This is a genomic window from Pseudomonas sp. NPDC087804 (assembly GCF_044742965.1).
Taxonomy (GTDB): domain Bacteria; phylum Pseudomonadota; class Gammaproteobacteria; order Pseudomonadales; family Pseudomonadaceae; genus Aquipseudomonas; species Aquipseudomonas rustica.
In genome coordinates, this window is record NZ_JBIUVN010000006.1 from 1 (window position 1) to 54,488 (window position 54,488).

Genomic DNA, 54,488 nt, shown 5'->3' on the forward strand with positions numbered 1-54,488 from the left:
GGCACTTAGATCGGACGATAAACGCGCACATTGGCATGCCCCTCACTGAGCAAATGGTGAGCATGCAGGCGACTCATCACGCCTTTGTCGCAATACAGCAGGTACTGGCGAGTCGGATCCAGCTCCTTGAAACGAGCGTTCACTGCGTAGAACGGCATCGTCTGTACTTCTACGCCAGCGAGTTCCAGCGGCTCATCCTCGGCGGCATCCGGGTGACGGATGTCGATCACGATCTGGCCGGCCAGTGCTTCGCTGACTTCTTCAATCTGTACGTCCTGGCCCAATTCGTCGATCACGCGATCGATCGGCACCAGTTTGGCGTTTTCGAGCGCACGCTCGAGCACCGCCATGTCGAATTCTTTCTCTTCGTGCTCAACGCGACCGCGTTTGGCGGCGGTCTTCGGGTTGACCGAAATGACCCCGCAGTATTCCGGCATGTGCCGGGCGAAATCGGCGGTGCCGATTTCATTGGCCGTGTCGATGATGTCCTGCTTGTGCGCCACGATCAGCGGGCGCAGGACAAGCTTGTCGGTCACGCAGTCGATCACCGACAGGTTCGGCAACGTCTGGCTCGACACCTGGGAGATCGCTTCGCCGGTGACCAGCGCTTCGATCTGCAGGCGGTCAGCGATGTTGGACGCCGCGCGCAACATCATACGCTTCAATACGACGCCCATATGACTGTTATCGACTTTGCCGAGAATTTCGCCGAGAACTTCTTCGAACGGAACACTGACAAATAGCACGCGTTGCGAGCTGCCGTACTTCTTCCAGATGAAATGCGCGACTTCCATAACGCCCAACTCATGGGCGCGACCGCCCAGATTGAAGAAACAGAAGTGGGTCATCAGGCCGCGACGAATGATCTGGTAGGCCGCAACGGTCGAGTCAAAGCCGCCGGACATCAATACCAGCGTCTGCTCCAAGGCGCCGAGCGGGTAACCGCCGATGCCGTTGTGCTGGCTGTGAATCACAAACAACCGTTTGTCGCGAACTTCGATACGGACTTCGATTTCCGGCGATTTCAGGTCAATCCCGGCAGCACCGCACTCACGACGCAGCTTGCTGCCGACGTATTTTTCGACGTCCATCGAGCTGAACGCGTGCTTGCCGGCACGCTTGCAACGCACCGAAAAGATCTTCCCGGCCAGCGCATCGCCGTAGTGCTCTTTGCACTTCTCGGTGATGTCGTCGAAGTCGCCCAGCGGGTACTCGTCGATCTGCAGAAAGTGCGCGATGCCCGGCATGCAGGTCAGGCGCTCACCCATCTCTTTCAAGGCTTTGGCGTCGGTAATGCGGGTTTCCAGCTCGAGATTGTCCCACACACCGTTCACCACCACGGCCGGGTCCAGGTCGCGGAGCACGGTGCGGATGTTCTTGGCCAACTGGCGGATGAATTTCGTCCTTACATGTCGGCTTTTGATGGTGATCTCGGGGAAGACTTTTACGATTAGTTTCATGAAAACAGCGCGCGAACGGCCAGCCGAAAAAGGGGGGCGCGGATTATAGCGGAAATTGCTCAAGGTTTAACCAGTTAATGTGCAGAAGGTTTTGTCTGCACCAAAACGGGTCATTTTCGATTGGGGACGCTACATTAGGGGGCGAGATTTGCAGCATTAAGACGCTTTGCACCTTAATAAGCGTGAATTTGGGGCAAAAAACCCATGCTGGGGCACTGGCATGTAATTTGCTCCCTTGTGAGGCAGGTTGCCTTGGCAGAGTATTCGCGCCGGCATCACCCACATTTAAGGGCATCCACTACCAAGCCCGAAGCCACCCGGAGGACATATGTCGAAGACGGTTCAACTCATCAAAGATCATGACGTCAAGTGGATTGATCTGCGCTTCACGGACACCAAAGGTACTCAGCACCACGTGACCATGCCGGCTCGCGATGCTTTGGACGACGACTTCTTCGAAGTCGGCAAAATGTTCGACGGTTCCTCCATTGCTGGCTGGAAAGGCATCGAAGCCTCCGACATGATCCTGATGCCGGTTGACGAAACTGCCGTTCTCGACCCGTTCACCGAAGACGCCACCCTGATCCTGGTGTGCGACATCATCGAACCTTCGAGCATGCAAGGCTACGACCGCGACCCACGTGCGATCGCCAAGCGCGCCGAAGAACACCTGAAAGCCACCGGTATCGGTGACACCGTATTCGCCGGTCCAGAGCCAGAATTCTTCATTTTTGACTCGGTGAAATTCAAGTCGGACATCTCCGGCTCGATGTTCAAGATCTACTCCGAGCAAGGTTCGTGGATGTCCGACCAGGACATCGAAGGCGGCAACAAGGGTCACCGTCCAGGCGTCAAAGGCGGCTACTTCCCGGTTCCACCGTTCGACCACGACCACGAAATCCGTACCTCCATGTGCAACGCACTGGAAGAAATGGGCCTGACCGTTGAAGTTCACCACCACGAAGTGGCGACTGCCGGCCAGAACGAAATCGGCGTCAAGTTCAACACCCTGGTGAAGAAAGCCGACGAAACCCAAACCCTGAAGTACGTTGTACACAACGTTGCTGACGCTTACGGCCGCACCGCGACCTTCATGCCGAAGCCACTGTACGGCGACAACGGTTCGGGCATGCACGTACACATGTCGATCTGGAAAGACGGCAAAAACACCTTCGCAGGTGAAGGCTATGCCGGCCTGTCCGACACCGCTCTGTACTTCATCGGCGGCATCATCAAACACGGTAAGGCCCTGAACGGCTTCACCAACCCGGCGACCAACTCGTACAAGCGTCTGGTACCAGGCTTCGAAGCTCCGGTCATGCTGGCCTACTCGGCTCGCAACCGTTCCGCTTCGATCCGTATTCCTTACGTGTCGAGCCCGAAAGCCCGCCGTATCGAAGCCCGCTTCCCGGATCCGGCTGCCAACCCGTACCTGGCCTTCGCAGCACTGCTGATGGCTGGTCTGGACGGTATCCAGAACAAGATCCACCCTGGCGACGCTGCTGACAAAAACCTGTACGACCTGCCGCCTGAAGAGGCGAAAGAGATCCCACAAGTTTGCGGCAGCCTGAAAGAAGCCCTGGAAGAGCTGGACAAGGGCCGCGCGTTCCTGACCAAGGGCGGCGTATTCTCCGACGACTTCATCGACGCTTACATCGCGCTGAAATCGGAAGAAGAAATCAAGGTTCGCACCTTCGTACACCCACTGGAATATGAGCTGTACTACAGCTGCTGATCCGGTAGCGCCGCGCTCCGTGGCGTGAGTGAAAGAGGCCTCCTTCGGGAGGCCTTTTTTATTGCAGATCAAAAGATCGCAGCCTTCGGCAGCTCCTACATCGATCCCTGTAGGAGCTGCCGAAGGCTGCGATCTTTTGACTTTGCTTTTCAATTCCAATTGTTAACAGCTTGGGCCTCTCGCCCACCCTGACCTATGCTGCACCCCATCGCTTTCAATCCCGGTCGATTTCATGGGTCGCACCTTTCTCTACATTCTATTGTTGATCGCCCTGCCCGCCGCCGCGCAGATCTACAAGTACACCGATGCCAACGGCAACACGGTGTACAGCGATCACTCGCCGGACGGCGTACAGGCGCAGCCCGTGGAATTGCCGCCGCTCAATCGCGTCGAGCCGCAAGCGCCGAGCGCACCCCCTGCGCCCGTCAGCGACAACCGCGAATCTCAGCGCAACGCCTACGACATCCTCGAACTCGCCGGGCTGCCCACCGAAGAAGCCCTGCGCGCGAACAACGGCACCTTCACCGTCAACGTGCTGATCAAGCCACGCCTGCAACCGCCGCATCAATTAAGGCTGGTACTCGATGACGAACCCTACGGCCAGCCAAGCAATGTGCCGATCCTGCAATTGGTCAACGTCGATCGCGGCGAGCATCGCCTCGCCGTGCAGGTCATCGACGGTCAGACGATCATTCAACAGAGCCCGCCCGTCGCCCTCAGCGTACAACGGGTGCACATACCATGATCCGCGCGTGGCTGATCGTCGCGATGGCGCTGGTGACACTGCAGGCCTCAGCCGAGGTGTTCACTTACATTGATTCGCAAGGTAACCGCGTCTACACCGATCAACCGCGCAGCAACGCCAAGCGCGTACCGATCGCGACCAGCAATCGCATGTCCGCCAATCCAACCGCTGCCGCACCGATCACCACCGCAAGAAAATCCCCGGAACAACCACCCTTCCACTACGACATGCTGCGCATTCTGGTGCCCGAACCCGATGCGACGATTCGCAGCAGCGCCGGCGAAATTATCGTCAGCGTCACCAGTGAACCCGGCCTGCAACGTGGTCACCGCTATCGCCTATTACTGGACGGCCAGGCCACCGGCGAACCCGGCCTAAGCCCGGTTTTCCCGCTGAACAACATTGATCGCGGCAGCCATAATCTCTCGGTTGAAATCCTCGACTCGGAGGGCCGCACTGTCGAGCGCACCGCCAACCAGCCGTTCCACATGTTGCGCATTTCCCTCGCGCAGAAACGCCAGGTCAAACCCTGCGTCGCCGACGACTACGGCGTACGTCCGGAATGCCCCTTGAAAGACAAACCGCCCGAGCCGAAAAACCCCTTCCTGCGTTTCTTCTAACGCCGTTCAGCTTTGCGCACTATATTGGTGCAACAGCCTGCACCGTACTCACATTCCAACCCATTTTGGTTCGAAACTACCCGCGAGAGCTGGCCCAGTGCCACGTAAACGAGCGTCAAACGCCTGTTTCAGGGGTTAAGCGCTTCTTTTCAGAGCCTTGGTTTGGTTTTTGCATTTTCAGTTCACCGACGCTTGCTTGTTGCGCACGCTCCGCCCCCAAAAGAGGCTCCGATGACCATTAGCGACGCAATCCACCGTTTGCTGCTCGACAACCTGACCACCGCCACCATCCTGCTCGACGCCGAACTGCGCCTCGAGTACATGAACCCGGCGGCGGAGATGCTGCTCGCCATCAGCGGGCAGCGTAGCCATGGGCAATTCATCAGCGAGCTGTTCACTGAATCCACCGAAGCGCTGAATTCGTTGCGCCAAGCGGTAGAGCAGGCGCATCCGTTCACCAAGCGCGAAGCGATGCTCACCGCCCTCACTGGCCAGACGCTGACCGTGGATTACGCGGTGACGCCGATCCTCAGCAACGGCGCGACCATGCTCCTGCTGGAAGTGCATCCGCGTGATCGCTTGCTGCGGATCACCAAGGAAGAGGCGCAAATTTCCAAACAGGAAACCAGTAAAATGCTGGTGCGCGGCCTCGCCCACGAGATCAAGAATCCCCTCGGCGGCATCCGTGGCGCCGCGCAATTGCTCGCCCGCGAACTGCCGGAAGAAAGCCTGCGCGATTACACCAACGTGATCATTGAAGAGGCCGATCGCCTGCGCAATCTGGTCGACCGCATGCTCGGCTCGAACAAGTTGCCGTCACTGGCGATGTGCAACATTCACGAAGTGCTGGAACGCGTCTGCCATCTGGTCGAAGCGGAAAGTCAGGGCTGCATCACCTTGGTGCGCGATTACGACCCAAGCATTCCCGACGTGCTGATCGACCGCGAACAAATGATTCAGGCAGTGTTGAACATCGTGCGCAACGCGATGCAGGCGATCAGCAGCCAGAACGAGCTGCGCCTGGGCCGCATCAGCCTGCGCACCCGCGCCATGCGCCAGTTCACCATCGGCCACGTCCGCCATCGTCTGGTGACCAAGATCGAGATCATCGACAACGGCCCGGGGATCCCTGCGGAACTTCAAGAAACCATTTTCTTTCCCATGGTCAGCGGACGCCCGGACGGTACCGGACTCGGCCTGGCCATTACCCAGAACATCATCAGCCAGCACCAGGGCCTGATCGAATGTGACAGCCATCCAGGCCACACCACCTTCTCGATCTTTCTGCCACTGGAACAAGGAGCCACATCGACATGAGCCGTAGTGAAACCGTGTGGATCGTCGATGACGACCGTTCTATCCGTTGGGTTCTGGAAAAGGCCTTGCAGCAGGAAGGCATGACCACCCAGAGCTTCGACAGCGCCGATGGCGTGATGAGTCGGCTGGCCCGTCAGCAGCCTGACGTGATCATTTCCGACATTCGTATGCCGGGTGCCAGCGGTCTGGATCTGTTGGCGCGGATTCGCGAGCAGCACCCACGGTTGCCGGTCATCATCATGACCGCTCACTCCGATCTGGACAGCGCTGTCGCCTCGTATCAGGGCGGCGCGTTCGAGTACCTGCCGAAGCCGTTCGACGTTGATGAAGCGGTGTCGCTGGTCAAACGTGCCAACCAGCACGCGCAAGAACAGCAAGGCCTGGAAGTTGTACCAGCACTGACCCGCACCCCGGAAATCATCGGCGAAGCGCCGGCGATGCAGGAAGTGTTTCGCGCCATCGGGCGCTTGAGTCACTCCAACATCACCGTGCTGATCAACGGCGAATCCGGCACCGGCAAAGAACTGGTCGCCCACGCCCTGCACCGCCACAGCCCGCGCGCGGCCTCGCCGTTTATCGCACTGAACATGGCGGCGATCCCCAAGGATCTGATGGAGTCCGAGCTGTTCGGCCATGAGAAAGGCGCGTTCACCGGCGCGGCGAATTTGCGTCGCGGCCGCTTTGAACAGGCTGACGGCGGCACGCTGTTCCTCGATGAAATCGGCGACATGCCGGCAGATACGCAAACCCGTTTGCTGCGGGTTCTGGCCGATGGCGAGTTCTATCGCGTTGGCGGGCATGTGCCGGTCAAGGTCGATGTGCGCATCATCGCCGCGACGCACCAGAATCTGGAAACCCTGGTGCACGCCGGCAAATTCCGTGAGGACTTGTTCCATCGACTCAACGTGATCCGCATCCACATCCCGCGCCTGTCGGATCGTCGCGAAGACATCCCGACCCTGGCCAAGCACTTCCTCAGCCGCGCCGCGCAAGAACTGGCGGTCGAACCGAAGCTGCTGAAAAGCGAGACCGAGGAATACCTGAAAAACCTGCCGTGGGGCGGCAACGTGCGTCAGCTGGAGAACACCTGCCGCTGGATCACGGTGATGGCGTCCGGGCGCGAAGTGCACATCAGCGACCTGCCGCCGGAACTGTTGAACCTGCCGCAGGATTCGGCGCCAGTGACCAACTGGGAGCAGGCGCTGCGTCAGTGGGCCGATCAAGCCTTGGCGCGCGGCCAGTCGAGTTTGCTCGACAGCGCGGTGCCGGCGTTTGAGCGAATCATGATCGAGACGGCGCTGAAGCACACGGCCGGACGTCGCCGTGATGCGGCGGTGTTGCTGGGTTGGGGGCGTAATACCCTGACGCGCAAGATCAAGGAATTGGGGATGAAGGTTGATGGGGCGGATGAGGATGAGGGGGATGAGGGTTAACACATAATAGGCGAGCACCCGATATCCCCTGTGGGACCGGGCTTGCTCGCGAATGCGGTGGGTCATTGAAATATAGGGTGACTGACACGACACCTTCGCGAGCAAGCCCGCTCCCACATTTGGTTCTCCGTGCACCGCATGGATGCACGATGACCTGTGATCGGGCACTGCCAGTCTTTCAAAAGACCACCTCAAAACCTTAAAAGCTCAGCCTTCAAAAAACACGAAAGCCCCGAATCCCGGGGCTTTCGCGTGTCTGCTCAGCTTTTTTGTTTCAACAAATTAAAACCTGGCACGCGCCCTGCAATACCTCTTACAGGTGATTCGTTTCACCACCCGTTTCGGGGACCTTGGTACAGGCAGGCCGGGGATTCCCCTCTTTACACCGGGCGCAGATCGCCACGCGATGCGCCCACCCTTTTGGGATCCTTGGTACAGGCAGGCCGGGGGTTCCCTCTTTACACCGGACCGACGCGTCACGCGAAGTCCACCCCGTTTTGGGAACCCTGATACAGGCAGGTCAGGGATTCCCGCTTTTATTACTCGCGGAGATGGATCTCCAGCCGCCAGCGGTCATCGACCTTGCTGCCGGCCCAGTCTCCTTGCAGCGGCCGCGCCGCCAGCACCGTCAGCAACAACCCTCCGTCACTCGCTCGCGTGCGCCAGTTCACGTCTTTGCCGTTGAGCTTGAGCTGACCTTTCTGCGCCCGGCCCTCGGCCTGAAACAGCAGCGCCACGGTGCCATCGATGATCTCACCGTGCAGCTTCGGCTCGTTGTTGAACCACACCACCAAACCGCCGTCAGTCACTTCGACTTGCTGCAGCACACTGGGATCCGGCGTGGTCAGACGGCCAATCATCAAGCCGATCATCATGCCGACAATCGCCAGCGAACCGATCACTCGCGGGAATAGTTTCGAACGCCGGTCTGCTTGCGGCGTAGAATGCGCGTCATCTTTACCTTCGGAGCCGTGCATGTTTCACGTCATCCTTTTTCAACCAGAAATTCCGCCGAACACCGGCAACGTTATCAGGCTGTGCGCCAACAGCGGCTGCCACCTGCATTTGATCGAACCGCTGGGCTTCGAGATGGACGACAAGCGCTTGCGCCGTGCCGGTCTCGACTACCACGAATATGCCACGCTGCAACGCCATGCCGACCTCGCCAGTTGCCTGGAGAGCATCGGCAACCCTCGGGTGTATGCGTTCACCACCAAGGGCTCGCGGCCGTTTCATGATGCGGCGTTTGTCCCGGGTGATGCGTTCATCTTCGGCCCGGAAAGCCGTGGCTTGCCGCCGGAAGTGCTCGACGCCCTTGGGCCGGATCAGCGCCTGCGTCTGCCGATGCGTGAAGGCTGCCGTAGCCTGAACCTGTCCAACACCGTGGCGGTCGCCGTGTACGAAGCCTGGCGCCAGAACGACTTTAAATAACACTCCACCTGATCGTTCCCACGCTCTGCGTGGGAATGCAGCCCGTGACGCTCCGCGTCACTGGACGCGGAGCGTCCCCAGAGGCACTCCCACGCGGAGCGTAGGAACGATCAGCCAAGAAAAAAGCGCCTGTTGCGGCGCTTTTTTCTTTGTAGCCCAGACCGTTTACTGAACGGTTGGCGTCTCGCCGCTTTCCTGCATGCGCTGCAGCTCTTGCGCGTACAGGGCGTCGAAGTTCACCGGAGCCAGCATCAGCGCCGGGAACGAACCACGGGTGACCAGGCTGTCCAGGGTTTCGCGGGCGTACGGGAACAGGATGTTTGGGCAGAACGCACCCAGGGTGTGGCTCATCGAAGCTGCGTCGAGGTTCTTGATCAGGAAGATACCGGCCTGTTGCACTTCAGCGATGAAAGCAACTTCTTCACCGTTTTTCACGGTGACGGACAGGGTCAGCACGACTTCGTAGAAATCACCTTCCAGCGCTTTCTGACGAGTGTTCAGATCCAGACCGACCGCCGGATCCCACTGCTGGCGGAAGATCGCCGGGCTTTTCGGGGCTTCGAAGGACAGGTCGCGTACATAGATGCGCTGCAAGGAGAATTGCGGTGCGGTTTCTTCTTCGCTGGCTGCAGTGTTCTGTTGGTCAGTCATCTCAGATCCTTTCTGATCTTGGGTCTTTTAGGGAGTGCTGTACGTGGGTGCAGCCGTTCAGGCCTTGAGCAGCGCGTCGAGTTTGCCGGCGCGCTCCAGGGCAAATAAATCATCACAACCGCCGATGTGCTTGCTACCGATCCAGATCTGCGGAACGGACGTGCGCCCCGCTTTCTGGGCCATTTCGGCGCGCACCTGCGGCTTGCCATCGACCTTGATCTCTTTGAAGGCCACGCCTTTGTTCTCGAGCAGATACTTGGCTCGGGAGCAATAAGGGCAGTAGTCGCTGGAGTAGACGATGACTTCGCTCATTTATTTCACCAGCGGCAGGTTGTCGCCTTTCCAGCTGGAGATCCCGCCGGACAGCTTGGCGGCGGTGAAGCCGGATTTCATCAGTTCGCGGGCGTGGGTGCCGGCGGTCTGGCCCAGGGCGTCGACCAGAATGATGGTCTTGGCCTTGTGCTTTTCCAGCTCGGCGGTGCGCGCAGCCAGTTTGTCCTGGGGAATGTTGATCGCGCCAACGATGTGGCCGGCAGCGAAATCCTTCGCCGGACGGATGTCCACCACCACGCCTGCGTCTTTATTGACCAGCGCAGTCAGTTCGCCGGTGCTCAGGCTTTTACCGCCGCCCTGCATCGTGTGCGCCAGCAGCAGAGCCAGCAGTACGACGAAGATACCGACAAGAATGTAGTGGTTAGTGGCAAATTCAATCAGGTGAGCAACCATCGAAGGAGGTTCCAGGGCGTTAAAATGTCGGCCAGTATACACAGCCACTATGGTGGGCCAAACCCCGTCCGGCGGTGACGCGGTCGGAACTTAGCTTTAAACTCCAACTCCCTTTTCCATCGCCCTCTTCTTTATTAGCCACGAGTGGATTCCATGACTACCACGCCTAAACCTTTGGTCCTGATGATTCTCGACGGCTTCGGTCACAGCGAAAGCCCCGAATCCAACGCCGTTTTTGCGGCGAAGAAGCCCGTCCTTGATCGCCTGTGGGCCACCGTGCCAAACGGCTTGATCTCGGGCAGCGGCATGGACGTCGGTCTGCCGGACGGCCAGATGGGCAACTCCGAAGTCGGCCACATGAACCTCGGCGCCGGCCGCGTGGTGTATCAGGACTTCACCCGCGTGACCAAGTCGATCCGGGACGGCGAATTCTTCGAGAATCCGACCATCTGCGCCGCTGTTGATAAAGCCGTGGCCGCCGGTAAAGCCGTGCACTTCATGGGTCTGCTCTCCGATGGCGGCGTGCACAGCCACCAGGATCACCTGATCGCCATGGCCGAACTGGCCTTCAAGCGCGGCGCTGAAAAAATCTACCTGCACGCTTTCCTTGATGGCCGCGATACGCCGCCGAAAAGCGCTGCCTCGTCGATCGAATTGCTCGATGCAACCTTCCAGGCACTGGGCAAGGGCCGCATCGCCAGCATTATCGGCCGTTACTTCGCAATGGATCGTGACAACCGCTGGGATCGCGTCGCTCAGGCCTACAACCTGATCGTCGACGGCAACAGCGAATTCAACGCCGCCACCGCGCAGGAAGGCCTCGACGCGGCTTACGCTCGCGGCGAGAGCGACGAATTCGTCAAAGCCACGACCATCGGTGAGCCGGTGAAAGTTGAAGACGGCGACGCTGTGGTGTTCATGAACTTCCGCGCCGACCGCGCCCGCGAGTTGACTCGCGTATTCGTCGAAGACGATTTCAAGGATTTCGAGCGCGCACGCCAGCCAAAACTGGCCGGGTTCGTCATGCTGACCCAATACGCGGCAAGCATCCCGGCACCGTCGGCATTCGCCGCGGGCAGCCTGGAAAACGTGCTGGGCGATTACTTGGCAAAGAATGGCAAAACCCAGCTGCGTATCGCTGAAACCGAGAAATACGCGCACGTGACCTTCTTCTTCTCCGGTGGTCGTGAAGAGCCGTTCCCGGGCGAAGAGCGCATTCTGATCCCGTCGCCGAAAGTCGCCACTTACGACTTGCAGCCGGAAATGAGCGCGCCGGAGGTCACCGACCGTATCGTCGAGGCCATCGAAAACCAGCGTTTCGACGTGATCGTGGTCAACTACGCCAACGGCGACATGGTCGGCCACAGCGGTGTGTTCGACGCGGCGGTGAAAGCGGTTGAATGCCTCGACACTTGCGTCGGTCGCATCGTTGAAGCACTGGAAAAGGTTGGCGGTGAAGCACTGATCACGGCTGACCACGGCAACGTTGAAAAAATGGCCGACGAAGAAACCCACCAGGCGCACACCGCGCACACCACCGAGCCGGTGCCATTCATTTATGTCGGCAAGCGTGATCTGAAAGTGCGTGAAGGCGGCGTGCTGGCGGACGTGGCACCGACCATGCTGAAGCTGCTGGGTCTGGAAAAACCGGCGGAGATGACCGGCACTTCCATCCTGGTGTAAACCACACCTAACCTTGTGGGAGCGAGCCTGCTCGCGAATACGGTGGATCAGTCGACAGCGATGTCGCCTGACACACTGCTTTCGCGAGCAGGCTCGCTCCCACATTGGTTTTGCAGTGTTTTTCAGGCCAGTTATCACACAGCCCCAATTGGGCGTTTTTTTTGCAGCCTCGGGCGGGCATACTAGGCCGTCCCTTACCCTGGTGCCGCCCGCCCCTATGCTTCGCGTCCTGATCGCCCTTGCTCTGACATGCCTGCTCCAACCGGCCTTCGCTGACGAGCGCGCGCAAACCCAACAGCAGTTGGACGCCACGCGTCAGGACATTGCCGAGCTGAAAAAGCTGCTGGGCAAAGTTCAGGAAGAAAAATCCGGCGTGCAGAAAGAGCTCAAGGGCACAGAAACCGAACTGGGCAAGCTGCAGAAGCAGGTCGATGCGCTGCAGAAAGAACTGCAGAAAAGCGAATCCGAGCTGCAGCGACTCGATGCAGAGAAAAAAAAACTCCAGAGCGCGCGCACTGAACAGCAACGACTGATCGCCATTCAGGCCCGTGCGGCTTATCAGAACGGTCGGCAGGAGTACCTCAAGCTGCTGCTCAACCAGCAGAATCCCGAGAAATTCGCCCGCACCCTCACCTATTACGATTACCTGAGCCAGGCCCGCCTGGAGCAGTTGAAGAACTTCAACGAAACCCTGCGCCAACTGGCCAATGTCGAACAGGACATCGCCGCGCAGCAGGCGCAATTGCTGGTGCAGAAAAGCAGCCTCGACACCCAGCGCGACGAACTGGAAAAAGTCCGCAAGGAACGTCAGCAGGTGCTCGCCAAGCTCAATGACGACGTAAAGGCCCGCGATCAGAAACTCGCCGCACGCGAGCAGGATCAGGCAGACCTGTCTAAAGTCCTTAAAACCATTGAAGAAACCCTGGCCCGTCAGGCCCGTGAGGCAGAAGAAGCGCGGCAGAAAGCGCTGATCGCCCAGCAGGAAGCGGAAAAAAAGCGCTTGCGTGAGGCGCAGGCGGAAAACACCGACGCCCCACGAAAACCCGCCAAATCGACGCCCGGCGCGCTGGTTTCCAGCAGCGGCGAGACCTTCGGTGGCGCTTTTGCTGCAACCCGGGGAAAACTTCCTTGGCCGGTTGATGGTCGACTACTGGCGCGCTTCGGTGAAAGCCGTGGCGACGACGCCCGTACCAAGTGGGATGGCGTGATGATCAGCGCCGCCGCCGGCAGCCAGGTGCATGCCGTGCACGGCGGGCGCGTGGTGTTCGCCGACTGGTTGCGTGGCGCCGGGCTGCTGGTGATCCTCGATCACGGCAACGGTTTTTTGAGTCTTTACGGCCACAACCAGACGCTGCTCAAGTCAGCGGGTGACGTGGTCAAAGCCGGTGAGTCGATTTCCACTGTCGGTAACAGTGGCGGTCAGGACACATCAGCGCTGTATTTCGCAATTCGTCAGCAGGGTCACCCGAGTGATCCGGCGCAATGGTGCCGCGCGCAAGGATAGGCGTTGAGTCACCTACATTAGGAGTTCGTTCGACATGCTGCATTTGTCCCGTCTTACCTCGCTGGCCCTGACGATCGCCCTGGTGATCGGCGCGCCTCTGGCGTTCGCCGCTCAACCGGCTCCGGCCGTCGCTCCGGCAGGCACAGCCGCGACCTCCAAGGCGCCGTTGCCGCTGGAAGAGTTGCGCACCTTTGCCGAGGTCATGGATCGGATCAAAGCCGCTTACGTCGAGCCGGTGGACGACAAGACCCTGCTGGAAAACGCGATCAAGGGCATGCTCAGCAACCTTGATCCGCACTCGGCCTACCTCGGCCCAGAGGACTTCACCGAACTGCAGGAAAGCACCAGCGGAGAGTTCGGCGGGCTGGGTATCGAAGTCGGCGCTGAAGACGGCTTCATCAAAGTCGTCTCGCCAATCGACGACACCCCGGCATCGAAGGCCGGTATTCAGGCCGGTGACTTCATCGTCAAGATCAACGGCCAGCCGACTCGCGGCCAGACCATGACCGAAGCCGTCGACAAAATGCGCGGCAAGATCGGCCAGAAAATCACCCTGACCCTGGTTCGCGATGGCGGCACGCCGTTCGACGTGACCCTGGCCCGTGCAGTGATTCAGGTGAAGAGCGTCAAGGCGCAGCTGCTGGAAACCGGCTATGCGTACATCCGCATCACCCAGTTCCAGGTCAAGACCGGCGAAGAGGTCTCCAAGGCTCTGGCCAAGCTGCGCAAGGACAACGGCAAGAAGCTCAACGGCATCATTCTCGACCTGCGCAACAACCCGGGCGGCGTGTTGCAGGCAGCGGTGGAAGTGGTCGACCACTTCATTACCAAAGGCCTGATCGTTTACACCAAGGGTCGCATCGCCAACTCCGAACTGCGCTTCTCCGCCACGGGCAAAGACGAAAGCGAAGCGGTGCCAATGGTGGTGTTGATCAACGGTGGCAGCGCCTCGGCCTCGGAAATCGTCGCCGGCGCCTTGCAGGATCAGAAACGCGCCGTGGTCATGGGCACCACCAGTTTCGGCAAGGGCTCGGTACAAACCGTGCTGCCGCTGAACAACGACCGCGCGCTGAAGATCACCACCGCGCTGTACTTCACGCCGAACGGCCGCTCGATTCAGGCGCAGGGCATCGTCCCGGACATTGAAGTGCGCAAAGCCAAGATCACCAACGAGGCGGACGGCGATTACTTCAAAGAAGCCGACCTGCAAGGTCACTTGGGTAACGGCAACGGCGGCGCCGACAAACCGACCGGTTCGGGCGCCAAGCCTAAAGCCATGCCGCAGGATGATGACTACCAATTGGCCCAGGCCCTGAGCCTGCTCAAAGGGCTGAGCATTACGTCCGGCCGTTGAGGATGTCTTTGCGTTTCGTCTTCGTTCTGTTGTGCTGTCTGGCGGGTGCTGCTCATGCAGAGCCCGTCAGCCCAAAGCCTCACAAGGCCTACCTGAGTCTGATCATCGATGACCTGGGGCAAAACCTGCCCCGGGATCGCCGCGTGCTGGCCCTGCCCGGTCCGGTGACCACGGCGATCATGCCCGACACCCCGCACGCCACCGAATTTGCCCGCGAGGCTCATCGCGCCGGCAAGATCGTCATCCTGCACATGCCAATGGATCCGGCCACCGGGCCTTACGCCTGGCACCCCGATCTGCCTATCGAAGAACTGGAAAAACGCTTGAACGCCGCGTTCAAAATGGTGCCGTACACCGCCGGCATTAATAACCACATGGGCAGCCGCATGACTGCGCAACCAGTGGCGATGGCGTGGTTGATGGGCGAGTTGCAGCGCCGCCACAAGTTCTTCGTCGACAGCCGCACCAGTGCGCAAACCGTCGCCGCGCAGCAGGCGCAGAAGATCGATCTGGCGAGCGTTTCGCGGGATGTGTTTCTTGATGATGAGCGAACTGAGGCGGCGATTTACACGCAGTTGCAGACAGCCATCAGCCTGGCGCACAAGCAGGGTTCGGCGGTGATGATCGGGCATCCGTATCCGCAGACGCTGGCGGTGCTGGAGCGCGAATTGCCGAAGCTGAAGGCTCAGGGGATTGAGTGGATTGATATCCGGCAGATGATCAGTGTGCGCAGTAACAAGGCGACTGCAGCACACGGCAAGGATGGCGTTTACCGCTGAAAAGATCGCAGCCTTCGGCAGCTCCTACATTGGCAATGCATTCCTCTGTAGGAGCTGCCGAAGGCTGCGATCTTTTAACAAGCGCTACAAATACCGCCCCATGATGTCATCCACCACACCATCCTTGCGCATCTGGTCCAGCGCGGCCTGCAGCTTCTTCACGGTTTCTTCCGGCACGTCCTTGTTCAGCGCCAGATACAGCTCAGCGCTGTTAAAACGCAGCACCGTCTTCAGCCCCGTCACCCCATCCTGCCTTGCCAGATAGCGCCCGGCCGGATCACCCGTGGCCCATAAATCAATTTGACCATTGACCAGCTTCTTGGCGTTGTCCTGATCGCGCAACACCACCACCGGCTTCAAGCCTTGCTTGGTCAGTGTCTCGGCAATTGCATCGCCCTTGTACGCGCCAATCTTGTATTTGCGCGCGTCCTCAAGGGTTTCGAGGGTGATCTTGCTGTCAGCCTTGGCCAACAGGATCCAGTCGTCCGGGCCGATCGGGCCGACCCATTTGAAGAGTTTTTCGCGATCCGGCAGGCGCGCCATCACGAAGGCGCCGTAACCAGGATTTTCCAGGGCGAGTTTGTACACGCGCTCCCAAGGAAAGCGCAGGGTCAGGCTGTAAGTGACGCCGGCACGCTGGAACATTTCCCGAACGATGTCGGTGGCGATGCCGTTGATGTTTTCGCCTTGGGCGAAATTTTTGCCGTTCTTCGCCATGTTGTACGGCGGGAAGTTTTCGGTAAGGAGCACCAGATCGGTGTCGGGACTGGTTTCGGCGCGGGCCGTGTTGATGAGCAACAGAGAGGCGCTGGCGAGAACTAGAAGCAGGCGTTTGATCATGTTGGGCTACCGAAATCCATGGCGTGCCCAAGAGTGCCTTGGGTGCGCCATGGTGTCCACTGGCCTGTATCGATTTTGACGCTTAACGCATCGTGATGCCGCGTTTAGCCATGTAGGCCTTGGCTTCCTGCACGGTGTATTCGCCGAAGTGGAAAATACTCGCCGCCAACACAGCGCTGGCGTGGCCTTCGAGAATGCCGTCAGCCAAGTGCTGCAAGTTGCCGACACCGCCGGAAGCAATCACCGGAATGCCCAGCGCGTCGCTGATCGCGCGGGTCACGCCGAGATCGAAACCGTTTTTCATGCCGTCCTGATCCATGCTGGTCAGCAGGATTTCGCCGGCGCCAAGGCCTTCCATTTTCTTCGCCCACTCGACCGCGTCGAGACCGGTTGGCTTGCGCCCGCCGTGGGTGAAGATCTCCCAGCGCGGGGTTTCGCCCGGGCCGGAAACCTTTTTGGCGTCGATGGCAACGACGATGCACTGCGAGCCGAAATGCTGCGCGGCTTCGCCCACGAATTCCGGATTGAACACGGCAGCGGTGTTGATCGACACCTTGTCCGCACCGGCATTCAGCAGATTACGAATGTCCTGCACGGTACGCACACCACCGCCGACGGTCAGCGGGATGAACACCTGGCTGGCCATGCGCTCGACGGTATGCAGCGTGGTGTCGCGACCATCGACGCTGGCGGTGATGTCGAGAAAGGTAATCTCGTCGGCACCCTGCTCGTCATAGCGACGGGCGATTTCTACCGGGTCACCGGCGTCGCGGATGTTCTCGAACTTCACACCTTTGACGACCCGGCCGTTGTCCACGTCCAGGCAAGGGATGATGCGTTTGGCCAGAGCCATGGTCAGTCCTCAGCCTTTATACGAATCGCAAAAAGCTTGCGCTTCTGCGACGTCGAGGGTGCCTTCGTAGATCGCGCGACCCGTGATGGCGCCGATGATGCCCGGCGCCTTGGCGTCGAGCAGCGATTTGATGTCACCGAGATTGTGGATGCCCCCGGACGCGATCACCGGGATCTTGGTAGCGGCAGCCAGCGCAGCGGTGAACGGTACGTTGCAGCCCTGCATCATGCCGTCTTTGGCGATGTCGGTATAAACGATCGAGGAGACGCCGTCGGCTTCAAATTGCTTGGCCAGATCGATGACCTGCACGGTGCTTATTTCCGCCCAGCCATCGGTGGCGACGAAGCCGTCTTTGGCGTCCAGACCGACGATGATCTTGCCCGGGAACGCGCGGCACGCTTCAGCGACGAACGCCGGATCTTTCACGGCTTTGGTGCCAATGATTACGTAGCTCACGCCAGCCTTGACGTAGTGTTCGATGGTTTCCAGCGAACGGATGCCGCCACCGATCTGGATCGGCAGGGTCGGGTAACGCTTGGCGATCGCGGTGACCACTTCGCCGTTGACTGGCTGGCCTTCAAACGCACCGTTCAGATCGACCAGATGCAGACGGCGGCAACCGCCCTCCACCCACTTGGCAGCCATGCTCACCGGGTCATCGGAGAACACTGTGGAATCTTCCATGCGGCCCTGGCGCAGACGTACGCAGGCACCGTCTTTAAGATCGATAGCGGGAATAATCAGCATGCTTTTTCCTTCGTCAAAAGAGCGGCAAGCTGCAAGCGACTAGCTGCGAGCATGCGGTGTACCAGTTCTTGCAGCTTGAAGCTTGCGGCTTGCAGCTGCTCCTAATTTTTTTCGAGCGCCCACAGGTCGCTTTCGATGCTTTCAAACCGCTCTTTGAGGTGGGTCTGCACATCGAAAATCGCCCTGTTGTAATAGTGCGGAGCAATTTCGCGGGTAAACAGCTCAAGAATTTCCCCCGCTTCGAACGATCCCAGATCGAGTTCGAAACGGTCTTCCATGAACCGCTGAATCTTGCGATTGGCCTCGTTCTCCTGTTCGGGAGTGAGGGTCAGAATCGGCGGTTTGGTTTTCTTGGCGGCCATTTACCAGCGACCGTCCCACGCCGCGAAGTTCTGCAGCAACTGCAGGCCATGGGTATGGCTTTTCTCCGGGTGGAACTGCACGGCGAAGCGCGAACCATCGGCCAGCGCCGCAGCGAAATCGACACCGTAATGACCGCCACCAACCACCTGCCGCGCATTGGCGGCAGCGATGTAGTAGCTGTGCACGAAGTAGAAACGCGCCATGTCCGGAATGTCATGCCACAGCGGGTGGCTGACCTTCTGCTGCACTTCGTTCCAGCCCATGTGCGGGACTTTCAGGTGTTCGCCGTCTTCATGCAGGTCTTTGCCGAAGAACTTCACCGCGCCAGGGAACAGGCCGATGCAATCGACGCCATCGTTCTCTTCGCTGCTGTCGAGCAAGGCTTGCATGCCGACACAGATGCCGAGGAACGGACGATCCTGGCTGACTTCACGCACCAGCGAGTCGAAACCGAGGCGACGGATCTCCGCCATGCAATCGCGAATCGCGCCAACACCGGGGAACACAACGCGGTCAGCTTCACGAATCACCGCCGCATCGCTGGTGATCAGCACCTTGCCGGCGCCGACGTGCTCGAGCGCCTTGGCCACCGAGTGCAGGTTGCCCATGCCGTAATCGATAACTGCAACCGTCTGCATTACAGAACGCCTTTGGTCGATGGCATTTGCCCGGCCATGCGCTCATCCAGCTCGACGGCCATGCGCAGCGCGCGGCCGAAAGCCTTGAACACGGTTTCGATCTGGTGGTGGGTGTTGGTGCCGCGCAGGTTATCGATGTGCATGCTGACCAACGCATGGTTGACGAAGCCCTGGAAGAATTCCTGGAACAGGTCAACGTCGAAACCACCGACGGTGGCGCGGGTGTACGGCACGTGCATCTGCAGGCCTGGACGACCGGAGAAATCGATCACCACGCGCGACAGCGCTTCATCGAGCGGCACGTAAGCATGACCGTAGCGACGGATGCCTTTTTTATCGCCGATGGCTTTGGCAAATGCCTGGCCGAGGGTGATACCGACGTCTTCCACCGTATGGTGGTCGTCGATATGCAGATCGCCCTTGCATTCAATATCCAGGTCGATCAACCCGTGACGGGCGATCTGATCCAGCATGTGCTCAAGAAAAGGAACACCGATATCGAATCGGGCCTTTCCGGTGCCATCAAGGTTGATCGAGGCTTTGATCTGGGTTTCCAGAGTGTCGCGCTCGACAGAAGCCTTACGTTCGGCCATCACCAGCTCCGCAAAATCATTGGGCGAAAAAGGCAGCCATTATAGGCACGCGGGGCGCAAACAGAAACACGAGAGGTGATATGGCTGACGGATAGAACGCCCGGCTGTCGCGGGTAGACATGTCCATACAAGCCATAAAGGGCAATGATCGCTCCCACGCTCTGCGTGGGAGTGCAGCCCGGGACGCTCTGCGTCCGCTTCGAATGTGACGCAGAGCGTCACGGGAGGCATTCCCACGCAGAGCGTGGGAACGATCAGGTACAGGCGACCTTAGTGAAACAGTACCGCCGTTTTCTGCAGGGTCACCCACACACCCCACGCCAACGGAATACCCACGGCCAACCACGCAGCAATCGCCAGCGGCTTGCTGCCCGGCGCGGCTTTCCACTCCAGAACCGTGCTGGCATCAGCACCTTTGTCGTGACCCAGCGCCTGTTCGGCGGCCAGTTCAGCGTCGGTCATGAAGTACTTGTCGGCCACCGGACGAACCAGCATGTTGCACAGGAAGCCCAACACCAGCAGGCCGGCGAGGATGTACAAGGTGATGTCGTAAGCGGCAGCGCGTTCAACGCCGATGCTCAGCTGATATTCACGCAGATAGTTCACCAACACCGGGCCGAGCACGCCAGCCGCCGCCCAGGCAGTCAGCAGACGACCGTGGATCGCGCCAACCATTTGCGTACCGAACAGGTCAGCCAGATACGCTGGAACAGTGGCAAAACCACCGCCGTACATCGACAGAATGATGCAGAACGCCGCCACAAACAGCGCAACGTTGCCCAAATGACCCATGTTCGGAATCAGCGCGTACAGGGCAAAACCCAGGGCGAAGAACACGAAGTAGGTATTTTTGCGGCCCAGATAGTCCGAGAACGAAGCCCAGAAGAAACGACCACCGATGTTGAACAGGCTCAGCAAACCGGTGAAGCCTGCTGCGATCGCAGCGATCGAAGCCAACTGCCCAGCATCGAGCTGACCAAACGGCACATCAACGCCCAGCAGCTTGCCGCCGAACACTTCCTGCAACAGTGGCGAAGCCATGCCGAGGATGCCGATACCGGCAGAAACGTTCAGGCACAGTACCAGCCAGACCAGACGGAATTGCGGGGTTTTCCACGCCACATTCACGTGCACGTGACGATTGGTGATCATCGCGTTCGCGGCTTTCTTCGCCGGCGCAGTCCAGCCTTCAGGTTTCCAGCCGGTTGGCGGCACGCGGTACGACAGAGCGCCACCGATCATGAACACGAAGTAGATCGCGGCCATGGCCACGAAGCTCTGCCAGACGCCAACGCCTTCAGCCGAGCCGAAGTGGCTCATCAGCGCAGTTGCCAACGGTGCACCGACCATCGCGCCGCCACCGAAGCCCATGATTGCCATGCCGGTCGCCATGCCGCGCTTGTCCGGGAACCACTTGATCAGGGTTGAGACCGGCGAGATGTAGCCCAGACCGAGACCGATACCGCCGATCACGCCCGAGCCAATCCACATCAGCCAGATCTGGTGGGTATAAATACCCAGCGCCGAAATCAGCAGACCGCCGCACCAGCACAGTGCCGATACAACGCCAGCCTTGCGCGGGCCAGCGTGCTCAAGCCAGCCACCCCAGATCGCTGCCGAGCAACCGAGGAAGATGAAGAACAGCGTGTAGATCCAGCCGAGCATGGAGATCGGCCAGTCGCATTGCGAGGAAAACACTTGTGCGATGAAGCTCATGTCCGGCGCGCAAGTCACTGGCGCGGTGACGCCCAATGCCTTGGACAGCGGCAACCAGAACACCGAGAAGCCGTAGGCCATGCCGATGCACAGGTGGATGGCCAGTGCGGCCGGTGGAACCAGCCAGCGGTTGAAACCGGGCTTGGCGATGATGCGTTCCTTGGAGAGGAACGCAGGCTGGGCGGCGCTGAGGCCGTCCGCCGTGATGCTCGTGCTCATTGTGTATCCCCCAATTATTAGTATGGTTCGCCAGCCACTGTTCACCCTCGGCCTTATGCACGCAGGCATGACCGTTTTTTGGGTGAAGCTCCTTGAAGGCGCGACGTTAAGTCGCAGAGGGACGGACGAACGGGGCGAAGGTTACCATTTGCAGGTGACAGAAAAACCAAACTGATATCACCTTTTTCATGTCATCTGATCTCTACACCTGTGTAGTAGCTGCCGAAGGCCGCGATCTTTTGATCCTGTTTTTGAAAAACATCAAAAGATCGCAGCGTTCCGCAGCTCCTACACGGGGCGATTTTTGCTGAACGACTGGTGAACCAAGCGCAGAAAATGGCGTCGCAAGCGGGGGCCGAACTGCGCCTGCTGGCACCTGCCGGACATCCTGAAGCTCAGGCCATCGCGGCTAAGTTGCACGCGTCATTGGCGGTACTGGCAACATGACGCCACACCGAACCGGGCATTTGCAGCGCTATACTCCCCGGCTAAATTACGAATTCGACTAATTACAAGGACTCGCCCATGAAAGCGTTCGGCAAAATCCTGGGTCTGGTACTTCTCGGGCTGTTGCTAATCATCGTGGCGGCAGGCTTTGCCCTGACCCACCTCTTCGATCCCAACGACTATAAAGACGAGATCCGCCAGATAGCCCGCGACAAGGCCCACATCGAGCTGACGCTCAATGGCGATATCGGCTGGAGCCTGTTCCCGTGGCTCGGCCTGGAATTGCACGAGGCCAGCGTCGCCACCCTGATCAAACCGGGCGAACCATTTGCCGACTTGCAGATGCTCGGCCTGTCCGTGCGTGTGCTGCCGCTGCTGCGCCGTGAAGTGCAGATGAGCGACGTGCGCGTCGAAGGCCTGAACCTGCGCCTGAACCGCGACAAGGACGGTCATGGCAACTGGGAAGACATTGGCAAGCTGCCGCAGCCTGCCGGTGCAACGCCGCCTGTCGCAGCCAATCAACCGGCCAGCGAAACTCCGGCAACACCGGAAAAACCACCGCAACCAATCCGCCTCGACATCGACAGCCTGACCGTCAACAACGCCCGCGTTGAATACAACGACGAGAAGACCGGCAAGCAGTTCAGCGCCGAAAGCATCCAGTTGAGCACCGGCGCGGTTCACGATTCGACCAATATTCCGTTGAAGGCCACCGCTTTCCTCAGCACCAACCAGCCGATGCTGCGGGTGCGCACCGAGCTGAACGGCGAATTGCGCATCGAGCGCGCGCTGCAACGCTACAGGTTCGAAGACATGAAATTGTCCGGCGAACTGACTGGCGATCCGCTGCAAGGCAAGGCTATGACCTTCTCGGCTCAAGGCCAGGTTTCGCTGGATAAAGCCGCGAACGTCGCCGAATGGACGGGGATCAAGATCTCCGCTAACCAATTGCGCGCCTTGGGCGAACTGAAAGCCAACGATCTCGACAAGACTCCACAGATCACTGGCGGCCTCTCCATCGCTCAGTTCGATCTGGCGAAATTCGTCGACAGCATCGGCCAGACACTTCCAGCGATGGCCGCCGGCAGCCTGAGCAAAGTCGAACTGGTCAGCCGCATTGCCGCCACGCCAACCAGCGTCGCGTTCGACAACATCAACCTGAAAGTCGACGACAGCAGCTTCAGCGGCCGCATCGCCGTCGAGGATTTCGCCAAGCAATCGCTGCGCGCGATCCTCAAGGCTGACACCTTCAACGTCGACCGCTACCTGCCGCCGAAATCGGAAAAAGCTGCGAACGCCACGCAAGTGCGTCAGGCCGAAGTCGCCAGCACCGAAGCCGATGCCATGGCCGGCGCCGGCAGTACGCCGCTGCCGGACAAGCCGACCAAAACCGCGTGGAGCACCGATCGCCTGCTGCCGGTGGAACGTCTGGCCAAGCTCGATGTGGACGCCGATCTGACTTTCGGCCAACTGACCCTCGACAAATTGCCGATCCAGAACGCCGCACTGAAAGCCACCGGCCAGGGCGGTTTGCTGACCCTGACCAACCTGAGCGGCGACTTGTACAACGGCAACTTCGCCGCCAATGGCACCCTCGATGTCCGCCAAACCGCGCCCGTGCTGAACTTGCAGACCAAGCTCAACCGCGTGCCGGTCGATAAAATCCTCGAAAGCCAAGGCAAGAATCCGCCGGTGAAAGGTCTGGTGACGCTCACCAGTAACGTCACTGGCAACGGCAACAGCCAGCAAGCGCTGATCGAAAGCCTCAATGGCAACGCCAGTTTCGTGATCAACAACGGCGTGCTGCTCAACGCCAACCTTGAACAGCAATTGTGCAAAGGCATCGCCACACTCAACCGCAAAACCCTCAGCGGCGAGCCACGCGGCAAAGACACGCCGTTCCAGGAACTCAAGGGCAACCTGACCTTCCGCAACGGCATCGCCAGCAACCCGGATCTGAAAGTGCGCATCCCCGGCATGACCGTCAACGGTGACGGCGACATCGATTTGCGCGTGCTCGGCATGGACTATCGCGTCGGCATCATCGTCGAAGGTGACACCAGCGCCATGCCGGATCCGGCCTGTCAGGTCGGCGAAAAGTTCGTCGGCATCGAGTGGCCGCTGCGCTGCCGTGGCCCGCTGGAGCTGGGCGCGAAAGCCTGCCGCGTCGACAATGATCGACTCGGTCAGGTCGCGACCAAACTGGCTGGCGACAAGCTCAGCGACAAGATCGACGAGAAACTCGGTGACAAGGTCAGCCCGGAATTGAAAAACGCACTGAAGGGGCTGTTCAAGCGATGAGAGCGGAGCAGTTTTCCACGGCGGTGCTGGATTGGTTCGACCGCCACGGCCGCCACGATTTGCCTTGGCAGCAAGACATCAATCCGTATCGGGTGTGGGTGTCGGAGATCATGTTGCAGCAGACTCAGGTCAGCACCGTGCTCAATTACTTCGACCGTTTCATGGCCGCGTTGCCGACGGTCGAAGCGCTGGCCGAAGCGCCGGAAGACGAGGTGCTGCACTTGTGGACTGGCCTGGGTTACTACACCCGCGCGCGCAATTTGCAGAAGACCGCGAAGATCGTCGTCAGCCAGTACGGTGGCGAGTTTCCGCGCGACGTCGAAAAACTTACGGATTTGCCGGGTATCGGCCTGTCCACTGCTGGCGCGATCGCGAGCATCAGCATGGGCCTGCGCGCGCCGATCCTCGATGGCAACGTCAAACGCGTGCTGGCGCGCTTTACTGCGCAAGAGGGTTATCCCGGCGAGCCGAAGGTGGCCAAACAGCTCTGGGCCAACGCTGAGCGCTTTACGCCGCACGATCGGGTCAACGCCTACACCCAGGCGATGATGGATCTCGGCGCCACGCTCTGCACGCGCAGCAAGCCGAGTTGCCTGCTGTGTCCGCTGGAGCGTGGTTGTGAAGCGCACATGCTCGGCCTCGAAACCCGCTACCCGATTCCCAAGCCGCGCAAAGCCATCCCGCAGAAGCGCACGCTGATGCCGATGCTGGCCAACGGCGACGGTGCGATTCTGCTTTACCGGCGCCCCTCGAGCGGTTTGTGGGGCGGTTTGTGGAGCCTGCCGGAACTCGACGACCTCGACGACCTGCAACACCTCGCCGACCAGCACGCACTGACCATGGGCCAACAGCAGGCGCTGCCGAGCCTTGTCCACACGTTCAGCCATTTCCAGCTGTCCATCGAACCCTGGCTGGTTCAGGTACAGGAGGCCGCCCATCACGTGGCCGAGGCCGACTGGCTCTGGTATAACCTCGCCACCCCGCCGCGCCTGGGCCTCGCCGCCCCGGTCAAAACCTTGCTCGAACGCGCGGCCGCCGTCTTGAATGCAGGAGAGTCGCCATGACCCGCACCGTAATGTGCCGCAAGTACAAAGAAGAACTGCCAGCCCTGGAACGCGCCCCTTTCCCGGGCGCTAAAGGTCAGGATATTTTTGACCACGTCTCGGCCAAGGCTTGGGCCGACTGGCAGAAACACCAGACCCTGCTGATCAATGAAAAGCGTTTGAACATGATGAACGCCGAAGACCGCAAATATCTTCAGGGCGAAATGGACAAGTACTTCTCCGGCGAGGAATACGCTCAAGCCGAAGGCTACGTTCCACCTGCAGAGTAAACCCCGGAAATCGGGGGTCGGATCGTAAGCGACGGAATTAATTTAAGAAATTTTAAAAAAGTCGTTGACGTAAATCCGAAAAACCCTTTTAATGCGCCCCGTTGCCCAGATAGCTCAGTCGGTAGAGCAGGGGATTGAAAATCCCCGTGTCGGCGGTTCGATTCCGTCTCTGGGCACCAAATACCGAAAACCCTGAATCGCAAGATTCAGGGTTTTTTTATGTCTGCGATTTGGTAAGGCACGGTTTCATATCGACGGAATCGCCGGACAACGTTTCCCTCCCCCTCTATCTACCCCTCCCAACAAGCATCAGATCGCGATCAGACGAATAAGCCTACAAGGCCCGGAGTCGCACATCCCTGAAGTCTCTCAAACCTGTCGGAACGCTCCGTAGGCAATAGCGGAAATGGACGACATACGCGCTCTCTCAACTTAGGCAGAATAAGACGAAGAGCTGCCAGGAAGCTCGACAGCAGATTCACAACAGGGATGTAGCCAATGACTCACGCCACCAAACCAGACGTCGCAAATGCTGGGGGCCTTAAAGAACAAGAAATCAGAACCTTCAAATTTGACCTTCGACAATCAGAGTTGCTTCAAAAATTCACCGAAGTATTGGCAAGCCGCGGCGGACCGCAGGCGTCTGAAGCCCAGTCCATAACCACCAAGGCATACGCTGAACTCATGTCTGCATTTTCGGAGCAACAACGCACATTGCTGACTGCCTACTCCGATTGCTTGTTGTCCGTCTTGATTTTTGAAGGACTAAAAAAAATCACTGATTGCGATCCTCCCGATGAATTGCCCGACGTGGCTTCCTTGGAAAACAGGTTCGACGTGCTCTGCCTGGCCGCTCGCAACCAAATATTACTGAGCCTTGTTGATAATCGTGCATTCGCTTATGACATGGATAACGACGGCAAATTGGTTCGTCTGGTAGCCAACTTCAAGGGCGGGGGACTTACCAAGATCAAAGCTGAGCCGAAATCCAATGAGCTGAGCTCACATTCGGGCCTGGCGCTTGGCCCACATACCGAAGCACCTTACTGGTGCGCTGTTAAGGTAAAGGACAGCCATTCCCCCTCCCCATCGTCGTTGATACTTTCCGCGTTATGGAATCCCGGCCGTGAACCAACACGCGTGATACCGCTCCCTCCAATTCTCGAAAAGATCGGCGCCGTCCATTGCCTTGCCCTCACCAGCGACAATTTTGAGTTCACCCGCAGTGACTCCTTTGTAAGTGGTAAAGGAGAAGCCGGACGCGGCGTTTCGATTTTGGAATTCGACGAAAACACTGGATTCGCTGCCCGATTCAATTCCTATCGTTTCTCGGTCAGTAGCAATGCATCGACCTTCGTTAGCAAGGCTTACTCCGCTCTATGCGAGTGCGTAGATAAAGCGATTCCAGCGGATTATTCGCTAACGCAGGAATCGGCCATGGTGATCAACAACACGCGAGCCCTCCACTGTCGGGATGTCATCAAAGACAACAGAAGGGTCCTGGTGCGAATTTTTGGACTGTCCAGATTCGCCTCACCAATCGTCATTTCAGAGAACCCGTTACTGCTACAAGGTTGAATTCCTTGCGCTTATCAGCCTGCTGAACACCTCGCCAGTTAATGGCCGACAAACAACCATAAAGAGGGAACACAATGTCTTGGGACATCATCGGCATGCTCGCGCTCGTCGCGTTCTGCGCCGGTTTTTTTGATGCGATCGCTGGGGGCGGCGGTTTGATCACCCTGCCGGCTTTATTTCTGGCGGGGGTGGATCCGATCAGCGCCATTGCCACGAACAAGTTTCAGGCGGCATCAGCCACGATCTCGGCCACGGCAACCTTTGCCCGCAAAGGCTTGATCGAATGGCGGGAAGGTCGCTATCTGATGATCTGTGGCTTCATTGGCGGCGCCAGCGGTGCGCTGCTGGTCAGCTCAATCGACAAGCGCTACCTCGAAGCCTGCGTGCCGATCATGTTGATTCTGGTGGCCATCTATTTTGCGCTGTCACCAAAACTGGCGAATGAAGATCGACGCAAGCGAATAGGGATTCTGCTGTTTTCATTTACCGTTGCGCCCATCCTGGGCTTTTACGACGGTATATTCGGGCCGGGCGTGGGTTCTTTCTTTATCGTAGGATTTGTCCTTCTGTGCGGCTTGGGCATGATGCGCGCCATGAGTTTTACCAAGCTCGCCAACGCATCCTGCAATCTGGGTTCGCTGGCGGTGTTCATCACCAAAGGCGTGATTATCTGGCCAGTCGCAATTGCCATGGCACTGGCGGCGTTTGTCGGCGCGCAGTTAGGCGCGCGTGCCGCTGTTCGGGTCGGGCCGCGACTGATTAAACCGATGCTGATCGTGGTTTGCTGCGCCTTGGCCATCAAACTGCTGAGTGTTGAAAGCAACCCATTGCGCGTTGTGCTCTCGCAGGCAGTGGCCTCGTTTTGAGCAGCATCACGCCGCAACCATGAAAACCCGCGATCCCATCCCCAGAGATTCGCCCTTACGGAAGAGGGTCATCCCCGCGATGAACCAGAAACGCACTCGCATCCCCCTGCCCCATCCGCCGCCACCTCAGGAAAGCCTGGTGTCGAGAGGACTGGCGATCATGATCAGCGTGTTTCTGATCAGCACCGGCGCGCTGCTTTGCTACTCGGCCATCGACGGCTTGATTCACGACACCATCACCACCGCCACTCGCGGCGGGCCGGCCAAGGTCTACACCCTCGCCGGGCAACCGGGCGCGTACTGGTTTCATATCGTTTTTGAAGGATTTTTTGGCGGATTGCTGCTGGTCGCAGGGGTGGCGTGGCATCAACTGACGCGTATCGGCAGACCCGCGAGCAGGGCCCGGCGTAAATACCGCTAGCACTTGGCGCTCGTAAGACATGGACTACAGACCCTGCCCGCCAACGTCCTTTTCCTCGGCAGTGTCCTGCATGACCAATCGCCTCTTCCTGCGGATTTCACCGTCTCTCCCGACATACTCAAACGGCGACGCCGGGCATGCTTTTGCGTCTGATCACAATGAAGCGGAAGACCCGATGAGCCAGTTAAAACCTGCTGACACGCAAGACCCGAAAATCGATTCATTGCTGGGGGAGCTTGGCGAGTTGATTCGTCAGGCACGGCAAAAAGTGCTGCGAGCGGTTGATACGATTCAAGTGCAGACCTGCTGGCAGATCGGCCGGCATATCGTCGAGTTTGAGCAACAGGGTGCCCAGCGTGCGGGCTATGGAAAGCAGCTGCTGGCTATGCTGGCGAAGGATCTGACGGCTCAGTTCGGGAAGGGGTTTGACGCATCAAACCTGCGTTATATGCGCCTCTTTTATCAGGCGTTTCCAATTCGTGACGCACTGCGTCACGAATTGAGCTGGACGCACTATCGACGGCTTCTGGGGGTGAACAATGAAAAAGCGCGCCATTGGTACATGGACGAGTGCGCCAATCTGAACTGGTCAAGCCGCGCCCTCGATCGCCAGATTCTCACCCTCTACTACGAGCGGCTCCTCATGAGTCGAGACAAAGCCGACGTGATCGAAGAAGCCACCACCAACATCGAAGCGATGAAATGCAATCCGCGTGAGTTCATTCGCGATCCGGTCATGCTCGAGTTTCTCGGCCTGCCGTCAGCCGGCAAGGTCAGGGAAAGCAGTCTCGAACAAGCCCTCATCGATCACCTGCAGGGCTTTCTGCTCGAACTGGGCAAAGGCTTTTCCTTCGTTGCTCGCCAGCAACGCATCAGTACCGACGGCGTCGATCTGTACATCGATCTGGTGTTCTACAACTACCTGCTCAAATGCTTTGTGATCATCGATCTCAAACGCGGCAAGCTCAGCGCCCGCGATGTCGGGCAGATGGACATGTATGTGCGCATGTACGACGAGCTGATGCGCAGCGAGGGCGACAAGCCGACAGTCGGGATTATTTTGTCTGCCGAAAGCAACGATTCGGTGGCGCGTTATTCAATGCTCAAAGGCAACGAGCAACTGTTCGCCAGCAGTTACAAAACGATATTGCCGAGTGAAGAAGAGTTGCGCGCAGAACTCAATCGCGAACAGGCCTTGATCGAGGAACGCATGCTGACTCAATCCACTGAATAAACCCTACGGATTGTTCCCGGGCGGCGCGGAGACTATCGTTGGCAGCTTACCCGCCAAGGTCGAGAGTCATGAGCTGTCAGGACATGCCCGCAACGCAGGATGTGCAGTCAAGGTCGCCGATTTTGAATACTGCTCAAGGCGAGCCTTTCAAAGAATCGGCTACCGACGGCTATGTGCTGGGCGGTTTCACCTGGCGTCACACATCCCCCGATGCCCAGCGCCCGGTGGTCATCATCAACGCCGCCACTTCCGTGCGCTGCCGCCACTACTCGCGATTCGCCGCCTATCTGTTCGCCAATGGCTTCGACGTCATCACCTACGACTACCGCGGCATTGGCGAATCGCGACAGGCTTCGATCAAAGGCCTGAACGCTTCGTGGACTGATTGGGGCGCGCTGGATTTCGAGGCGATGCTCAAGCGTGCGCAACGCGAGTTTCCCGGTCAGCCGATCGATGTGGTCGGCCACAGTTTTGGCGGTTGCGCGGCGGGCTTGGCCGAGTCCGGGCGAGTTATCCGACGGTTGGTCACTGTCGGCGCGCAGTTCGCCTACTGGCGAGATTATGCCCCCGAGCATCGCTGGCGCATGTTCGGCAAATGGCATCTGCTGATGCCGTTGATGACCCTGTTCTGCGGCTACTTCCCCGGCAAACGCCTCGGCTGGCTGGAAGACACACCGACGGGCGTCGTGCGCGACTGGAGCACGCCTGCCCCGCGTTTTGAAGGGCGCCCAAGCGGTCGCGCACTGATGAAAAAAACCGGCACCCTGCCCTTCGCCAATGTCCGCGCGCAGACGCTGGCCATCAGCATCAGCGACGATCCCTACGGCACGATTGCGGCCATCGAACGCCTGCTCGGCTACTTCAACAACGCTTCAAAAACCCACCTGCGCATCGAACCGCAGGACATCGGCGAACAACAAGTCGGACATTTCGCCTTTTTTCGCAGCGCATACCAAGCCACACTATGGCCCATCGCTCTGACCTGGCTGCACACCGGCGCACTGGCCCCCGACACACCGGGGCGGCAAGTCCCGCGCAGCTGAGCCCTCTCAACGCACGACGGAACACATCATGGCCTCCGCCAACAAGCAGCAAAAACGCGCCACCCGGGCCAAAGCCAAGGCCAAGCAGAACCGCACCAAACGCGCTGAAGCGCCGGTCGAGCTGGATCCGAACGACGACCGCATCGACTTCGAATCGGTGGATCTGACCGAGCTGTTCAAGAAAATGATCGACGCCGAGAAGATCAGCCAGCGAGCCCTGTGCACCGCGTTCCTCGAAGACCCGCTGCTGGAACTGGTTTACGAGCAGGAAGGCGAAGAAGGCGCGATGGACTTCATCCTCGCCGCGCTGATCGAGTATCGCCAGTGGTCGCAGGAAACCGACGAGGCCGGCGCGCTGGCATGGATCGAATCACCGGCCTTCCAGGCCGACTATGTGGCGGCGTCCGACGCGATCGCCGCAAACACCCAACAGAAGAACTGAGCTCCCATGGCATCCCTGAACAAGCAACAGAAACGCGCCAAACGCGCCAAGGCTAAAGCCAAACAAATCCGTATGGTCGGCCGCAAGCCGCTGGAGCAGGACGAAGACCTCGACCACCTCGCCGAGCCGGTGCCGGAATACGTCCTGGCGATGTTCAGCAAAATGCGCGACGCCGAAGCCATCAGCCGCAACGAAATGCTGCTGACCCTGCTGCGCGAACTGGCGTTCGTCATCGTTGATCATCCTGAACTGCTGGACATGGAAAACGCCGACAACGAAGGCATGGCCGCCACTCACCTGGCCGCCGACATGCTGATCGACTACCGCATGTGGGCCGAAGGCGTAACGATCGAAGAAGCCCAGGCCTGGCTGAGCGAGCCACAGTTCATCACCGATTTCGGGGTTGCGCTGGATGCTTATGGCAAGTCGGTGGAAGCACAGGAAGACAAGAGCGAATAAACATCGCTCAAAAACAAAAACGGCCGCTAGTCATCACTGACAGCGGCCGTTTTGCATTACGCGTTACGGATCAGTTCAACACCACCGCGCCACGTTTTTCCAGCTTGCGACGGCGCGCTACCAGCAGGCCAGCAGCCACCACCATCAAACTCAGCAAACCAGTCGCGAGGATCTCCACGCGATGCGCTTCCTGGAACAGCATGATGGTCAGGGCCGCGACGATGAAGATGATCACCGCGTAGGTCAGGCCCGGGAACAGCCACATGCTGAAGACGATTTTCTCGCCGCGTGCCATGCGCTGCTTGCGCATACGCAGTTGCGAGAAGGCGATTACCAAGTACACCAGCAGGGCGATGGCGCCGGAGCTGGCCAAGAGGAATTCGAACACCGCTGCCGGGGCCACGTAGTTGGCGAACGTGCAGAGGAACGCTGCGCCAGTCGACAACATCACCGCCCAGTAAGGCGTGCCGCTTTTGTTGGTGCGGGTCGACATGGCCGGGGCATCGCCACGCTTGCCGAGGGAGAAGAGCATGCGCGACGAGGTGTAGAGCGCCGAGTTCAGGCAGCTGGTCACCGCGACCAGAACGACGATGTCGACGATCATTTTCGCGTTAGGAATGCCCATGCGCTCAAGCACGGTCTGGTAGGAACCGAGGTTGGCCAGCGTAGGATCGTTCCACGGCACCAGCGCTACAACGATGAAGATCGACACGAGGTAGAACAAGCCGATCCGCCAGATCACCGAGTTGGTGGCCTTGGAGATTTGCTTGCCCGGGTTCTTCGATTCCGCGGCCGCGATGGTGACGATCTCGGTACCCATGAAGGAGAACATGGTGGTCAGGATTGCACCCAGCACCGCGCCCATGCCGTTCGGCAGGAAGCCGCCGCTGTCGAACAGGTGCGACACACCGCTGACCTGGCTGTTCGGCAGGAAGCCGAAAATGGCCGCAAGACCAAGGCCGATAAAGCCGATGATCGCCAGCACTTTAATCAGCGCAAACCAGAATTCGAACTCGCCGTAATTCTTCACGCTGAACAGGTTGGTGACCGTGAGCAACATGGTGATGATCAGTGCGAAAGCCCAGATGCCTACGCCCGGGAACCAAGCGTGGAGGATGGTCGCGGCGGCATTGGCTTCCAGCGGAATCACCAACACCCAGAACCACCAGTACAACCAGCCGATGGTGAAACCGGCCCAGTGCCCGATGGCACGGTCGGCGTAAGTCGAGAACGAACCGGTGTCCGGCGAGGCAACAGCCATTTCGCCGAGCATGCGCATCACTAACACCACCAGGGTACCGGCGGCGGCGTAAGCCAGCAGCACGGCAGGGCCGGCGGCAGCGATGGCGTGGCCGGAGCCAACGAACAGACCGGCGCCGATCACACCGGCGATCGACAACATGGTCACATGACGCGGTTTGAGCCCTTGTTCAAGGCCATTGGAGCTTGGGGTACTGCTCATCGAAACTACCTTTGCGAGGAAAGCGATTCAGTCCGTCCTGTCTGGTGTGTTCTTTCTCGTAAAAAGAAACCAACAGGGCGTTCCGGATTCTGCACGCAATAAATGCGCCAAAATGTTTCAAAGTCTTCTGGATCGCGGCTTTGCGTGCGACCGGACGGTCATCGCAAGTCCTTGAGATTAATGGCTATTCGCCAGAACGTTACCCTGCGACTCACTTTCAAGACAAATCAGCGCACCAGAAACACACTGAAAAAGTGTGGGATGCACAATAAAAGAGCGAATCCTGTACGTTCGGCCGGATAGCGCTTCCAACACCCCGCCAAAGCTGGCAACATCGCGCCTTTTTTTACGCGACACCCACGGGTTTGCACGATCAAACACCCGTTCGGTTGTTGATGGGGCGACAGTCTGCTGTGCCGATGCGACAACCTGCCACATGCCACCCGTTAACCGCTCGTAGCGCTGTTGGCTGCCATTGAAACGCTATGCTAGCTTGGCCGCCTCGCCAGGAAGGCCACCCAACAGCTGGAGCGCAACATATATGAGTTTCGCACTTTGCTGAGGCCACGCACGCTCTTTAAATCCGCAACTTGCACAAACGCTACGGACAGCTTGAGGTGATCAAATGCATCACGATGACCCCCCGCGACGCCGATGTGATCTCGAACCTCGGTTCCTCCGGTTCCGGCAAGTCCACGTTCCTGCGTTGCATCAACCTGCTGGAAAACCCGCACCAGGGCCAGATTCTGGTGGCCGGTGAAGAACTCAAGCTCAAGGCCGCCAAGAATGGCGAACTGGTTGCCGCCGACGGCAAACAGATCAATCGCCTGCGCTCCGAGATTGGTTTTGTGTTTCAAAACTTTAATCTGTGGCCGCACATGAGCATCCTCGACAACATCATCGAGGCCCCGCGTCGCGTGCTCGGTCAGAGCAAAGCTGAAGCGATCGAAGTCGCCGAAGCGCTGCTGGCCAAGGTCGGCATCTCCGACAAACGCCATGCATACCCGGCGCAATTGTCCGGCGGTCAGCAACAACGCGCGGCGATTGCCCGCACGCTGGCGATGCAACCGAAGGTGATCCTATTCGACGAGCCCACCTCGGCGCTTGACCCGGAAATGGTTCAGGAAGTACTTAGTGTCATCCGCGCATTGGCCGAAGAAGGCCGCACCATGCTGCTCGTGACCCACGAAATGGGCTTCGCCCGTCAGGTCTCCAGCGAAGTGGTGTTCCTTCACCAAGGCCTTATAGAAGAGCAAGGATCGCCACAGCAGGTGTTCGAAAACCCGCTTTCGGCGCGCTGCAAACAATTCATGTCCAGCAACCGCTAACGGAGCAACATGCATGCAGAACTATAAAAAGGTCTTCCTGGCCGCCGCCGTCACCCTCGCGTTCAGCGCCGGTGCCATGGCTGAAACCCTGAAGATGGGCATCGAAGCGGCTTACCCGCCGTTCAACAACAAAGACGCCAGCGGCAACGTGGTCGGCTTCGACAAAGACATCGGCGACGCCCTTTGCGCGAAGATGAAAGTCGAATGCAGCGTGGTCACGTCCGACTGGGACGGCATCATTCCGGCCCTGAACGCGAAGAAGTTCGACTTCCTGATCTCCTCGCTGTCGATCACCGAAGAGCGCAAAGGCGCGGTCGATTTCACCGACCCGTACTACTCGAACAAGCTGCAGTTCATCGCACCGAAAAACGTCGACTTCAAAACCGACAAGGACTCGCTGAAAGGCAAGACCATCGGTACTCAGCGTGCAACCCTGGCCGGTACCTGGCTGGAAGACACCTACGCTGATGACATCAAAGTCAGCCTCTACGACACCCAGGAAAACGCCTACCTCGACCTGACCTCCGGTCGTGTCGACGCGATCCTCGCCGACAAGTACGCCAACTATGACTGGCTGAAAAGCGACGCGGGCAAGAACTACGAGTTCAAAGGTGACCCGGTCGTAGAAAGCGACAAGATCGGCATCGCTGTACGTAAAGGCGATCCACTGCGTGAGAAGTTAAACACTGCCCTGAAGGAAATCGTCGCCGACGGTACCTACAAGAAGATCAACGACAAGTACTTCCCGTTCAGCATCTACTGATCCTGACCTGTGGGACTGGCGCCGTGATGCAACGGCGCCGGCTCCCGACTTTGCCTGACGCAATTTGAACAGAATTCCATGATTATCGACCTCTACGGATTCGGCCCGGCCCTCGCTGCCGGCGCGCTGATGACCGTCCAACTGGCCCTCACGGCCCTGTGCCTGGGACTGGTGCTCGGTCTGCTCGGCGCCTTGGCCAAGACTTCCCCGTACAAGCCGCTGCAATGGCTTGGCGGCACTTATTCGACCCTCGTGCGCGGCGTCCCGGAATTGCTCTGGGTACTGTTGATCTACTTCGGTACGGTCAACCTGATGCGCGCCCTCGGTGAGTTCTTCGGCAACCCCGACCTGCAACTCAACGCCTTCGCCGCTGGCGTGATCGCCCTCGGCCTGTGCTTCGGCGCTTACGCCACGGAAGTGTTCCGTGGTGCAATCCTCGCCATTCCCAAAGGCCACCGTGAGGCCGGCCAGGCCCTGGGCCTGTCGAAATGGCGGATCTTCACCCGGCTGATCATGCCGCAGATGTGGCGCATCGCCCTGCCCGGTCTGGGCAATCTGTTCATGATCCTGATGAAAGACACCGCGCTGGTCTCGGTGATCGGCCTGGAAGAAATCATGCGTCACGCGCAAATCGGCGTGACCGTGTCGAAACAACCGTTCACCTTCTATATGGTCGCCGCGATCATGTACCTGGGCCTGACCGTGCTGGCGATGACCGGCATGCACTTCCTGGAAAAACGCGCCGCTCGCGGCTTTGCGAGGAGCGCTTAAATGAACTGGGAAGTCATCATCAAGTGGCTGCCGAAACTGGCGCAGGGCGCGACCCTGACTCTGGAACTGGTGGCCATCGCTGTCATCGCCGGTTTGCTGCTGGCGATTCCGCTAGGCATCGCCCGCTCCTCCAAGCTCTGGTACGTGCGCTCGTTGCCTTACGCCTACATCTTCTTTTTCCGTGGCACGCCACTTTTGGTTCAGCTGTTTCTGGTTTATTACGGTTTGGCGCAGTTCGACGCGGTGCGTGCAAGTGCGTTGTGGCCGTACCTGCGCGATCCGTTCTGGTGTGCCACGGTGACCATGACCCTGCACACGGCGGCGTACATCGCCGAGATTCTGCGCGGGGCGATTCAGGCGATTCCGCCGGGCGAGATCGAAGCGGCGCGGGCCTTGGGCATGTCCAAGCCGAAAGCGATGTTCTACATCATCCTTCCGCGCGCGGCGCGCATCGGCCTGCCGGCCTACAGCAATGAAGTGATCCTGATGCTCAAGGCCAGCGCGCTGGCCAGCACCGTGACCCTGCTGGAACTGACCGGCATGGCGCGCACGATCATTGCGCGCACCTATCTGCCGGTGGAGATCTTCTTCGCGGCGGGCGTGTTCTATCTGCTGATGGCTTACGTGCTCGTGCGCGGCTTCAAGCTGCTGGAGCGCTGGCTGCGCGTCGATGCCTGCCAAGGGCGTTGATTCTTCCTACGTGCTGACGGGCGAGGACTTACTCGCCCGCTTCACCGCGCTGGATGCTTTTTTGATTGAGCATCAGGCGCTGTGGAGACCTCGACCGTTCACTCACCTTTCGCTTGCTTGGGAAGCGTCCTACCCGGAATTGTCCTCGTGGCTACGCGGACGGTCGCTGGAAGACGCGGAAAACGCTCATAACCACCCTGCTGATCTTGCTGATGCGCCGGAGCCGTTTGCTTCATTGGCGGCGTTGTCGGCTGAGTTGAGCGTGGTTGGCGAGTTACCGGGACAGGCGCTGGAAGCTGCGGGGCATCGCTTGAATGTCGATGTACCGGGGCGCAAGTGGCAACAGATCGAGGCGTTTGCCAGTCGCTTGTCCTTTGCCTCGCGGCCGATGCATTGGCTGGATTGGTGTTCTGGCAAGGGGCATTTGGGGCGGCGCTTGTTGGGCTCGGGACAGCAACTGACTTGCGTTGAATACGATCCGCTATTGGTTGCCAGCGGACAGGCGTTGAGTCAGCGTCATCATCTGCACGCTTTGCATGTGGAGCAGGACGTACTGGCGACGAACGCCTCTGCGGTATTGAGCGCGAACCACACGCCCGTCGCCCTTCACGCCTGCGGTGATCTGCATGTGCGCTTGATGCAACTGGCCAGCACCGCAGGTTGCCAGCAAATGGCGATCGCGCCTTGCTGCTACAACCGCATAAGTCGCAGCGAATATCAGGCCTTGTCCTGCGCAGGATCGGCATCGTTCCTACAACTCTCGCTGGAAGATCTGGCGCTGCCGATGAGTGAAACCGTTACCGCCGGTGCACGCGTCCGACGTCAGCGTGACACCTCGATGGCCCGACGCCTCGCCTTCGACCTGCTGCAACGGCAAGTGCGCGGCGACGATGAGTATTTGCCAACGCCATCGTTGCCCAACGCTTGGCTGGACAAACCGTTCGCCGATTACTGCCGTGATCTGGCCGATCTCAAAGAGTTATCCACAGTCGGCACGCCAGATTGGGCCGCACTGGAAGCGGCGGGATGGCAACGATTGGCCGAAGTACGCAATCTGGAATTGCTGCGCGGATTATTCCGACGACCACTGGAGCTTTGGCTGAACCTCGATCGGGCACTTTTCCTCACCGAACAGGGATACGCCGTACGCCTCGGCACTTTCTGCGAATCAGCGCTGACTCCGCGCAATTTCCTGTTGTTGGCCGAACGCGAATAAACCACCGCCAGCCTGTGGATAACTCTGTTGATGGATTTTACTCGGATCCAATATTCACGCCTGTTTCGGTGCTGAAACAGCTCTGGTCATTTTTTGTTCACATAAAGAAAAAACCAATAAAACAGGGATTTGCGAACAAAATGAGAACGCGTCCACAAAAACCGGCCTAAGCACGTCTTCACGGTGCTCGGTTGTGCATAAGCCGCCAATCAAAACGACATAACCACCGAAAAACAGCAGCGCTCAGCGGCTTTGTCACTTTTGTCCATGACTGAAAATGGGTTGCTCGCTAATTAACGTCTGAGCCTGGCGAACGCGACGCCCAACACCACCTCGCGACCGCCCTGCACCGCGCCGAACACGCAGAAGTGCAGCCACTCGCCCGGCCAACCAGTCGCATCGGGCGGACGGTGCAAGCGCTGCGAAATGTACTGCGCAGGGCCTGATTTTCAGAGATGCAAAAATAGTCTGAATTCAGGGGTTTACAGAAATTATCCAGTCGCTATAATCGTCGCCCACACGCCGGTATAGCTCAGTTGGTAGAGCAACTGACTTGTAATCAGTAGGTCCCGGGTTCGACTCCTGGTGCCGGCACCATACAAAACAAGGCCTCGCAGCAATGCGGGGCCTTGTTGTTTCTGCAATACGTAAAATTCGACGTAAATTAAAACATTCCCCTTGCTCTAACTGCCTGCTAATTTCCTCCATGGCGATCTGCCAAAACAACCGAGGAAGGAGTGCGGCATGGGTAGCCTAGTCTTAGAGCTACAGGCGGACGCGTTAGACGAAACAAAGTCCGTCATTTACCTGCTTCAGAAGGCGCGTGCCGTTTCAGTGAAGCTGAACGTGACGACCATCCAAGAATGGATTGGACACGAGCTTGAGGGCTACCCATATGCACTCGTGCCTGAATACCGGGAAGTCACAGGTTTGCTGATGTGTCGCGGCGATGCGGGATTCGTTCCGCTGCGAGTAGATGATGTCGCGTTCAAAAAGACGCTCACAATGCGCCGTATACAGACTGCTCTACCCGAGTTATTCAACTTCTTAGACCAGTCGAGAGACTTGCGCCAAATCATGATGGGTTTCCACCCTGAACAAGCAGCCATGCTTATGAGCGGAATGCATCCTCCAATGGAGCCATGGCTCGCTGTCGAAAAAAGCTCGGTACATAGGATCGTGGCATCCGTGAGAACCAAGATCCTGGACTTCGCGCTCGACTTGGAACAACAAGGTGTTTTAGGTGACGGTATGACATTCACAAAAGATGAAAAGGAACGTGCGAGCAGCTTCACCTACAACATCAATATTGAAAAGATGACGGACTCGCAGATTCAACAAGGGACGACAAACTCCACTCAGAATTACCACCGGCCCGTGGATCTCAGCGACATTTCCGCTTTCGTCGAAAAGCTGATGCCGGTCATCAACGAATTGAAGTCAGACACTGACAGGGCTCAGATTCAGAGCGATTTAGAAGCCATTCGGACTCTCATAAAAGCACCCAAGCCGAAAACCGCCATGATCCGAGAGTGCTTAGGATCCGTAAAAACGATTCTTGAAGGTGCAGCCGGTAGCATTCTCGCATCTGAATACCTCCCGCTGATTGGCCCACTTATAGCTTCTATTCCCTCCTCCTAAAATTCTGGGGGCTCTGCCCCCACGCGTTTCCCATGCCGCGTTGGTCATCAATAAGATGACAACCCAAAAGTGATATCATATGATATCGTTTCATTAGGTATCATTTCATATCATGTCGTTATGGAGAAAATCATGATTCTGTTGATTGGCTGTGAGAAAGGCGGCGCGGGCAAAAGCAATATCGGGGGCAACCTCGCGGTATGGGCGGCGCTTAAAGGCGTGGACACCGTGGTTATGGATGCTGACCCACAGGGCACCGCCGCCAAGTTCATTGGGCGGAGGAACGAAGCCGGGTTGCCCGTCGTGCACTGCGTTCAAAAGACTGGAGACGTGTTCGCGACGGCAAAGGATCTTGCACAGCGTTATCAGCTTGTGATCATTGATGCAGGTGGCCGCGACAGCAAAGAACTACGCACGGCGATGGTGGCGGCAGATCGGATGATTATCCCTGCTCAGGCCAGCCAAGCAGATCTTGAGACGCTGCCACACCTCGACGAACTGATTGGACTGGCACAGGGTATCAATCCCAACCTCGAAGCCTTTGCCGTTCTGTCACGCGCACCGACTAATCCGGTGATCAATGAAGTCGCAGATGCAAAAGCCCTGCTCGTGGAGTTTGAAAGCTTCACCCTGGCCCGATCAATCATTCGTGATCGCAAGATCTACCGGGACGCGTGGCTGAAAGGGATGGGCGTAGTGGAGATGGGCAACAGCAAGGCGCGGGCAGAAATCCAGCTGCTCGCTGATGAGATGTTCCCGCACTTACTACGCAACGAGAGCGCCAAACCCGAAGCGCTCGCGCCGTGACAACCAGAAACGATATCATTCGATATCGTTACATCTGATATCAAATGAGAGGAACGGATATGGCATTCGACGTACAACCCAAGAAGCCACCGGTAGACCCTGAAGCGCTGGCCCGATTTGCGGAGGGTGCCGACACTCACACAACAGCGCCGGTAGCCCCAGCCGTCGCGGCACCTATGGGCAGAGTCGAACAAGAAGGCAAGCTCACCGAAAGCATGTTGTTTCGCTGCTCCAAGGCGACTTCAGACGAGATCGCTTTTGTTTACGAGCACACCAACGTGAAAAGTAAGCAAAAACTTTTGGAAGCTATCCTCCTTCCCGAAATACGGCGCATGGCCGATTCCATACGAGCAAAACAAGGAAAGAACAACTGATGCAGGAATCCAAGAAACAAATTGAGCAGTTCGTCAAAAATACCGTCACCGCGATCGGCTTGTTGTTTAAATCGGAGCTCTACGGACAGACGAAAATCCTAATGTATTCCGCCATCGACACGATGGGTTTGCTGGACGCTCCAGCCGGTCAAGAGAATGCCAGCGGCGCAACGTTCAAGGCGTGGGTTAGAAAATACATTTTGGCAGACACAAAGCTGCCATTCTCGGACGTTGATCTATGGGCAGCTCGATGCGCAGTGCTGCATACCTTCACTACCGCATCCGATCTGTCTAACGCAGGAAAAGCCAAGGAGATCATTTTCTTCGTTGGCCAAGCTGATAACCCGCTGATGCAGGCGTTTCATGCTGCCACTCTTGATGTGGGCAAAGACACGCATGTGCCCGCAGTGTTTAGCGACTTCTTGGACGCGTTTCTGGACGGAATCGAAAGGTTCATGGGCGATCTTATTGCGAACTGTGAAAAGGATCCTGCATATGCGCGTCGACTGAGCAAGATTATCCAAACCCATATGGTGTGAATCGTCTTACCAGCCCCGTTTGTGCGGGGCTTTTTTTCGCCTGGACGAAAGCAATCATGCGCGACTGTATACGTGCGCGCACGCCTCACGCGGGGCGGGTGCAGTTTTCAAGTCGGAGGGGGTGCAAGAAAAGGGTAACACCGGTCACGAGCCTTTGAAGCTCCCAGCAAGCTCACGACCCACAAGGGTTTAACACTATTGAATAAAGGTAATTGAATAGTAACAATGTAGTAATCGTATTACCTTTTATAAGAGTTAGTTACTTAATATGAATAACCCTTATAAAACAAGAACTTACAAGCAAATTACCAAACCGGTTACCCCCGATGACGCATATAAGGTAATCAGGAAAACCCAATAAAAACAAAGGCTTGAGCCAGATAAACACCGCGATGACTTCGGTTACCCGTTTCCCAGAATAGACCCTCTACCTGACCTCGCAGAAAGCTGCACTGCAAGCGCTTGAGTGCATGATTCTGCAAGTTTTTTAAGCCCCCGACACCCCCTTCGAAGCCCACGGCATACGGGGCCTCCTCCGGACTCATGCAGGTGCATATTTAGTGGCACGAAAGGCGCGCAGGCGTGGCGGGGTAACGAGTCCGCGCGCTGGGTGATAATTGAGGTGGCGGTCGGTGGCCGGGCAAAAAAAAGCCGCCCTCTTGGGCGGCTGGGTCTCGCGGTCAGCGTCAGGCGGTGCCGAGGGCTGCCATCTCGTAGGGCTTGAAGGTCACCACCTCTTCGCCAAGCCATTGGTTCAACTCTTTGAAGCGCTCTTGCAGCGGTACGACCTCGTGGTGGTAAAAGACCTGGGCAGCTTTACCCGCGTCACCGAATCCGCCAGTGTTGTTCGGGATGATTCCCATCAGCTGCGGCGGCACTCGGTGCGCCGCCATGATGTCATCGCGGGTCACATTCTTGATGTTGAAGAACTCGTCCTTGGCTGCCACCTCGGACACCGGGATAACCTGAAGGCCATCCTTCTTCCCGTTCGGCGCGTACACGAACAGGTTGCGGAAGTTGCCCGGCCCCTTGCTGTCCTTCAATGCCTTGCGCAAGCCGTTGACGTCCTGTTCGTTCTGAGCGGCATCGGTCATGTACAGAATGAATCCAGCGTGCGAACCGTTGAGGTAGTACTTTCGCCGGAACAGCGTGGCGCTCTCGTTCAACCATGCCGCACTGAGGGACGCCAGATACTCCGGCAGTCCATAAACTTCCTGATTGATGTCAGGTTCCATCAAATGAAACAACGAACCTTCGGCGAACTCATGCTCCATGCCAAAGCTCGGCACGAACCAGTAGCGGCTGAGGTCGCCTCCCCTGCGCACATACTTTGCCAAGGCTGGCTTGAGGGATAGCGTGGTTTTCATTCGGCTATCCCGACGTTCCAGATAGCCATTGCCGAAGGTGAGATAGTCCAGCACCCAACGAGCAAAGTCAGATCGCGACAGCAGGCGGTGAGGTTGAAAGGTGCTGACCAGAATGTTGCGCTTCACTTGGATCGCACTGCCGTGATGCACGGCGGCACGATAAGACCGGGCCAACCCTTCCCAGCTCACCGGGGGTTCGTACCACAGACCGGCGTTCAGGCACTCGGCATAGTCGAGGATCTCGCGCCTATCCAGAACCGGCACGGGATCCCCAAAGCTGAAGGACATAGCCCCGGCACTGGACTCAGGTGAATCAACAATCGCCTGCGTGTTGGGCGTGTTCGACATCAGTAAATCTCCATGAAGCCGGAGTTGCTCGGGGTAGTCCCCTCCAGCGGTTCGTTGTAAATGGCGTGCATCGTTGCCCACGCCAAATCTGCGTGGCTCACTTCTTCGGATCGGCCAGCAGCGAAGGTCACTTGCCTACCGCTTGGCGTGGTGGTCTTCTTGATTGCCATGAATGCGGCGGCGATCTCGGTTGCACCGGCATCGAACTCAAGCCGCCCCTTGCTGATCACGTCGTACGCTTTCAACACCAACTGAGTTTTGACCTCAACGCTGTAGTTGAAGCCTCGGGCATCGGGCCGGAACTGTTTCACCAACTGGTAAACCCCACCGCCGAGCCCCGTGACGTCGATGCCGATATAACTCACACGGTAGCGATCGCAGATCTTGCGGATTGCTTCAGCCTGGGCAGCAAAGTCCATCCCCTTGAACTGATGTCGCTCAAGAATCCTGAACTTGCCACCGGCCACCAATGGCGGCGCCAGAACGACGAGTGCTGCTCGGTCGCCTGTGTCGGCAGGGTCATAGCCCACCCACACTTCGCGACCTCCAAAAGGCCGCGTAGCAAAGGGTTTGTAGTCCTCCCACAACGCCCAGCTATCAACCATGCAGGCTTGCATGATTGACAGACTGAACACGCTCGCGCCGTCGTCGATGAACTGGCACATGTAGAGCTGCTCGAAGTCATCCGGGTTTTTTTCAAGCCGCAAGCGCTCGACGTTGAACAGATTGCAGCCACTCCGCTCTGCATCAATGATGTTGACGATCTGGCGGTATTGCCCGTCTGCGCAGCTCATCCCCGGCCCAAGTGCCTTGTGGGATATATCGAGTTTGATCTGCTGATTTTTGGGTCGGCCTCGGTTGAAATGCTCCCCGCTCCAGAACGGATAGGCCTCGTGTGAAATGGCCGATGGAGTAGAGAAGTAGGTCTGCCGGTATTGGGCTTGGGATGCCATACCCGACGCGACGTTCTGCAGGATTTTGAATCGGGGAATCCAGAAGTACTCATCCAGATACAGATTGCCGTGATAGCTCTGCGCGGTACGGGAGTTAGTGCCGAGAAAAATCAACTCTGCCCCGTTAGGCAGCTTTATCGGATCCCCCTTCAACTCCACTCCCGCTGCGTCACGGGCAAAGTCGAGTATGTAGGACTTGAACTGATGTGCCTGGGCTTTGCTGGCAGACAAAAAGATCTGATTGCGCCCGGTCTGGAGGGCGTCAATGAGCGCTTCACGGGCAAAGTAATACGTTGCGCCAATCTGGCGGGACTTAAGCAGGTTGCGGATCCGCTCAGTCTGGCCCGCTCTGAACCAATGTTTCTGGTAGCCGAAAAGCCCGTCCATAAATGCGCCATTCAACTGTTCAAGCTGCTCATCGCTGATAGCGTTCTTCGCGGGGGGCTTGCGCGGCCCCTTGTTCCGGTTGGCTACATTCGGATTGAGATCGACTTCATTGCCTGTCTTCTCGTAGCGCTTCACGCGGGCCAGCCGCTCGATCTGACGACCGAGCAGATCAATTTCCTTGTAATCCTTCCCCTCCTTCGACTCCTTGAGGATCAGTTGAATGAGCTGCGCTTCGAGCGTGCTGCCAACACGTTCAATCGGGTCGGAATCGTCCCAAGCATCCCGCCGTTTCCAGCTATGGATCGTCGCGGGCTTCTCATCGAGCTGCTCGGCAATTCGAGCAATACGCCACCCCTGCCAGTAAAGGGCACGGGCACGGCGGCGGGGGTCTAGGTCGGAAGTGGTCTCGTTCATGGCGGCAAGCATGCCGTTGCGCGCGTGCGACTTCGTATCAGCTCTTGTTGTGCTGAGTGCTGGCACATCAGCCCGTCGTTGCCTGCCATTGCCAGCGATCCCCAACATGGCTGCGTCAATCACCCAGCCCGACTGGGGAACATCGCAAAGGACAGGAAATGGCCAGCAAATCGAAAAAATTCCGCATTGCCACCGAAGGCGCAACCACCGACGGCCGCGTTATCGAACGTAGCTGGATCGAACAGATGGCTGCGAACTACAACCCGGCCAAGTACGGCGCACGCGTCAATCTGGAACATTTCAAAGGCGTTCTGCCGGACAGCCCGTTCAAGCGTTATGGCGATGTTCTCTCGCTGACCGCTGAAACGGTGGATGACAACAAGCTCGGTCTGTTTGCGGTGATCGACCCGACTGATGAGCTGGTCGCGATGACGAAGGCCCGTCAGAAGATTTACACCTCCATGGAAGTGCATCCGAGCTTCGCTGATACCAACGAAGCGTATCTGGTCGGCCTCGCAGTCACCGACGACCCGGCAAGCCTGGGCACCGAGATGCTGCAGTTCAGCGCCTCGGCTCAGTCCAGCCCTCTGGCCGCCCGCAAGCAAAGTAAGGACACGCTGTTCTCCGAAGCAATCGAGTTCACGTTGGAGCTGGACGCGGTCACCCAGAACGACGACGGAAAGACTTTGTTCAGCAAGGTGAAAGAGCTGCTGGGGGTCAAGTCGAAAACCGATAACGCCAACTTTGCCGATCACGGCCAAGCGATCGAGATCATCGCTGAAAGCCAACGCGACTTGCTCGGGCGCTTCAGCGCGGTGAGCGATCTGGAAAAGAAAGTCACCCAGCTTTCCGCTGACCTCGAAAAAGAGACCGGCGCTTTGGACGCACTTATCAAGCAGCTCAACTTCACGCCGGACAACAGTCCGAATCGGCCATCAGCCACCGGCTCGAAAGTCGCGGTTACCACCGACTGCTGATCCCTGACGCACACCCCTTAGCAAGCCCGGAGCAAATCTATGCGCAATGAAACTCGCCAAGCCCTGAAACTCTATCGTGAGCAGGTGGCTCGGTTGAACGGCGTTGACACCGAGGCAGTAACCAGCAAATTTGCGGTTACTCCACAGGTTCAACAAACCATGGAAAACAAGGTTCAGGAATCGAGTGAGTTCCTGAAGTCCATCAACGTCATCGGCGTTGTCGAGCAAGAAGGCGAAGCTCTCGGCCTGATGATTACTGGCCCGATCGCTGGCACGACCGACACGAACTCAGGCGAGCGCGAAACTCGCGATTTGTTCGAGATCGAAGGCAGCCGCTACCGCTGTGAACAGATCAACTACGACACGCACCTCAAATACGCGAATCTCGATGCCTGGGCGAAATTCCCGCAGTTCCAGCAACTCATCCGCGACGCGATTATTCAGCGCATCGCACTCGATCGAATCATGGTTGGCTTCAACGGCACCAGCCGCGCGCTGACCAGCAATCGCACCACGAATCCGCTGCTGCAAGACGTCGCCATCGGGTGGCTGCAAAAAATCCGTGCCAATGCCCCTTCTCGCTGGATGAAAGAAGTCGGCCCCGGTACGGGCAAAATCAAGGTCGGCCCGAACGGCGATTACAAGACGCTGGACGCGGTCGTCTACGACGCCGTCAACAACCTCGTAGCTCCGTGGTATCGCGAGGACACGCAGCTGGTCGCGATCTGCGGCAGCGCGCTCCTGGCTGACAAGTACTTTCCGCTGGTCAATACCGTCCAGGCGCCGACTGAGCAGAAAGCGGCTCAAGACCTGATTACCAGCCAAAAACGCATCGGCAACCGTCAGGCGGTGACCGTTCCGTTTTTCCCGGCGAACGCAATCCTGATCACCAAGCTCTCCAACCTGTCCGTGTATTGGCAGGAAGGTGCCCAACGCCGGAGCGTTCTCGACAACCCGAAACGCGACCGCGTTGAAACCTATCAGTCGTCGAACGATGCCTTCGTGATCGAAGACTACGAGTGCGTAGCCTTCATCGAAAACATCGAGCTGGAAGAGGCGGTTTAAACATGCCAACCCCCGCACAAGCACACTTCATGCGGGCCACCGCTGCTGCGGAAACTTCCGCAGCAGCGGAGGAAAACCCGCTCGCCTTGGCTACTGGCCATGAACTGATGTTGCACAAGCTCGCGAACGATCGCCGACGACTCAAGGAAACGCAGTCAACAGAGCTCAAGGCCGAGATCAAGCGTGAGCTGTTGTCGGAGTACGTCCCGTATGTCGAGGGCGTGCTGGCCGCAGGTACAGGCGTCCAAGACGAGGTGCTGATGACCGTCCTCATCTGGCGCATTGATGCCGGAGATGGACAGGGAGCCATCGAAATCGCCCGATACGCAATCGCGCATCAGCTCTCACTGCCGGATCAATTCAAGCGCACCACCGCAACGCTCATTGCTGAAGAGTTTGCCGACCTCGCGAAACGTGCCCGCGACGGTGGTGAGCCGGTCGATGTGACCTCCCTGAATACAGTTCTGGAGATCACTACCGGTCAGGACATGCCGGATGAGGTACGGGCGAAGCTGCACAAGGAAATCGGTCTTGCACAGCGATTGTCGATCGGCGAACCACCGTTTTCTGACGAGCAACTGGCCCTCGGTCATACCGCGTTGGAGCACATGAAACGGGCCATGCAGCTTCACGACAAAGTCGGCATCAAGAAAGAAATGGAAAAGCTCGAACGAGAGCTGAAGAACTCGACTACCAGCAGTGCTGGTAGCTGACACCGGGCGATACCCGCGCACCAAGGCGGCAGGGGGTGACGGCAGGCTTGCCTCGCCAAAACCCCCTCCACCGCCTTTTTTAACCGGAGCGATTCATGAGCGGTTTTGTAGCCACGGACGAACTCATAAGCAGTGACTCCCCGGAAAATACCGTCCGAAACTCGGGCTTCTTTCCTGACATCGACCTCGCGGATCTGCGGGAGACCGTCCGGCTTGATGGCACTGTTAGCCATCCTCGCTTATACCACGCAGCAATCGAAGCTATCACCAGTGCGAACCGGGATCTTCGAGACTGGCGTATCACCCAGCAAGCCGCGGGCTATAGCGCCCTTGATGACGTACCCGCCGAGACGATCGACGGCAAAAGCGAGTTCGTTTACTACTACCTGCGAGCCGTGTACTCCACCGCCTCCGCAAACCTCCGTGAGCGCTATCGCGACTCCGACACAACAGCCGACGGCCATAGGGCCGCGGACTCACTCGAAACACCAATCGACGATCTGCGCCGGGATGCCCGATGGGCGATCCGGGATTTGCTTGGCGTTTCTCGATCCACGATAGAGCTCATCTGATGCAAGTCCGTGCCCAAAAGGGCGAAACCTTGGATGCGCTGGTATGGCGTCACTACGGGCGCACATCGGGCGTTGTCGAGGCGACATTGCAGGCAAACCCGGATCTCGCCGCGCTCGGCGCCGTTCTACCGCACGGCACCCTAGTCACCCTCCCCGACCTACCCCCTCCAGCGAAAAACCGTCTGGTTCAACTTTGGGATTGAAAAAAAATGGCCGAGCCAGTCTCCACCAGCTATGCAACAGGATCCGTCGTCGCCGTCGGGTCGCTATCCCTGCTCCCCGGAGTTGAGTCAGCGGTAATCCTTGGATCGTTCGCCGGGGCGGTCGTCTTCGTCCTGGCATCAACCGATCTAACCAACGCAAAAAAGGTGGGGTTCTTCGTTATCAGTTTTATCGCCGGAATCCTTTGCGCCTCAATTGCCGCCGCATTGCTGACCAGCCTCCTGCCGGATCGCATCGAAGTCAGCGAAGGTGTGGGCGCGCTGGTTGCCGCCGCAGTTGCGGTTCGTCTTCTGCTCTGGGTGATCAAGATCTCCGAAGACCCAGGCGCGTTACTGGCTCGATTCAAAGGAGACCGGAAATGAGCTACCTGCCGCTGATCAACAGTGTTTGCTGCGGCCTCATCGCGCTGTCGCTGATGTTCTTCAGCCGCAAGGGCGCAACGCATCGGCCATTTGCCTCACTGCTCGCCTACACCGTCACCGTCGCGGCAGGTTCAGTTCCGATCCTTCACATCATCGGTCGGCCATACCTGCCTGACCCGCCTCAGCTCGTTCTCAACCTGCTGCTTTGCATCGCCCTGATCTCCGTTCGCGGCAACGTGATCGAACTGTGCAGACCAAGCAATTCAATGATGGATAACCGATTCGTTCGACTGCTACGGAGAGAGACATGGTTCTGAAAATGGATAGCCACGGCAGCGAAGTTGCCGAGCTGCAACGACTGCTCAACAAACGCGGGGCACAGATCTCGGTTGATGGATGGTTTGGCATCTCAACCCAAGCTGCGGTCATCGAGCTGCAGCGCGAAGCCGGGCTTGTGGCCGACGGTATTGCCGGTGCGAAGACCATGGCCGTGCTGACCGGCAAACCTTCGATTCGCGTTCTCCGTGAAGCTGATCTTCAGGCTGCGGCTGATCGCCTTGAAATGCCGCTGATCAGTGTCAAGACGGTCAACTCGGTGGAAAGTAACGGTTGCGGCTTCTTGCCTGATGGTCGCCCCGTGATCTTGTTCGAGCGTCACGTTTTTTATCAGCGCCTGAAAGCCAAAGGAGCCGACGTTGAAACTCTCTCGGCTCGCTTCCCGAACCTCTGTAACCCGAAGCGGGGTGGATATACCGGTGGTGCCGGTGAGTGGGCTCGCCTGAGAAACGCACGCTTGATCATTGGCGAAGCGTTCGCCGATATCGCCTACGAGGCCTGCAGCTGGGGCCTGTTTCAAATTATGGGCTACCACTGGGAAAACCTGGGCTACAGCAGCTCCGCTCAATTCGTCGAGAAAATGAGTGAAAGCGAAGGTGCGCAGCTCGACGCCTTCGTCGCCTTCATCGCAGCAGATCCAGCGCTACACAAGTCCCTGAAAGCCCGTAAATGGGCAGAGTTCGCCAAGCTCTACAACGGCCCGGCCTACAAGGAAAACCTCTACGACGCCAAGCTATCTCAGGCCTATGAGCGTTTCGAGAGGCTGGCAGCATGAAGATCGACCACCTCCAGCTCAATGACGGCGACATTCTGCGCCTGCCCGATGACACCAAGCAGGAATGCATGCGCTGGCTTGCCAACGCGATCACCGAACTGCATCCCGGCAAGCGAATCATCGTCACCACCTGCGCACTCGAAAAACTTTCCGAGCGCGATCTGGCGGCGGCTGGGCTTTACCGCTCAGAGCCGAACAAAACCACTCATTGAGGGACTCGCATGCCATCGCTTAGCAGTCCACTCGTCCTCGCCTTGGCCGCATGCATTGCGCTCGTCGGGGTGCAGCAATATCGAATCAAAGCCGCTGAGGCTTCGCATGTATCTGCACAGTTGGTCGATGCGAACGACAGAGCCGATCGCGCAGATCAACAATTGAAAGCGATCCAAGAAAATGCCGCAGACCGAGACCGAGCGAGCGCGAGTTTGCGCGATCTGCTCGCCGACCTACGCAGCAGCAATCAGCAGAGCAAAGAATTGTTCGAGAGGCTCACCCGTGAAAACAAAAACTTCCGCGACTGGGCTGCTGCTGAGCTGCCTGCTGCTGCTATCAGCCTGCGTTCCCGCCCCGAAATCATCGGCGCAGGACAGTACAGAGCCTGGGTGTCCGCGCGTAACCGCATGTCGATTGTCAGCGAGCAATCCGACGAACAACGGCGAGCTCCTGCTCACCCCTGAAGAGGTCGAGGAAGCCTGGGCCGCATGTGCCGCACAGGTAGACATGATCCTCGACTGCCAACTGAAAGCCGACAAAGCCAAGAACGAACGGAAGCATCCATGACTACTCCTCAAGACCGCGCGCAGGGCCTCGAACAACGTCAACGTGATGAGGCGTTGGCCCGTCACTTTGCAGCGAACCCACCGGTGCTGGCTCCAAGTGCGACTCATTGCGTTGACTGTGGCGAGCAAATCCCACAGGCACGGCGTGACGCTGTATTCGGCTGCCAGCGCTGCATTGACTGTCAGGGAGCGCGAGAATGAAAAAGCCAGACAGTCTGCGAGCGATCCTTAGATCCGCCATCCCACAGCTAAAGCGCGACCCAGAAAAGCTGCATATCTTTTTAGACGAGGGAAACATAATAGCGACAGCGGCGAACACGCTGTCATTCGAGTATCAATACATCCTGAATGCAATCGTCACGGACTTTGAAGGCCACCCCGATACGCTGATAGTGCCCATCCTCGACTGGCTCAGGGTTAACCAGCCGGAAATGATGTTGAACCGGGACAAAATGCGCGATGGATTTACATTCGAGGCAGAAATTCTCAACACAAAAACGGCAGACATCTCGATCAAGCTCAGGCTGACCGAGCGAATTGCGGTGAACGATGATCCCGCTACCGGAAAGCGGATCATCAAGCATTTAGACGAGCCTGCACTCGACCCTTACGCGGAAGTCGAGAAATGGCAGCTCATCATTCACGGTGAAGTGGTGCAAACGACGTGACCGGCATAGACGAGCTGAACGCTCAACTTGGCGGGTTACTGGCGAAGCTTGAGCCTGGGGCACGCCGGGCACTTGCAAAGGCCATCGCGAAAGAAATTCAACCCAGCCAGCGCAAACGAATTGCCGATCAGATGAACCCTGACGGCACTCCATTCGCCAAACGAAAACCCCAACTTCGACAAAAGTCCGGAAGAATCCGCCGCTCGATGTTTCGCAAGTTGCGAACGGCGCGATACCTCAAAACGTCAGCCACCTCAAATGGTGCTGTGATCGGATTTGTTGGTGAAGTTGACCGTATCGCTCGTGTCCATCAGTTCGGTCTCCGTGACCGGGTGCAAAAGGGTGGTAAGGAAGCTCAACCCGCGACAACTATGCTCAGGTACAGGAATATACCCAGCATATGGCCGCCGAACCGGCAGTCTCGTAAACAACAATACCCAGCCCACTTTAGAGGGCATTACCCATGGATAGCAGAACCTTACGCAACCTGATGCGCATCGTGCAGACCGGCTCTTTGTCGGCCGCAGCCGAGCATTCGTGCCTGACTGTGCAGGCGCTGGCCGCGCAGTTGAACAAGGTCGAAGAGCAGTTCGGTTTCCGCTTGTTTCGTCGTTCCAACAAAGGGCTGACGCTGACGCCGCAAGGCACTGAGCTGACGCCGTATATGGACAAAGTGCTGATTGCCACGCGACAGATGGAAGAAAAGGTCGAGGCGCTGAAGGTGCCGGGCCAGCGGACGTTGAAGGTCGCGTTGAACAACACGTTGTCGACTGACTTCAATCGGCGAATGATCGGGCGCCTGATTGAGGTGTTTCCCGATTATCAGATGGAATTCAGCTACGCCGAGTCGATGGAAAATCTCAGCAAGTTGAAGAACGAAGACTTTGACCTCGCGGTGCTGATCGGCCCGCAGCGTCCGGGTTTGCCGAGCATTGTCTTGCCCGAAGTGCAGGTGCAGGTGGTCGGCGCGCATTGCGGGCAGGAGAACGATCCGCTGACGTTGCTGGGCAACAAGTTTCAGGTACGTCCTGCAGAAGATTGTCCGTATTCCCACAGCTTTTTGCGTTTTCTCGACGCCGGGCTGGGCAATCACGAGAACGGTCAGCGCATGGTCTATTCATGCAGCGAGACGCTGACGTTGTCGTTGATCACGCAGATGGACGCGGTCGGCATGGTCTCGCGTGAGGCTGCGCAGAAAAACGGCCTGACGATTTTCCCGGGTTTCGAGGACTTCCTCGAAGTGCGCCTTGCGGTGAACAACTCGGAGTTGTCGCGCCAGGCACTCAGCGATGTTGTTGATCTGCCGTTACATGAACGAGCCGAGCGCAATGTACGCAGCCGTCCCAACCGCCACACTGAGAAAGAGGTTTTTGCTGAAATACGCACATAACAACGTCGGAATCGCGGCATAGAATTCCGGGCGGTCGAGCTGTATGTGCTGATCCTTGATCAACAAGGGAGTCAGGCTGATAGCAGCGACGATCGCCACCGGCAGGTATTCCAGCGCCCGCGCGACAAATGGCGGCCAGTGCTCGGTATTGATTTGCAGTGGCAAGGCGCGTGGCAGAAAGGTCACGGCCATCATCAGCACCACTACCAGAATCAGGAACGTTTGGTCAGGCATACACCCACTCCGCAGCCCACAAACGTGGCGATAAACACATTAAACGGCGAGCTGCCGACCAGGCTCAGGGCGCCCATGCAGATCACCGCTGCCGCGGCGGCGATCAGTTTGTTGCGCGTGTTGCACAGCGACACCAGCACGTAGAGCATCATCGCCGTCAGTGCGTAGTCGAGCTGATATTTGATCAGGTGCGCCGCGTACTGTGCGCAAACTGCGCCGAGCAATCCTCCGAGCACCCACGAGGTGTGGCAGAACAGGTTGAAACCGATCAGATAGCGCACGTTGACCGGCGCGCCGGTGCCGAGTTTCACACTGTGAAAAGCGAAGGATTCATCGGTCAGGCCGCCGGCGTAAGCCCAACGCTCCATGCGGCTCAAACCGAGCGCGCGCAGGGCTTTGGCCATATAGACCGACATCAACATGTGCCGCGCGTTGATCAGGAACGTGGTCAGCACAATGGTGGTCAGCGACGCACCGCTGGAGATCAGCGCCAGCGCGGCGAATTGCGAAGCGCCGGCATAGACGAACAGGCACATCGCCACCGGCAGCCACATCGGCAACCCGGCGTTGACGGCCATCAGCCCGAACACAAACGACACCGTGAAGTAGCCGGCGACGACCGGGCTGGCTTCGGCAAATGTGCGCGATGGCTGATGGGTGACCATCAGCGGCGCACTGCCGGACCGTTCATTCATAGATCCCTCTCAAATGTCCGTTCGCCGTGGGGCTCGCAAAAACCCTGGGCAGTCCAAAAACGCTTGCCCGCGAGGTTAGCATCGTCGACGAACAGAAACATCCGCAACACGCCGACACGTTTCATGTCGGACGACGCCGCTTCAACCAGACGCTGACCGACGCCCTGGCTGCGATAGCGCGGGCTGACGGCCAGATGATTGATCGTGCCGCGACTGCCGAGCATGCCGCCAAGCACCGCGCCGACGATTTCGCCGGCGACGTCGAAGGCGAGATACGACGTGGTGGTTTTCTGAATCAGCACGCCGCGCAGGCACTTGGCGTCCTGCCATTCGCAGAAAGACACTTCGTCGAACTGGCGGAAGAAGCGCTCCATGCGCTGCGCATCCTTGGCCGTGGCGCGTCGCAGCACCACAGGCGTCGAGCACTCGACGCCATCGATTGGGGTGATCTGATTAGCGAACAATGTCGAAAGCGGTCCCGGGCCGCGAGAAAGAAATCGCCAGAATCTGCCGATATGCCATGGCATGGGTGTGCGTGTTGCGCGCAGGCGTCACGTAGTGGCGCATATCGCGGTCGAGGAAGTAAGTGGTGTCGAGAATTTCCTTGTAAGTGGTCGACGCCAGTTGATGCTCGTGGATGTCGTACAGACGACTCTCGGCACCCTCGACGTTGTTGCGGCCCCAGAAGTGCACACCGCTGAACGGGTAACCGTCGCAGTGAATCCCTTCCGGAGTAATTTCCAGTTGTTTGCCGGGTTTGATCTCGATACGGATCTGATGGATCTGGCACTGCCAGATTTCATCGTGCAACTCTTCCGGCAGCACGCTTTTGTACACTTCAAAATCGGTGTCGATCAGGCTGCGCATCACTGGCGAAGAAATCACTTCATCGGAGAAGTCCTGGAAGTGTCGTACCAGGCCGCCAACGTAAGCGTTGTTCTCTTTCGACTGTACGTACGCGCGATGCTCAAGTTGCGTCAGCTCGCGGGTTTTCGGGTTGTACTCGAAGTCGCTATAACGACGGTAACGCATGCCGGCTTCGGCCTGACCGTAATAGCTGTCAGGCTCCATGTTTTCCCAACTTTTGGTCAGTCTGACGAAGTCGGCAA

General features: G+C 58.2%; 62 protein-coding genes, 2 tRNA genes and 1 pseudogene (1 of these 65 running past the window's edge). 46 read left to right on the plus strand and 19 right to left on the minus strand.

Annotated elements, in window-relative coordinates; all coding sequences use genetic code 11:
* Positions 1–5: 5 nt before the first annotated feature.
* A complete protein-coding gene (thiI, locus tag ACIOMO_RS11895) occupies positions 6–1,460 on the minus strand; it encodes a tRNA uracil 4-sulfurtransferase ThiI (RefSeq protein ID WP_401240807.1) in 1,455 nt (484 codons plus the stop codon).
* A gap of 328 nt (positions 1,461–1,788) precedes the next feature.
* Here thiI and glnA point away from each other — a divergent pair, with 328 nt between their 5' ends.
* The 5 genes from glnA to ntrC all read left to right on the plus strand — a co-directional run bounded on the left by glnA (position 1,789) and on the right by ntrC (position 7,310).
* Entirely contained in the window at positions 1,789–3,195 is a 1,407-nt protein-coding gene (gene glnA, locus ACIOMO_RS11900; protein WP_008080570.1) for a type I glutamate--ammonia ligase, read from the plus strand.
* Between the two features lie 232 nt (positions 3,196–3,427).
* The gene (locus ACIOMO_RS11905; RefSeq protein ID WP_401240810.1) at positions 3,428–3,940 is read left to right on the plus strand and encodes a DUF4124 domain-containing protein; all 513 of its coding nucleotides are present in this window, start codon (positions 3,428–3,430) and stop codon (positions 3,938–3,940) included.
* Entirely contained in the window at positions 3,937–4,560 is a 624-nt protein-coding gene (locus ACIOMO_RS11910) for a DUF4124 domain-containing protein (RefSeq protein ID WP_401240812.1), read from the plus strand. The genes ACIOMO_RS11905 and ACIOMO_RS11910 overlap by 4 nt, the downstream gene beginning before the upstream one ends.
* Positions 4,561–4,791: 231 nt before the next feature.
* Entirely contained in the window at positions 4,792–5,877 is a 1,086-nt protein-coding gene (gene glnL / locus ACIOMO_RS11915; protein ID WP_053116600.1) for a nitrogen regulation protein NR(II), read from the plus strand.
* Positions 5,874–7,310, plus strand: a complete 1,437-nt coding sequence (gene ntrC / locus ACIOMO_RS11920; protein WP_053116599.1) for a nitrogen regulation protein NR(I) — start codon at positions 5,874–5,876, stop codon at positions 7,308–7,310. Before glnL ends, ntrC begins: the two co-directional genes overlap by 4 nt.
* Before the next feature lie 539 nt (positions 7,311–7,849).
* Here ntrC and ACIOMO_RS11925 read toward each other — a convergent pair.
* Entirely contained in the window at positions 7,850–8,287 is a 438-nt protein-coding gene (locus tag ACIOMO_RS11925) for a hypothetical protein (protein WP_053116598.1), read from the minus strand.
* Here ACIOMO_RS11925 and ACIOMO_RS11930 point away from each other — a divergent pair.
* The gene (locus ACIOMO_RS11930; RefSeq protein ID WP_053116597.1) at positions 8,286–8,741 is read left to right on the plus strand and encodes a tRNA (cytidine(34)-2'-O)-methyltransferase; all 456 of its coding nucleotides are present in this window, start codon (positions 8,286–8,288) and stop codon (positions 8,739–8,741) included. The genes ACIOMO_RS11925 and ACIOMO_RS11930 overlap by 2 nt on opposite strands.
* 165 nt (positions 8,742–8,906) lie before the next feature.
* Here the strand turns inward: ACIOMO_RS11930 and secB are convergent, their stop codons facing one another.
* Genes secB through ACIOMO_RS11945 form a run of 3 tightly spaced genes read right to left on the minus strand, consistent with a single transcriptional unit; the run spans position 8,907 to position 10,118 of the window.
* Positions 8,907–9,392 (minus strand): protein-export chaperone SecB, encoded by a 486-nt coding sequence (gene secB / locus ACIOMO_RS11935; protein WP_016772114.1) that lies wholly within the window; start codon positions 9,390–9,392, stop codon positions 8,907–8,909.
* 57 nt (positions 9,393–9,449) lie between these two features.
* Complete coding sequence (grxC, locus tag ACIOMO_RS11940) at positions 9,450–9,704, minus strand: glutaredoxin 3 (RefSeq protein WP_007909231.1); 255 nt, start codon at positions 9,702–9,704, stop codon at positions 9,450–9,452.
* A complete protein-coding gene (locus ACIOMO_RS11945) occupies positions 9,705–10,118 on the minus strand; it encodes a rhodanese-like domain-containing protein (protein ID WP_008080560.1) in 414 nt (137 codons plus the stop codon). It abuts the gene before it with no gap.
* A gap of 153 nt (positions 10,119–10,271) precedes the next feature.
* Between ACIOMO_RS11945 and gpmI the strand changes: the two genes are divergently transcribed.
* From gpmI to ACIOMO_RS11965, 4 genes are all read left to right on the plus strand, one after another.
* A complete protein-coding gene (gene gpmI, locus ACIOMO_RS11950; RefSeq protein ID WP_053116595.1) occupies positions 10,272–11,801 on the plus strand; it encodes a 2,3-bisphosphoglycerate-independent phosphoglycerate mutase in 1,530 nt (509 codons plus the stop codon).
* 217 nt (positions 11,802–12,018) lie between these two features.
* On the plus strand, positions 12,019–13,305 hold the full coding sequence (locus ACIOMO_RS11955; RefSeq protein WP_053116594.1) for a murein hydrolase activator EnvC: 1,287 nt from the start codon (positions 12,019–12,021) through the stop codon (positions 13,303–13,305).
* Positions 13,306–13,339: 34 nt separating this feature from the next.
* The gene (locus ACIOMO_RS11960; protein ID WP_053116593.1) at positions 13,340–14,659 is read left to right on the plus strand and encodes a S41 family peptidase; all 1,320 of its coding nucleotides are present in this window, start codon (positions 13,340–13,342) and stop codon (positions 14,657–14,659) included.
* 2 nt (positions 14,660–14,661) lie between these two features.
* Positions 14,662–15,438: a divergent polysaccharide deacetylase family protein gene (locus tag ACIOMO_RS11965; protein WP_212549954.1), complete on the plus strand. Its 777-nt coding sequence runs from the start codon at positions 14,662–14,664 to the stop codon at positions 15,436–15,438.
* 84 nt (positions 15,439–15,522) lie between these two features.
* On the opposite strand, the gene ACIOMO_RS11970 is transcribed toward ACIOMO_RS11965, so the two are convergent.
* From ACIOMO_RS11970 to ACIOMO_RS12000, 7 genes are all read right to left on the minus strand, one after another.
* On the minus strand, positions 15,523–16,278 hold the full coding sequence (locus tag ACIOMO_RS11970) for an ABC transporter substrate-binding protein (RefSeq protein WP_053116591.1): 756 nt from the start codon (positions 16,276–16,278) through the stop codon (positions 15,523–15,525).
* 82 nt (positions 16,279–16,360) lie between these two features.
* Complete coding sequence (hisF, locus tag ACIOMO_RS11975; protein WP_053116590.1) at positions 16,361–17,131, minus strand: imidazole glycerol phosphate synthase subunit HisF; 771 nt, start codon at positions 17,129–17,131, stop codon at positions 16,361–16,363.
* Positions 17,132–17,140: 9 nt separating this feature from the next.
* Positions 17,141–17,878: a 1-(5-phosphoribosyl)-5-[(5-phosphoribosylamino)methylideneamino]imidazole-4-carboxamide isomerase gene (gene hisA, locus ACIOMO_RS11980; protein WP_007909210.1), complete on the minus strand. Its 738-nt coding sequence runs from the start codon at positions 17,876–17,878 to the stop codon at positions 17,141–17,143.
* A 101-nt stretch (positions 17,879–17,979) separates the two neighbouring features.
* Entirely contained in the window at positions 17,980–18,240 is a 261-nt protein-coding gene (locus ACIOMO_RS11985; RefSeq protein WP_053116588.1) for a DUF2164 domain-containing protein, read from the minus strand.
* Complete coding sequence (gene hisH, locus ACIOMO_RS11990; protein ID WP_053116587.1) at positions 18,241–18,879, minus strand: imidazole glycerol phosphate synthase subunit HisH; 639 nt, start codon at positions 18,877–18,879, stop codon at positions 18,241–18,243.
* Entirely contained in the window at positions 18,879–19,472 is a 594-nt protein-coding gene (gene hisB, locus ACIOMO_RS11995; protein ID WP_042557195.1) for an imidazoleglycerol-phosphate dehydratase HisB, read from the minus strand. Before hisB ends, hisH begins: the two co-directional genes overlap by 1 nt.
* A gap of 270 nt (positions 19,473–19,742) precedes the next feature.
* Complete coding sequence (locus tag ACIOMO_RS12000) at positions 19,743–21,407, minus strand: OFA family MFS transporter (protein WP_053116586.1); 1,665 nt, start codon at positions 21,405–21,407, stop codon at positions 19,743–19,745.
* Between the two features lie 306 nt (positions 21,408–21,713).
* On the opposite strand from ACIOMO_RS12000, the pseudogene ACIOMO_RS12005 reads away from it, so the two are divergent.
* From ACIOMO_RS12005 to ACIOMO_RS12060, 12 genes and pseudogenes are all read left to right on the plus strand, one after another.
* Positions 21,714–21,854: pseudogene (locus ACIOMO_RS12005) on the plus strand (aspartate 1-decarboxylase autocleavage activator PanM); the annotation flags it as partial.
* 78 nt (positions 21,855–21,932) lie between these two features.
* Entirely contained in the window at positions 21,933–24,155 is a 2,223-nt protein-coding gene (locus ACIOMO_RS12010; protein ID WP_401240822.1) for an AsmA family protein, read from the plus strand.
* Positions 24,152–25,219, plus strand: coding sequence for an A/G-specific adenine glycosylase (gene mutY / locus ACIOMO_RS12015; protein ID WP_401240824.1), 1,068 nt, complete (start codon positions 24,152–24,154; stop codon positions 25,217–25,219). The genes ACIOMO_RS12010 and mutY overlap by 4 nt, the downstream gene beginning before the upstream one ends.
* Positions 25,216–25,488, plus strand: coding sequence for an oxidative damage protection protein (locus ACIOMO_RS12020; protein ID WP_053116583.1), 273 nt, complete (start codon positions 25,216–25,218; stop codon positions 25,486–25,488). Before mutY ends, ACIOMO_RS12020 begins: the two co-directional genes overlap by 4 nt.
* Before the next feature lie 103 nt (positions 25,489–25,591).
* Positions 25,592–25,667: transfer RNA gene (locus ACIOMO_RS12025), tRNA-Phe, on the plus strand.
* A 319-nt stretch (positions 25,668–25,986) separates the two neighbouring features.
* Positions 25,987–27,066 carry a hypothetical protein gene (locus ACIOMO_RS12030; RefSeq protein ID WP_053116582.1) on the plus strand — a complete coding sequence of 360 codons (1,080 nt, stop codon included), beginning with the start codon at positions 25,987–25,989 and terminating at the stop codon, positions 27,064–27,066.
* 74 nt (positions 27,067–27,140) lie between these two features.
* A complete protein-coding gene (locus ACIOMO_RS12035; protein ID WP_053116581.1) occupies positions 27,141–27,932 on the plus strand; it encodes a TSUP family transporter in 792 nt (263 codons plus the stop codon).
* 79 nt (positions 27,933–28,011) lie between these two features.
* Positions 28,012–28,353: a hypothetical protein gene (locus ACIOMO_RS12040; protein ID WP_401240829.1), complete on the plus strand. Its 342-nt coding sequence runs from the start codon at positions 28,012–28,014 to the stop codon at positions 28,351–28,353.
* Between the two features lie 175 nt (positions 28,354–28,528).
* On the plus strand, positions 28,529–29,587 hold the full coding sequence (locus tag ACIOMO_RS12045) for a YhcG family protein (protein ID WP_401240832.1): 1,059 nt from the start codon (positions 28,529–28,531) through the stop codon (positions 29,585–29,587).
* 68 nt (positions 29,588–29,655) lie between these two features.
* Positions 29,656–30,630: an alpha/beta fold hydrolase gene (locus ACIOMO_RS12050; protein WP_401240835.1), complete on the plus strand. Its 975-nt coding sequence runs from the start codon at positions 29,656–29,658 to the stop codon at positions 30,628–30,630.
* Between the two features lie 28 nt (positions 30,631–30,658).
* On the plus strand, positions 30,659–31,072 hold the full coding sequence (locus ACIOMO_RS12055) for a hypothetical protein (RefSeq protein WP_400755611.1): 414 nt from the start codon (positions 30,659–30,661) through the stop codon (positions 31,070–31,072).
* 6 nt (positions 31,073–31,078) lie between these two features.
* A complete protein-coding gene (locus tag ACIOMO_RS12060; protein WP_008080542.1) occupies positions 31,079–31,531 on the plus strand; it encodes a hypothetical protein in 453 nt (150 codons plus the stop codon).
* A 70-nt stretch (positions 31,532–31,601) separates the two neighbouring features.
* On the opposite strand, the gene gabP is transcribed toward ACIOMO_RS12060, so the two are convergent.
* Positions 31,602–32,993, minus strand: a complete 1,392-nt coding sequence (gene gabP, locus ACIOMO_RS12065) for a GABA permease (RefSeq protein ID WP_053116576.1) — start codon at positions 32,991–32,993, stop codon at positions 31,602–31,604.
* Between the two features lie 581 nt (positions 32,994–33,574).
* Between gabP and ACIOMO_RS12070 the strand changes: the two genes are divergently transcribed.
* The 10 genes from ACIOMO_RS12070 to ACIOMO_RS12115 all read left to right on the plus strand — a co-directional run bounded on the left by ACIOMO_RS12070 (position 33,575) and on the right by ACIOMO_RS12115 (position 41,122).
* Positions 33,575–34,321, plus strand: coding sequence for an ABC transporter ATP-binding protein (locus tag ACIOMO_RS12070; protein ID WP_401241044.1), 747 nt, complete (start codon positions 33,575–33,577; stop codon positions 34,319–34,321).
* Between the two features lie 13 nt (positions 34,322–34,334).
* Positions 34,335–35,084, plus strand: coding sequence for an ABC transporter substrate-binding protein (locus tag ACIOMO_RS12075; RefSeq protein WP_401240838.1), 750 nt, complete (start codon positions 34,335–34,337; stop codon positions 35,082–35,084).
* Between the two features lie 78 nt (positions 35,085–35,162).
* Positions 35,163–35,855, plus strand: coding sequence for an ABC transporter permease (locus tag ACIOMO_RS12080; protein WP_007909165.1), 693 nt, complete (start codon positions 35,163–35,165; stop codon positions 35,853–35,855).
* Positions 35,856–36,545, plus strand: coding sequence for an ABC transporter permease (locus tag ACIOMO_RS12085; RefSeq protein WP_159815479.1), 690 nt, complete (start codon positions 35,856–35,858; stop codon positions 36,543–36,545).
* Positions 36,526–37,761 carry a methyltransferase gene (locus tag ACIOMO_RS12090; RefSeq protein ID WP_401240841.1) on the plus strand — a complete coding sequence of 412 codons (1,236 nt, stop codon included), beginning with the start codon at positions 36,526–36,528 and terminating at the stop codon, positions 37,759–37,761. The genes ACIOMO_RS12085 and ACIOMO_RS12090 overlap by 20 nt, the downstream gene beginning before the upstream one ends.
* Positions 37,762–38,282: 521 nt before the next feature.
* Positions 38,283–38,358: transfer RNA gene (locus tag ACIOMO_RS12095), tRNA-Thr, on the plus strand.
* A 147-nt stretch (positions 38,359–38,505) separates the two neighbouring features.
* The gene (locus ACIOMO_RS12100) at positions 38,506–39,402 is read left to right on the plus strand and encodes a hypothetical protein (protein ID WP_401240844.1); all 897 of its coding nucleotides are present in this window, start codon (positions 38,506–38,508) and stop codon (positions 39,400–39,402) included.
* A 132-nt stretch (positions 39,403–39,534) separates the two neighbouring features.
* A complete protein-coding gene (locus tag ACIOMO_RS12105) occupies positions 39,535–40,209 on the plus strand; it encodes a division plane positioning ATPase MipZ (protein WP_401240847.1) in 675 nt (224 codons plus the stop codon).
* Between the two features lie 59 nt (positions 40,210–40,268).
* On the plus strand, positions 40,269–40,583 hold the full coding sequence (locus tag ACIOMO_RS12110) for a hypothetical protein (protein WP_401240850.1): 315 nt from the start codon (positions 40,269–40,271) through the stop codon (positions 40,581–40,583).
* Positions 40,583–41,122: a hypothetical protein gene (locus ACIOMO_RS12115; RefSeq protein ID WP_401240853.1), complete on the plus strand. Its 540-nt coding sequence runs from the start codon at positions 40,583–40,585 to the stop codon at positions 41,120–41,122. The genes ACIOMO_RS12110 and ACIOMO_RS12115 overlap by 1 nt, the downstream gene beginning before the upstream one ends.
* A 686-nt stretch (positions 41,123–41,808) precedes the next feature.
* Here the strand turns inward: ACIOMO_RS12115 and ACIOMO_RS12120 are convergent.
* Positions 41,809–42,837 carry a phage portal protein gene (locus ACIOMO_RS12120; protein ID WP_289204300.1) on the minus strand — a complete coding sequence of 343 codons (1,029 nt, stop codon included), beginning with the start codon at positions 42,835–42,837 and terminating at the stop codon, positions 41,809–41,811.
* Positions 42,837–44,591, minus strand: coding sequence for a terminase ATPase subunit family protein (locus ACIOMO_RS12125; protein ID WP_401240856.1), 1,755 nt, complete (start codon positions 44,589–44,591; stop codon positions 42,837–42,839). The genes ACIOMO_RS12120 and ACIOMO_RS12125 overlap by 1 nt, the downstream gene beginning before the upstream one ends.
* Positions 44,592–44,749: 158 nt before the next feature.
* Here ACIOMO_RS12125 and ACIOMO_RS12130 point away from each other — a divergent pair, with 158 nt between their 5' ends.
* The 14 genes from ACIOMO_RS12130 to ACIOMO_RS12195 all read left to right on the plus strand — a co-directional run bounded on the left by ACIOMO_RS12130 (position 44,750) and on the right by ACIOMO_RS12195 (position 52,450).
* Positions 44,750–45,568, plus strand: a complete 819-nt coding sequence (locus tag ACIOMO_RS12130) for a GPO family capsid scaffolding protein (RefSeq protein ID WP_401240859.1) — start codon at positions 44,750–44,752, stop codon at positions 45,566–45,568.
* 39 nt (positions 45,569–45,607) lie between these two features.
* Positions 45,608–46,633: a phage major capsid protein, P2 family gene (locus tag ACIOMO_RS12135; protein ID WP_034153042.1), complete on the plus strand. Its 1,026-nt coding sequence runs from the start codon at positions 45,608–45,610 to the stop codon at positions 46,631–46,633.
* A gap of 2 nt (positions 46,634–46,635) precedes the next feature.
* A complete protein-coding gene (locus ACIOMO_RS12140; protein WP_401240863.1) occupies positions 46,636–47,346 on the plus strand; it encodes a terminase endonuclease subunit in 711 nt (236 codons plus the stop codon).
* Positions 47,347–47,441: 95 nt separating this feature from the next.
* Positions 47,442–47,918, plus strand: a complete 477-nt coding sequence (locus tag ACIOMO_RS12145; protein WP_401240866.1) for a head completion/stabilization protein — start codon at positions 47,442–47,444, stop codon at positions 47,916–47,918.
* Positions 47,918–48,121 (plus strand): tail protein X, encoded by a 204-nt coding sequence (locus ACIOMO_RS12150; RefSeq protein ID WP_401240869.1) that lies wholly within the window; start codon positions 47,918–47,920, stop codon positions 48,119–48,121. Before ACIOMO_RS12145 ends, ACIOMO_RS12150 begins: the two co-directional genes overlap by 1 nt.
* 6 nt (positions 48,122–48,127) lie before the next feature.
* Positions 48,128–48,502 (plus strand): putative holin, encoded by a 375-nt coding sequence (locus tag ACIOMO_RS12155; protein WP_034153046.1) that lies wholly within the window; start codon positions 48,128–48,130, stop codon positions 48,500–48,502.
* The gene (locus ACIOMO_RS12160) at positions 48,499–48,819 is read left to right on the plus strand and encodes a phage holin family protein (protein ID WP_289204297.1); all 321 of its coding nucleotides are present in this window, start codon (positions 48,499–48,501) and stop codon (positions 48,817–48,819) included. Before ACIOMO_RS12155 ends, ACIOMO_RS12160 begins: the two co-directional genes overlap by 4 nt.
* Positions 48,810–49,613: an N-acetylmuramidase domain-containing protein gene (locus ACIOMO_RS12165; RefSeq protein WP_401240873.1), complete on the plus strand. Its 804-nt coding sequence runs from the start codon at positions 48,810–48,812 to the stop codon at positions 49,611–49,613. Before ACIOMO_RS12160 ends, ACIOMO_RS12165 begins: the two co-directional genes overlap by 10 nt.
* Entirely contained in the window at positions 49,610–49,825 is a 216-nt protein-coding gene (locus ACIOMO_RS12170) for a hypothetical protein (protein ID WP_401240876.1), read from the plus strand. The genes ACIOMO_RS12165 and ACIOMO_RS12170 overlap by 4 nt, the downstream gene beginning before the upstream one ends.
* 181 nt (positions 49,826–50,006) lie before the next feature.
* Positions 50,007–50,393, plus strand: a complete 387-nt coding sequence (gene lysC, locus ACIOMO_RS12175; protein ID WP_401240879.1) for an Rz1-like lysis system protein LysC — start codon at positions 50,007–50,009, stop codon at positions 50,391–50,393.
* Entirely contained in the window at positions 50,390–50,593 is a 204-nt protein-coding gene (locus tag ACIOMO_RS12180; protein WP_401240882.1) for a TraR/DksA family transcriptional regulator, read from the plus strand. Before lysC ends, ACIOMO_RS12180 begins: the two co-directional genes overlap by 4 nt.
* On the plus strand, positions 50,590–51,060 hold the full coding sequence (locus ACIOMO_RS12185; RefSeq protein ID WP_401240885.1) for a phage tail protein: 471 nt from the start codon (positions 50,590–50,592) through the stop codon (positions 51,058–51,060). Before ACIOMO_RS12180 ends, ACIOMO_RS12185 begins: the two co-directional genes overlap by 4 nt.
* Positions 51,057–51,551: a phage virion morphogenesis protein gene (locus tag ACIOMO_RS12190; RefSeq protein ID WP_401240888.1), complete on the plus strand. Its 495-nt coding sequence runs from the start codon at positions 51,057–51,059 to the stop codon at positions 51,549–51,551. Before ACIOMO_RS12185 ends, ACIOMO_RS12190 begins: the two co-directional genes overlap by 4 nt.
* Complete coding sequence (locus ACIOMO_RS12195; protein ID WP_053116561.1) at positions 51,524–52,450, plus strand: LysR family transcriptional regulator; 927 nt, start codon at positions 51,524–51,526, stop codon at positions 52,448–52,450. Before ACIOMO_RS12190 ends, ACIOMO_RS12195 begins: the two co-directional genes overlap by 28 nt.
* Here the strand turns inward: ACIOMO_RS12195 and ACIOMO_RS12200 are convergent.
* The 4 genes from ACIOMO_RS12200 to ACIOMO_RS12215 form a co-directional block, all read right to left on the minus strand.
* A complete protein-coding gene (locus tag ACIOMO_RS12200) occupies positions 52,367–52,684 on the minus strand; it encodes an AzlD domain-containing protein (protein ID WP_053116560.1) in 318 nt (105 codons plus the stop codon). The genes ACIOMO_RS12195 and ACIOMO_RS12200 overlap by 84 nt on opposite strands.
* On the minus strand, positions 52,663–53,379 hold the full coding sequence (locus tag ACIOMO_RS12205; protein WP_053116559.1) for an AzlC family ABC transporter permease: 717 nt from the start codon (positions 53,377–53,379) through the stop codon (positions 52,663–52,665). Before ACIOMO_RS12205 ends, ACIOMO_RS12200 begins: the two co-directional genes overlap by 22 nt.
* The gene (locus ACIOMO_RS12210) at positions 53,376–53,753 is read right to left on the minus strand and encodes a GNAT family N-acetyltransferase (RefSeq protein ID WP_053116558.1); all 378 of its coding nucleotides are present in this window, start codon (positions 53,751–53,753) and stop codon (positions 53,376–53,378) included. Before ACIOMO_RS12210 ends, ACIOMO_RS12205 begins: the two co-directional genes overlap by 4 nt.
* Positions 53,754–53,832: 79 nt before the next feature.
* Positions 53,833–54,488 carry the 3' portion of a 2OG-Fe dioxygenase family protein gene (locus ACIOMO_RS12215; protein WP_053116557.1) on the minus strand. The gene runs 91 nt beyond the window's last position, so only the last 656 of its 747 coding nucleotides appear in the window; its start codon lies off the right edge, out of view; the stop codon is at positions 53,833–53,835.

What these genes read in the sequence shown, in the direction of transcription:
- thiI (WP_401240807.1), bottom strand. Translation starts at nt 1,460, where the DNA reads ATGAAACTAATCGTAAAAGTCTTCCCCGAGATCACCATCAAAAGCCGA.
- glnA (WP_008080570.1), top strand. Translation starts at nt 1,789, where the DNA reads ATGTCGAAGACGGTTCAACTCATCAAAGATCATGACGTCAAGTGGATT.
- ACIOMO_RS11905 (WP_401240810.1), top strand. Translation starts at nt 3,428, where the DNA reads ATGGGTCGCACCTTTCTCTACATTCTATTGTTGATCGCCCTGCCCGCC.
- ACIOMO_RS11910 (WP_401240812.1), top strand. Translation starts at nt 3,937, where the DNA reads ATGATCCGCGCGTGGCTGATCGTCGCGATGGCGCTGGTGACACTGCAG.
- glnL (WP_053116600.1), top strand. Translation starts at nt 4,792, where the DNA reads ATGACCATTAGCGACGCAATCCACCGTTTGCTGCTCGACAACCTGACC.
- ntrC (WP_053116599.1), top strand. Translation starts at nt 5,874, where the DNA reads ATGAGCCGTAGTGAAACCGTGTGGATCGTCGATGACGACCGTTCTATC.
- ACIOMO_RS11930 (WP_053116597.1), top strand. Translation starts at nt 8,286, where the DNA reads ATGTTTCACGTCATCCTTTTTCAACCAGAAATTCCGCCGAACACCGGC.
- ACIOMO_RS11925 (WP_053116598.1), bottom strand. Translation starts at nt 8,287, where the DNA reads ATGCACGGCTCCGAAGGTAAAGATGACGCGCATTCTACGCCGCAAGCA.
- secB (WP_016772114.1), bottom strand. Translation starts at nt 9,392, where the DNA reads ATGACTGACCAACAGAACACTGCAGCCAGCGAAGAAGAAACCGCACCG.
- grxC (WP_007909231.1), bottom strand. Translation starts at nt 9,704, where the DNA reads ATGAGCGAAGTCATCGTCTACTCCAGCGACTACTGCCCTTATTGCTCC.
- ACIOMO_RS11945 (WP_008080560.1), bottom strand. Translation starts at nt 10,118, where the DNA reads ATGGTTGCTCACCTGATTGAATTTGCCACTAACCACTACATTCTTGTC.
- gpmI (WP_053116595.1), top strand. Translation starts at nt 10,272, where the DNA reads ATGACTACCACGCCTAAACCTTTGGTCCTGATGATTCTCGACGGCTTC.
- ACIOMO_RS11955 (WP_053116594.1), top strand. Translation starts at nt 12,019, where the DNA reads ATGCTTCGCGTCCTGATCGCCCTTGCTCTGACATGCCTGCTCCAACCG.
- ACIOMO_RS11960 (WP_053116593.1), top strand. Translation starts at nt 13,340, where the DNA reads ATGCTGCATTTGTCCCGTCTTACCTCGCTGGCCCTGACGATCGCCCTG.
- ACIOMO_RS11965 (WP_212549954.1), top strand. Translation starts at nt 14,662, where the DNA reads ATGTCTTTGCGTTTCGTCTTCGTTCTGTTGTGCTGTCTGGCGGGTGCT.
- ACIOMO_RS11970 (WP_053116591.1), bottom strand. Translation starts at nt 16,278, where the DNA reads ATGATCAAACGCCTGCTTCTAGTTCTCGCCAGCGCCTCTCTGTTGCTC.
- hisF (WP_053116590.1), bottom strand. Translation starts at nt 17,131, where the DNA reads ATGGCTCTGGCCAAACGCATCATCCCTTGCCTGGACGTGGACAACGGC.
- hisA (WP_007909210.1), bottom strand. Translation starts at nt 17,878, where the DNA reads ATGCTGATTATTCCCGCTATCGATCTTAAAGACGGTGCCTGCGTACGT.
- ACIOMO_RS11985 (WP_053116588.1), bottom strand. Translation starts at nt 18,240, where the DNA reads ATGGCCGCCAAGAAAACCAAACCGCCGATTCTGACCCTCACTCCCGAA.
- hisH (WP_053116587.1), bottom strand. Translation starts at nt 18,879, where the DNA reads ATGCAGACGGTTGCAGTTATCGATTACGGCATGGGCAACCTGCACTCG.
- hisB (WP_042557195.1), bottom strand. Translation starts at nt 19,472, where the DNA reads ATGGCCGAACGTAAGGCTTCTGTCGAGCGCGACACTCTGGAAACCCAG.
- ACIOMO_RS12000 (WP_053116586.1), bottom strand. Translation starts at nt 21,407, where the DNA reads ATGAGCACGAGCATCACGGCGGACGGCCTCAGCGCCGCCCAGCCTGCG.
- ACIOMO_RS12010 (WP_401240822.1), top strand. Translation starts at nt 21,933, where the DNA reads ATGAAAGCGTTCGGCAAAATCCTGGGTCTGGTACTTCTCGGGCTGTTG.
- mutY (WP_401240824.1), top strand. Translation starts at nt 24,152, where the DNA reads ATGAGAGCGGAGCAGTTTTCCACGGCGGTGCTGGATTGGTTCGACCGC.
- ACIOMO_RS12020 (WP_053116583.1), top strand. Translation starts at nt 25,216, where the DNA reads ATGACCCGCACCGTAATGTGCCGCAAGTACAAAGAAGAACTGCCAGCC.
- ACIOMO_RS12030 (WP_053116582.1), top strand. Translation starts at nt 25,987, where the DNA reads ATGACTCACGCCACCAAACCAGACGTCGCAAATGCTGGGGGCCTTAAA.
- ACIOMO_RS12035 (WP_053116581.1), top strand. Translation starts at nt 27,141, where the DNA reads ATGTCTTGGGACATCATCGGCATGCTCGCGCTCGTCGCGTTCTGCGCC.
- ACIOMO_RS12040 (WP_401240829.1), top strand. Translation starts at nt 28,012, where the DNA reads ATGAACCAGAAACGCACTCGCATCCCCCTGCCCCATCCGCCGCCACCT.
- ACIOMO_RS12045 (WP_401240832.1), top strand. Translation starts at nt 28,529, where the DNA reads ATGAGCCAGTTAAAACCTGCTGACACGCAAGACCCGAAAATCGATTCA.
- ACIOMO_RS12050 (WP_401240835.1), top strand. Translation starts at nt 29,656, where the DNA reads ATGAGCTGTCAGGACATGCCCGCAACGCAGGATGTGCAGTCAAGGTCG.
- ACIOMO_RS12055 (WP_400755611.1), top strand. Translation starts at nt 30,659, where the DNA reads ATGGCCTCCGCCAACAAGCAGCAAAAACGCGCCACCCGGGCCAAAGCC.
- ACIOMO_RS12060 (WP_008080542.1), top strand. Translation starts at nt 31,079, where the DNA reads ATGGCATCCCTGAACAAGCAACAGAAACGCGCCAAACGCGCCAAGGCT.
- gabP (WP_053116576.1), bottom strand. Translation starts at nt 32,993, where the DNA reads ATGAGCAGTACCCCAAGCTCCAATGGCCTTGAACAAGGGCTCAAACCG.
- ACIOMO_RS12075 (WP_401240838.1), top strand. Translation starts at nt 34,335, where the DNA reads ATGCAGAACTATAAAAAGGTCTTCCTGGCCGCCGCCGTCACCCTCGCG.
- ACIOMO_RS12080 (WP_007909165.1), top strand. Translation starts at nt 35,163, where the DNA reads ATGATTATCGACCTCTACGGATTCGGCCCGGCCCTCGCTGCCGGCGCG.
- ACIOMO_RS12085 (WP_159815479.1), top strand. Translation starts at nt 35,856, where the DNA reads ATGAACTGGGAAGTCATCATCAAGTGGCTGCCGAAACTGGCGCAGGGC.
- ACIOMO_RS12090 (WP_401240841.1), top strand. Translation starts at nt 36,526, where the DNA reads ATGCCTGCCAAGGGCGTTGATTCTTCCTACGTGCTGACGGGCGAGGAC.
- ACIOMO_RS12100 (WP_401240844.1), top strand. Translation starts at nt 38,506, where the DNA reads ATGGGTAGCCTAGTCTTAGAGCTACAGGCGGACGCGTTAGACGAAACA.
- ACIOMO_RS12105 (WP_401240847.1), top strand. Translation starts at nt 39,535, where the DNA reads ATGATTCTGTTGATTGGCTGTGAGAAAGGCGGCGCGGGCAAAAGCAAT.
- ACIOMO_RS12110 (WP_401240850.1), top strand. Translation starts at nt 40,269, where the DNA reads ATGGCATTCGACGTACAACCCAAGAAGCCACCGGTAGACCCTGAAGCG.
- ACIOMO_RS12115 (WP_401240853.1), top strand. Translation starts at nt 40,583, where the DNA reads ATGCAGGAATCCAAGAAACAAATTGAGCAGTTCGTCAAAAATACCGTC.
- ACIOMO_RS12120 (WP_289204300.1), bottom strand. Translation starts at nt 42,837, where the DNA reads ATGTCGAACACGCCCAACACGCAGGCGATTGTTGATTCACCTGAGTCC.
- ACIOMO_RS12125 (WP_401240856.1), bottom strand. Translation starts at nt 44,591, where the DNA reads ATGAACGAGACCACTTCCGACCTAGACCCCCGCCGCCGTGCCCGTGCC.
- ACIOMO_RS12130 (WP_401240859.1), top strand. Translation starts at nt 44,750, where the DNA reads ATGGCCAGCAAATCGAAAAAATTCCGCATTGCCACCGAAGGCGCAACC.
- ACIOMO_RS12135 (WP_034153042.1), top strand. Translation starts at nt 45,608, where the DNA reads ATGCGCAATGAAACTCGCCAAGCCCTGAAACTCTATCGTGAGCAGGTG.
- ACIOMO_RS12140 (WP_401240863.1), top strand. Translation starts at nt 46,636, where the DNA reads ATGCCAACCCCCGCACAAGCACACTTCATGCGGGCCACCGCTGCTGCG.
- ACIOMO_RS12145 (WP_401240866.1), top strand. Translation starts at nt 47,442, where the DNA reads ATGAGCGGTTTTGTAGCCACGGACGAACTCATAAGCAGTGACTCCCCG.
- ACIOMO_RS12150 (WP_401240869.1), top strand. Translation starts at nt 47,918, where the DNA reads ATGCAAGTCCGTGCCCAAAAGGGCGAAACCTTGGATGCGCTGGTATGG.
- ACIOMO_RS12155 (WP_034153046.1), top strand. Translation starts at nt 48,128, where the DNA reads ATGGCCGAGCCAGTCTCCACCAGCTATGCAACAGGATCCGTCGTCGCC.
- ACIOMO_RS12160 (WP_289204297.1), top strand. Translation starts at nt 48,499, where the DNA reads ATGAGCTACCTGCCGCTGATCAACAGTGTTTGCTGCGGCCTCATCGCG.
- ACIOMO_RS12165 (WP_401240873.1), top strand. Translation starts at nt 48,810, where the DNA reads ATGGTTCTGAAAATGGATAGCCACGGCAGCGAAGTTGCCGAGCTGCAA.
- ACIOMO_RS12170 (WP_401240876.1), top strand. Translation starts at nt 49,610, where the DNA reads ATGAAGATCGACCACCTCCAGCTCAATGACGGCGACATTCTGCGCCTG.
- lysC (WP_401240879.1), top strand. Translation starts at nt 50,007, where the DNA reads ATGCCGCAGACCGAGACCGAGCGAGCGCGAGTTTGCGCGATCTGCTCG.
- ACIOMO_RS12180 (WP_401240882.1), top strand. Translation starts at nt 50,390, where the DNA reads ATGACTACTCCTCAAGACCGCGCGCAGGGCCTCGAACAACGTCAACGT.
- ACIOMO_RS12185 (WP_401240885.1), top strand. Translation starts at nt 50,590, where the DNA reads ATGAAAAAGCCAGACAGTCTGCGAGCGATCCTTAGATCCGCCATCCCA.
- ACIOMO_RS12195 (WP_053116561.1), top strand. Translation starts at nt 51,524, where the DNA reads ATGGATAGCAGAACCTTACGCAACCTGATGCGCATCGTGCAGACCGGC.
- ACIOMO_RS12200 (WP_053116560.1), bottom strand. Translation starts at nt 52,684, where the DNA reads ATGCCTGACCAAACGTTCCTGATTCTGGTAGTGGTGCTGATGATGGCC.
- ACIOMO_RS12205 (WP_053116559.1), bottom strand. Translation starts at nt 53,379, where the DNA reads ATGAATGAACGGTCCGGCAGTGCGCCGCTGATGGTCACCCATCAGCCA.
- ACIOMO_RS12210 (WP_053116558.1), bottom strand. Translation starts at nt 53,753, where the DNA reads ATGGAGCGCTTCTTCCGCCAGTTCGACGAAGTGTCTTTCTGCGAATGG.